This window comes from Microbacterium sp. KUDC0406 (genome assembly GCF_021582875.1).
Lineage (GTDB): Bacteria > Actinomycetota > Actinomycetes > Actinomycetales > Microbacteriaceae > Microbacterium.
The window spans coordinates 1,423,583-1,480,538 of the sequence record NZ_CP091138.1; the positions used below are offsets into that span (position 1 = coordinate 1,423,583).

Annotated in this window: 50 protein-coding genes and 5 pseudogenes (2 of these 55 cut by a window edge); 21 read left to right on the plus strand and 34 right to left on the minus strand. The window is 69.5% G+C overall.

Annotation, left to right across the window (positions count from 1 at the left end):
• Positions 1-431, minus strand: partial view of a hypothetical protein gene (locus tag L2X99_RS07215; RefSeq protein WP_236124408.1) — the 5' portion only. The gene continues 13 nt to the left of window position 1, outside the view; only the first 431 of its 444 coding nucleotides appear in the window; the start codon lies at positions 429-431; its stop codon lies off the left edge, out of view.
• A gap of 111 nt (positions 432-542) precedes the next feature.
• Here L2X99_RS07215 and L2X99_RS07220 point away from each other — a divergent pair.
• Together L2X99_RS07220 and L2X99_RS07225 are read left to right on the plus strand one after the other, a co-directional pair.
• Positions 543-1,552, plus strand: a pseudogene (locus tag L2X99_RS07220) (ATP-binding cassette domain-containing protein).
• Entirely contained in the window at positions 1,549-2,379 is an 831-nt protein-coding gene (locus tag L2X99_RS07225) for an ABC transporter permease (RefSeq protein ID WP_236124407.1), read from the plus strand. Before L2X99_RS07220 ends, L2X99_RS07225 begins: the two are co-directional and overlap by 4 nt.
• A 46-nt stretch (positions 2,380-2,425) precedes the next feature.
• Here the strand turns inward: L2X99_RS07225 and L2X99_RS07230 are convergent, their stop codons facing one another.
• Positions 2,426-5,599 (minus strand): ATP-binding protein, encoded by a 3,174-nt coding sequence (locus tag L2X99_RS07230; protein ID WP_236135800.1) that lies wholly within the window; start codon positions 5,597-5,599, stop codon positions 2,426-2,428.
• Positions 5,596-6,342, minus strand: coding sequence for a 4-hydroxy-tetrahydrodipicolinate reductase (gene dapB, locus L2X99_RS07235; RefSeq protein ID WP_236124403.1), 747 nt, complete (start codon positions 6,340-6,342; stop codon positions 5,596-5,598). The genes L2X99_RS07230 and dapB overlap by 4 nt, the downstream gene beginning before the upstream one ends.
• A gap of 69 nt (positions 6,343-6,411) precedes the next feature.
• Here dapB and L2X99_RS07240 point away from each other — a divergent pair, with 69 nt between their 5' ends.
• Positions 6,412-6,879, plus strand: coding sequence for a GNAT family N-acetyltransferase (locus L2X99_RS07240; RefSeq protein WP_236124402.1), 468 nt, complete (start codon positions 6,412-6,414; stop codon positions 6,877-6,879).
• Between the two features lie 32 nt (positions 6,880-6,911).
• Positions 6,912-7,385, plus strand: coding sequence for an NUDIX hydrolase (locus L2X99_RS07245; protein ID WP_236124401.1), 474 nt, complete (start codon positions 6,912-6,914; stop codon positions 7,383-7,385).
• Here L2X99_RS07245 and L2X99_RS07250 read toward each other — a convergent pair.
• From L2X99_RS07250 to L2X99_RS07260, 3 genes are all read right to left on the minus strand, one after another.
• On the minus strand, positions 7,382-7,984 hold the full coding sequence (locus L2X99_RS07250) for a histidine phosphatase family protein (protein WP_236124399.1): 603 nt from the start codon (positions 7,982-7,984) through the stop codon (positions 7,382-7,384). The two genes, L2X99_RS07245 and L2X99_RS07250, sit on opposite strands and share 4 nt — an antisense overlap.
• A 71-nt stretch (positions 7,985-8,055) precedes the next feature.
• Positions 8,056-9,081 (minus strand): aldo/keto reductase, encoded by a 1,026-nt coding sequence (locus L2X99_RS07255; protein WP_236124397.1) that lies wholly within the window; start codon positions 9,079-9,081, stop codon positions 8,056-8,058.
• Positions 9,082-9,282: 201 nt separating this feature from the next.
• A complete protein-coding gene (locus L2X99_RS07260) occupies positions 9,283-11,553 on the minus strand; it encodes a polyribonucleotide nucleotidyltransferase (protein ID WP_236124395.1) in 2,271 nt (756 codons plus the stop codon).
• A gap of 131 nt (positions 11,554-11,684) precedes the next feature.
• Between L2X99_RS07260 and L2X99_RS07265 the strand changes: the two genes are divergently transcribed.
• Together L2X99_RS07265 and L2X99_RS07270 are read left to right on the plus strand one after the other, a co-directional pair.
• Entirely contained in the window at positions 11,685-11,861 is a 177-nt protein-coding gene (locus L2X99_RS07265) for a DUF5302 domain-containing protein (protein WP_236124394.1), read from the plus strand.
• A gap of 27 nt (positions 11,862-11,888) precedes the next feature.
• Entirely contained in the window at positions 11,889-12,041 is a 153-nt protein-coding gene (locus L2X99_RS07270; RefSeq protein WP_236124392.1) for a hypothetical protein, read from the plus strand.
• Between the two features lie 3 nt (positions 12,042-12,044).
• On the opposite strand, the gene L2X99_RS07275 is transcribed toward L2X99_RS07270, so the two are convergent.
• Positions 12,045-12,689, minus strand: a complete 645-nt coding sequence (locus L2X99_RS07275) for an FMN reductase (RefSeq protein ID WP_236124390.1) — start codon at positions 12,687-12,689, stop codon at positions 12,045-12,047.
• Between the two features lies 1 nt (position 12,690).
• Positions 12,691-13,914: an LLM class flavin-dependent oxidoreductase gene (locus L2X99_RS07280; RefSeq protein ID WP_329608174.1), complete on the minus strand. Its 1,224-nt coding sequence runs from the start codon at positions 13,912-13,914 to the stop codon at positions 12,691-12,693.
• A 123-nt stretch (positions 13,915-14,037) separates the two neighbouring features.
• Between L2X99_RS07280 and L2X99_RS07285 the strand changes: the two genes are divergently transcribed.
• Positions 14,038-15,147: an acyltransferase family protein gene (locus L2X99_RS07285; RefSeq protein ID WP_236124389.1), complete on the plus strand. Its 1,110-nt coding sequence runs from the start codon at positions 14,038-14,040 to the stop codon at positions 15,145-15,147.
• 20 nt (positions 15,148-15,167) lie between these two features.
• Here L2X99_RS07285 and efeB read toward each other — a convergent pair whose 3' ends face one another.
• Genes efeB through efeU form a run of 3 tightly spaced genes read right to left on the minus strand, consistent with a single transcriptional unit; the run spans position 15,168 to position 18,761 of the window.
• On the minus strand, positions 15,168-16,451 hold the full coding sequence (gene efeB / locus L2X99_RS07290) for an iron uptake transporter deferrochelatase/peroxidase subunit (RefSeq protein ID WP_236135803.1): 1,284 nt from the start codon (positions 16,449-16,451) through the stop codon (positions 15,168-15,170).
• Between the two features lie 19 nt (positions 16,452-16,470).
• Positions 16,471-17,703, minus strand: coding sequence for an iron uptake system protein EfeO (gene efeO / locus L2X99_RS07295; protein ID WP_236124387.1), 1,233 nt, complete (start codon positions 17,701-17,703; stop codon positions 16,471-16,473).
• Positions 17,700-18,761, minus strand: a complete 1,062-nt coding sequence (efeU, locus tag L2X99_RS07300) for an iron uptake transporter permease EfeU (protein WP_236124385.1) — start codon at positions 18,759-18,761, stop codon at positions 17,700-17,702. The genes efeO and efeU overlap by 4 nt, the downstream gene beginning before the upstream one ends.
• 116 nt (positions 18,762-18,877) lie before the next feature.
• Between efeU and L2X99_RS07305 the strand changes: the two genes are divergently transcribed.
• Both L2X99_RS07305 and L2X99_RS07310 read left to right on the plus strand, forming a co-directional pair.
• Positions 18,878-19,876 (plus strand): isopenicillin N synthase family dioxygenase, encoded by a 999-nt coding sequence (locus L2X99_RS07305; RefSeq protein WP_236124384.1) that lies wholly within the window; start codon positions 18,878-18,880, stop codon positions 19,874-19,876.
• Between the two features lie 31 nt (positions 19,877-19,907).
• On the plus strand, positions 19,908-21,119 hold the full coding sequence (locus L2X99_RS07310; protein WP_236124382.1) for an amidohydrolase family protein: 1,212 nt from the start codon (positions 19,908-19,910) through the stop codon (positions 21,117-21,119).
• A 97-nt stretch (positions 21,120-21,216) separates the two neighbouring features.
• On the opposite strand, the gene rpsO is transcribed toward L2X99_RS07310, so the two are convergent.
• Positions 21,217-21,486, minus strand: a complete 270-nt coding sequence (gene rpsO / locus L2X99_RS07315) for a 30S ribosomal protein S15 (RefSeq protein WP_116241715.1) — start codon at positions 21,484-21,486, stop codon at positions 21,217-21,219.
• 173 nt (positions 21,487-21,659) lie between these two features.
• Here rpsO and L2X99_RS07320 point away from each other — a divergent pair, with 173 nt between their 5' ends.
• On the plus strand, positions 21,660-22,940 hold the full coding sequence (locus tag L2X99_RS07320) for an MFS transporter (protein WP_268928561.1): 1,281 nt from the start codon (positions 21,660-21,662) through the stop codon (positions 22,938-22,940).
• A 56-nt stretch (positions 22,941-22,996) separates the two neighbouring features.
• Here L2X99_RS07320 and L2X99_RS07325 read toward each other — a convergent pair whose 3' ends face one another.
• The 7 genes and pseudogenes from L2X99_RS07325 to L2X99_RS07355 form a co-directional block, all read right to left on the minus strand.
• Entirely contained in the window at positions 22,997-23,548 is a 552-nt protein-coding gene (locus L2X99_RS07325) for a YceI family protein (protein ID WP_236126883.1), read from the minus strand.
• A 146-nt stretch (positions 23,549-23,694) separates the two neighbouring features.
• Positions 23,695-24,063 (minus strand): FKBP-type peptidyl-prolyl cis-trans isomerase, encoded by a 369-nt coding sequence (locus L2X99_RS07330; RefSeq protein ID WP_236124379.1) that lies wholly within the window; start codon positions 24,061-24,063, stop codon positions 23,695-23,697.
• 259 nt (positions 24,064-24,322) lie between these two features.
• On the minus strand, positions 24,323-25,570 hold the full coding sequence (locus L2X99_RS07335) for a PrsW family intramembrane metalloprotease (protein ID WP_268928562.1): 1,248 nt from the start codon (positions 25,568-25,570) through the stop codon (positions 24,323-24,325).
• 46 nt (positions 25,571-25,616) lie between these two features.
• Complete coding sequence (locus L2X99_RS07340) at positions 25,617-27,068, minus strand: aspartate ammonia-lyase (protein ID WP_236124378.1); 1,452 nt, start codon at positions 27,066-27,068, stop codon at positions 25,617-25,619.
• A gap of 52 nt (positions 27,069-27,120) precedes the next feature.
• A pseudogene (locus L2X99_RS07345) lies at positions 27,121-28,028 on the minus strand (phosphodiesterase).
• 39 nt (positions 28,029-28,067) lie between these two features.
• The gene (locus tag L2X99_RS07350) at positions 28,068-28,403 is read right to left on the minus strand and encodes a peptidase (protein WP_236124376.1); all 336 of its coding nucleotides are present in this window, start codon (positions 28,401-28,403) and stop codon (positions 28,068-28,070) included.
• Complete coding sequence (locus L2X99_RS07355; RefSeq protein ID WP_329608142.1) at positions 28,400-29,866, minus strand: inorganic phosphate transporter; 1,467 nt, start codon at positions 29,864-29,866, stop codon at positions 28,400-28,402. The genes L2X99_RS07350 and L2X99_RS07355 overlap by 4 nt, the downstream gene beginning before the upstream one ends.
• 152 nt (positions 29,867-30,018) lie before the next feature.
• Here L2X99_RS07355 and L2X99_RS07360 point away from each other — a divergent pair.
• Positions 30,019-32,125, plus strand: a pseudogene (locus L2X99_RS07360) (S9 family peptidase).
• A 74-nt stretch (positions 32,126-32,199) separates the two neighbouring features.
• On the opposite strand, the gene L2X99_RS07365 reads toward L2X99_RS07360, so the two are convergent.
• From L2X99_RS07365 to L2X99_RS07395, 7 genes are all read right to left on the minus strand, one after another.
• Positions 32,200-33,228 (minus strand): ATP-dependent 6-phosphofructokinase, encoded by a 1,029-nt coding sequence (locus tag L2X99_RS07365; RefSeq protein ID WP_236124374.1) that lies wholly within the window; start codon positions 33,226-33,228, stop codon positions 32,200-32,202.
• 218 nt (positions 33,229-33,446) lie between these two features.
• Positions 33,447-35,594, minus strand: coding sequence for a DEAD/DEAH box helicase (locus tag L2X99_RS07370; protein ID WP_236135804.1), 2,148 nt, complete (start codon positions 35,592-35,594; stop codon positions 33,447-33,449).
• Between the two features lie 238 nt (positions 35,595-35,832).
• On the minus strand, positions 35,833-36,771 hold the full coding sequence (locus L2X99_RS07375; protein ID WP_236124372.1) for a bifunctional riboflavin kinase/FAD synthetase: 939 nt from the start codon (positions 36,769-36,771) through the stop codon (positions 35,833-35,835).
• Complete coding sequence (locus L2X99_RS07380) at positions 36,768-37,157, minus strand: hypothetical protein (protein WP_442923520.1); 390 nt, start codon at positions 37,155-37,157, stop codon at positions 36,768-36,770. The genes L2X99_RS07375 and L2X99_RS07380 overlap by 4 nt, the downstream gene beginning before the upstream one ends.
• A gap of 65 nt (positions 37,158-37,222) precedes the next feature.
• Positions 37,223-37,591, minus strand: coding sequence for a hypothetical protein (locus tag L2X99_RS07385; RefSeq protein ID WP_236124368.1), 369 nt, complete (start codon positions 37,589-37,591; stop codon positions 37,223-37,225).
• Positions 37,588-38,475, minus strand: coding sequence for a tRNA pseudouridine(55) synthase TruB (gene truB / locus L2X99_RS07390; RefSeq protein WP_236135805.1), 888 nt, complete (start codon positions 38,473-38,475; stop codon positions 37,588-37,590). The genes L2X99_RS07385 and truB overlap by 4 nt, the downstream gene beginning before the upstream one ends.
• Before the next feature lie 19 nt (positions 38,476-38,494).
• Entirely contained in the window at positions 38,495-39,145 is a 651-nt protein-coding gene (locus tag L2X99_RS07395; RefSeq protein ID WP_236124367.1) for a hypothetical protein, read from the minus strand.
• A 210-nt stretch (positions 39,146-39,355) separates the two neighbouring features.
• On the opposite strand from L2X99_RS07395, the gene L2X99_RS07400 reads away from it, so the two are divergent.
• The gene (locus tag L2X99_RS07400) at positions 39,356-40,114 is read left to right on the plus strand and encodes an A/G-specific adenine glycosylase (protein WP_329608143.1); all 759 of its coding nucleotides are present in this window, start codon (positions 39,356-39,358) and stop codon (positions 40,112-40,114) included.
• Between the two features lie 61 nt (positions 40,115-40,175).
• Here L2X99_RS07400 and L2X99_RS07405 read toward each other — a convergent pair whose 3' ends face one another.
• Positions 40,176-40,820, minus strand: a complete 645-nt coding sequence (locus tag L2X99_RS07405) for a TetR/AcrR family transcriptional regulator (RefSeq protein WP_236124365.1) — start codon at positions 40,818-40,820, stop codon at positions 40,176-40,178.
• Between the two features lie 18 nt (positions 40,821-40,838).
• Here L2X99_RS07405 and L2X99_RS07410 point away from each other — a divergent pair, with 18 nt between their 5' ends.
• A complete protein-coding gene (locus L2X99_RS07410; RefSeq protein ID WP_236135806.1) occupies positions 40,839-42,200 on the plus strand; it encodes a glycosyltransferase in 1,362 nt (453 codons plus the stop codon).
• A gap of 72 nt (positions 42,201-42,272) precedes the next feature.
• Here the strand turns inward: L2X99_RS07410 and rbfA are convergent, their stop codons facing one another.
• The 4 genes and pseudogenes from rbfA to nusA form a co-directional block, all read right to left on the minus strand.
• Entirely contained in the window at positions 42,273-42,707 is a 435-nt protein-coding gene (gene rbfA / locus L2X99_RS07415; protein WP_236124360.1) for a 30S ribosome-binding factor RbfA, read from the minus strand.
• Positions 42,708-42,771: 64 nt separating this feature from the next.
• Positions 42,772-45,542: pseudogene (gene infB / locus L2X99_RS07420) on the minus strand (translation initiation factor IF-2).
• A 94-nt stretch (positions 45,543-45,636) separates the two neighbouring features.
• Positions 45,637-45,906: a YlxR family protein gene (locus L2X99_RS07425; RefSeq protein ID WP_236124358.1), complete on the minus strand. Its 270-nt coding sequence runs from the start codon at positions 45,904-45,906 to the stop codon at positions 45,637-45,639.
• Between the two features lie 36 nt (positions 45,907-45,942).
• Complete coding sequence (gene nusA, locus L2X99_RS07430) at positions 45,943-46,929, minus strand: transcription termination factor NusA (RefSeq protein ID WP_236124356.1); 987 nt, start codon at positions 46,927-46,929, stop codon at positions 45,943-45,945.
• A 228-nt stretch (positions 46,930-47,157) separates the two neighbouring features.
• Here nusA and L2X99_RS07435 point away from each other — a divergent pair, with 228 nt between their 5' ends.
• Positions 47,158-48,258: a glycosyltransferase gene (locus L2X99_RS07435; protein WP_236124355.1), complete on the plus strand. Its 1,101-nt coding sequence runs from the start codon at positions 47,158-47,160 to the stop codon at positions 48,256-48,258.
• 18 nt (positions 48,259-48,276) lie between these two features.
• Here L2X99_RS07435 and L2X99_RS07440 read toward each other — a convergent pair.
• From L2X99_RS07440 to L2X99_RS07450, 3 genes and pseudogenes are all read right to left on the minus strand, one after another.
• Positions 48,277-49,310 (minus strand): annotated as a pseudogene (locus tag L2X99_RS07440) (TIGR00730 family Rossman fold protein).
• A gap of 51 nt (positions 49,311-49,361) precedes the next feature.
• Positions 49,362-51,113 carry a proline--tRNA ligase gene (locus L2X99_RS07445; protein WP_236124354.1) on the minus strand — a complete coding sequence of 584 codons (1,752 nt, stop codon included), beginning with the start codon at positions 51,111-51,113 and terminating at the stop codon, positions 49,362-49,364.
• A 42-nt stretch (positions 51,114-51,155) separates the two neighbouring features.
• Positions 51,156-51,929, minus strand: a complete 774-nt coding sequence (locus L2X99_RS07450; protein WP_236124352.1) for an isocitrate lyase/PEP mutase family protein — start codon at positions 51,927-51,929, stop codon at positions 51,156-51,158.
• 70 nt (positions 51,930-51,999) lie between these two features.
• On the opposite strand from L2X99_RS07450, the gene L2X99_RS07455 reads away from it, so the two are divergent.
• The 7 genes from L2X99_RS07455 to L2X99_RS07485 all read left to right on the plus strand — a co-directional run.
• A complete protein-coding gene (locus L2X99_RS07455; RefSeq protein WP_236124351.1) occupies positions 52,000-53,427 on the plus strand; it encodes an RNB domain-containing ribonuclease in 1,428 nt (475 codons plus the stop codon).
• Positions 53,424-54,263, plus strand: a complete 840-nt coding sequence (locus L2X99_RS07460; RefSeq protein WP_236124349.1) for a phosphotransferase family protein — start codon at positions 53,424-53,426, stop codon at positions 54,261-54,263. The genes L2X99_RS07455 and L2X99_RS07460 overlap by 4 nt, the downstream gene beginning before the upstream one ends.
• An 80-nt stretch (positions 54,264-54,343) precedes the next feature.
• A complete protein-coding gene (locus L2X99_RS07465; RefSeq protein WP_236135807.1) occupies positions 54,344-55,240 on the plus strand; it encodes a hypothetical protein in 897 nt (298 codons plus the stop codon).
• A complete protein-coding gene (locus L2X99_RS07470) occupies positions 55,237-55,584 on the plus strand; it encodes a GntR family transcriptional regulator (protein ID WP_236124345.1) in 348 nt (115 codons plus the stop codon). The genes L2X99_RS07465 and L2X99_RS07470 overlap by 4 nt, the downstream gene beginning before the upstream one ends.
• Before the next feature lie 28 nt (positions 55,585-55,612).
• Positions 55,613-56,425 (plus strand): ornithine carbamoyltransferase, encoded by an 813-nt coding sequence (locus L2X99_RS07475; RefSeq protein ID WP_236124343.1) that lies wholly within the window; start codon positions 55,613-55,615, stop codon positions 56,423-56,425.
• Positions 56,426-56,475: 50 nt separating this feature from the next.
• Positions 56,476-56,697, plus strand: coding sequence for an alpha/beta fold hydrolase (locus L2X99_RS07480; RefSeq protein WP_236135808.1), 222 nt, complete (start codon positions 56,476-56,478; stop codon positions 56,695-56,697).
• Positions 56,676-56,956 carry the start of an alpha/beta fold hydrolase gene (locus L2X99_RS07485; RefSeq protein WP_236135918.1) on the plus strand. 403 nt of this gene lie beyond the right edge of the window, so only the first 281 of its 684 coding nucleotides appear in the window; the start codon lies at positions 56,676-56,678; its stop codon lies off the right edge, out of view. Before L2X99_RS07480 ends, L2X99_RS07485 begins: the two co-directional genes overlap by 22 nt.

Sequence of the window (56,956 nt, forward strand, 5' to 3'; positions counted from 1 at the left end):
TTCGCGATCCGGATCGCCTCGCGGATGCTGGCACGGGCGTCCTTGCGGCGTCCTGCGGAATCCTGCACCACGCCGAGCCGATACCGGGCACGCCAGTCCTGTGGCGCGGCATCCGCAGCCTCGGTGTACTCGGCTACCAGGGGTTCGATGTCGTCTTTCATCAGCCGCCCGCTCGGCGTGAGCTGCTCCGGTGCCTCCGGCATCCCGCCCTCGCCGTCGAGCAGCCGGCCCAGCCGGTCCGCCGCGAGGCCGAAGGCCAGCTCTCGGTACATCGCCCAGGCGCCGATCGGCGCGATCACGATCAGCGCGACGCCCATGGCGATCCCCGCCCCGGTGCCGCTGCGCAGGAACAGCACGGCGAGCCAGATCACGACCACGATGTACAGCAGCAGAGCGGCGGACATGACGGCGACGCCGATGCGGGAGGTCATGCCTCAATCCTAGGAGTGGTATCGAGCCGGTTCGTCCGCGCCGACAACGGATGAAAGCAGCTGACAGCGCCGCGACAGTGCGCCGACAGCGGCGCGGTGGATGCTCGTCGCATGACGAATTCCACCTCAGACTGGGCCATCGCGGCCGACGGACTCGTGAAGGTGTTCGGGGACAACCGCGCGGTCGACGGCGTCGACCTGCGCGTGCCCGCCGGCACCGTCTACGGAGTCCTCGGCCCGAACGGTGCCGGCAAGACCACCACCATCAACATGCTCGCCACCCTGATGCGCCCCGACGGCGGCAGTGCACGCATCTTCGGCCATGACGTCGTCCGCGAGGCGCACGTCGTCCGCCAGCTCATCGGAGTCACTGGCCAGTTCGCGTCGGTCGACGAGACCCTGTCCGCCAACGAGAACCTCATGATCTTCTCCCGGCTGCTCGGACTCACACGCGCCGAGGCCCGCACCAAGTCCGCGGATCTGCTCGAGCGCTTCGGGCTCACCGAAGCCGCACGCCGCCCGCTCGCCCAGTTCTCCGGCGGCATGCGCCGCCGCCTCGACCTCGCGGCGTCCCTCATCGCCCAGCCGCCGCTGATCTTCCTCGACGAGCCGACCACCGGACTGGACCCGCGCACCCGCGGACAGATGTGGGACACCATCCGCGAACTGGTGCGCACCGGCTCCACCGTGATGCTCACCACCCAGTACCTCGACGAGGCCGACCAGCTGGCCGATCGCATCGCCGTGATCGACCGCGGGCGCGTGGTGGCCGAGGGATCCCCCGACGACCTGAAGGCATCCGTCGGAGCATCCTCGCTGCAGCTGCGTCTCGCGGAGCCGGCGGACGTCGAGGACGCGCTGCGCGCGATCGACCGGGTGCTCGGCGTGCAGGGCGTGCTCTCCCCGAGGCCACCCGCATCACCGCGCCGATGACCGACGCGGATCTGGTGGCCGACCTGCTCATCGTGCTGCGCGAGGCCGGCATCGGGCTCAGCGAGATGAGCGTGCAGAAGCCGACCCTCGACGAGGTGTTCCTCACGATCACCGGTCACTCGGCCGAGGACGACCCCGACGACACCGCGGCCACAGCCGCCTCAGAGAAGGAGGAGGTGCGCGCATGAGCACTCTCGCCCCCGCCACCACCCGCATCATCCCGGCATCGGAACGGAAGCTGAAGAACCGCGCGGGTCTCGGACTCGCGCTGCGCAACACCGTGACGATGGCCGGGCGCGGACTCATCAAGATCCGCCGCACGCCCGAGCAGCTGATGGATGTCACGCTGCAGCCGATCCTGTTCACCCTGATGTTCACCTACATCTTCGGCGGCGCGATCTCGGGCGACGTGCAGTCGTACCTGCCCGTGATCATCCCCGGCATCCTTGTGCAGACGGTGATCACCACCTCCGTCGTGACCGGCGTGCAGCTGCGCGAGGACATGGACAAAGGCGTGTTCGACCGGTTCCGCTCCCTGCCGATCGCGCGCATCGCACCGCTCTCGGGCGCGCTGCTGGCCGACACGGTCCGCTACGCCATCGCCACGGTGCTCACGTTCACCATGGGTGCTCTGATGGGCTTCCGCCCCGGCGGTGGCATCGCCGCCGTGATCGGCGCCGGCCTGCTGGTCGTCGTGTGCTCGTGGGCGGTGAGCTGGATCTTCGCGTTCTTCGGCGTCATCGCCCGCACCGCCTCGAGCGTGCAGGGCATCTCGATGATCATCCTGTTCCCGCTGACGTTCCTCTCGAACGCCTTCGTGCCGGTCGACACCATGCCCGACTGGATGCAGTGGTTCGTGAACATCAACCCGGTTTCGCACCTCGTGACGGCCGTCCGCGATCTCACCTCGACCGGTGCGTTCGGAGCGGATGCCTGGATCTCGCTGCTCGGCGCCGCGGTGATCGTCGCGGTCTTCGCGCCCCTCACGGTGCGGGCCTACATGCGCAAGGCCTGATCGTTCGCGCAACCGGGCGTCCGCCGACGGCGGGCGCCCTTCCGCGTCACCGATCTCGATGGCCGGAGAGCACGGTCAGACCTCGTTCGACCCGCACCTCCGGGGCCAGCGCGGCGACATCGGCACGCACCAGGGCCACCGCGTCCGCGCCGACGATCCGTTCGGCGTCGGCGAGATGCGCCGCGAGATCCAGCGTCGGCATGTTCTGCCGTCCGCCCAGCACCTCCGCCAGTGCGAACGCCTCGACTCCGCGCTCGGCCAGACCGGGGCGGCGCAGAGCCCACGCCGACCAGCCCATCAGCGCCGTGCCCAGCACGGGGCGATCCACGGCCTCCCGCCGATGCCGGCAGGCGGCGATCGTCCTGGTGCGGAGTCTGCGCTCCCAGATCGCCACCTCATCGGAAGTCGACCCCAGCGAGCGGACCGCTGCGGAGAGATAACCCGACATCGCCATGAGGTACCACGGCGACCGCCGCGTCGCCGGCTCGGCGAACGACCGCATCGCCGCGGTGAACGAGTCCGATGCGGACTGCAGATCGCCCTCGAGCAGATCGGCTTCCGCCAGTCCGTAGAGCCCGATCGAGGTGAGCTCCAGACCGTCCTGGCTCAGCCCTCCCTCATCGACCAGACGCTGGAACAAGGGCCTCGCCTCCGCGGTCCGCCCGAGGCACAGCAGCGCACCGCCCCGCACCCAGGCCTGCTGGCTGAGCTGGTCCTGGGCGTCGTACTCGCGGAACACCTCGGCGGCACGATCCAGCCAGACCAGCGCATCCTCCGCCTGTCCGGTCTGTGCGGCGAGCTGGGCGGCGAGGTCGGCAGCCATCCCCTCAGCCCAGCGTTCTCCGAGCCTCCTGGCCCGCTCCCAAGCGCTGCGTGCGGCATGCATCGCGGCCTCGGCCTCACCGTCGTTCTCCTCGGACTGGGACAGGAGCAGGTCGGCCACCAGCCGTGCGCGGGGGTCGGGCTCGTCGCGCACGAAGTCCGCAGCGCTCGCGGTGTCGCCTCGGGCGGCCGCGTCCAGAGCTTCGGTGATCAGCCGCCACGCGGGGGCCAGTCCCTCGCCGGCCGACGCTCGGTGCAGACGCAGCAGCGCCAAGCCCCGCGCGGCTCGCGGGTCGCCGCTGATCATGCATCCGAGCACGCCCATCGCCAGCGTGATGACGACGAGATCGGCGTCGATCCGGTCGCGTTCGACCGCGGCGGCGGCCTCGATCATCCGCGGCGCGTAGCCGATGAACTCCGTGAACGAGCCTCGGATGAACCACGACTGCCCGAGAGTCGTGAACAGTGCGATGGCGTCGGCGTCGCGGGCCCCTGAGAGCAGATGACGCAGGACGTGGACGAGGTTGTCGTGCTCACGGGTGACGGCGAGGTGCTCCTCCGGCGTGAGCCCCGCGGGGAACAGGCGTGCCCTCTCGCCCTGCTGAACGGCGAATGCCACCGCCCAGGCGATCACGGCCTCCCACGCCGCGGTCTCGCTCCCGGTGTCCTCGAGCCGCCGATGGCCGAACTCGCGCACCGTCTCGAGCATCCGGAACCGCACCTCCGCGTCTGCGGGGTTCTCGATCACGCCCAGAAGCGAGTGCGAGACCAGGCGATCGAGCACGTCGTCGGCCTCTCCGGCGCCCAGCAACGCCTCGGCGATCGACGCGGAGAAGCCGCCCGGCAGCACCGACAGCAGGGTCAGGGCGTGCTGAGCGTCGAGCGCCAGCAGATCCCAGCTCCATTCGATGACCGCTTGGAGCGTGCGATGCCGCTCCGGCGCCGATCGGTCGCCGCTGGTGAGCAGCGCGAACCGGTTCCCGAGACGCTGCTCGATCTGCTCTGGCGTCATCGTGCGCACGCGCGCGGCGGCGAGTTCGATCGCCAGCGGGAGCCCGTCGAGGTGGCGGCACAGACGGGCGACCACCTCGAGGTCGAGCATCGCCCCGGGGCGGGCGGCGTGCGCCCTCTCGACGAAGAGCCGCACGGCGGGGGCAGAGCCATCGGCTTCGATCGTCAACGGCTCGAGCGGCAGCACCTGCTCGGCGGCGATCGCCAGCGGGGTTCTGCTCGTCGTGACGATGCGGAGCGTCGGCACCGCGGCGAGCAGTTCCGCGGCGCACTGCGCGGCGCCGTCGATCACCTGCTCGCAGTTGTCCAGGATGAGGAGCGTGCGCCGCTCCGCCAGCGTCGCGATCACGCGAGCCATCAGGTCGGGGCGCGGAACCCCGTCGTTCAGGCGCCGGCCGGGCGTGATCTCGCTGATGCCCAGCGCGGCGGCGACGACGATCGGGACACCCGCATCCTCCCGCACGCCCGCGAGCGGGACCACGACGACGGCCGGAGCATCTGCGTCGAGGGCGATGGCCTGGGCCAGACGGGTCTTCCCGAGCCCACCGGCGCCGAGGATCGTCAGCAGACGGGACCGGACCAGTACGGCCTTCGCCTGGCGCAAGGCCTCATCACGGCCGATCAGTTCGTTCGGCGCCGCCTGAACGCCGATGCGCACGCGCGGTCCGGCGGAGTCGGCGGTCTGCAGCAATCGCGCATTGAGCTCCACCGCCGCAGGGGACGGCGAGCTGCCGAGTTCGTCGCGCAGCCGGGCACGCAGGTCGGCGAAGAGCGCGAGAGCCTCCGGTGTGCGGCCGGCGCCCGCCAGGGATTCCATCAGGGCGACGTGAACTCCGTCATCCAGCGGGCGCTCCTCGGCCAGTGCGGTCAGCAGTGCGATGGCGTCCGCATCGCGCCCGGCCGCGGTGTACGCCACGGCGAGACCGGAGCGGATCGTGTCGCGCAGAGTGCCCGCGGTGCGACCGAGCTCGGCGGCGACGGGCGCATCTCCGAGGTCGACGCCCGGCTCCCCATGCCACAGGGCCGCGGCGGACTCGAGCATGTCGATCCGCTGCGGATCCGTCTCCGCGCGATTGGCCGCGTCCAGGGCGAGAGTCCTGGCCCGGTGCAGATCGGTCTCGTCGGTGCCGAGGGCGTAGCCGCCCGGAGCGCTGCGCACCAGATCCGTGCCACCCGCGGCGCGCGCCCGGGAGATCAGCGTCTGCAGGGCCGCCTTCGGATTCTGCGGCTGGTCCTCGCCCCAGATGTCATCGGCGAGAGCAGGGATCGAGCGCACCGCTCCGCTGCCGGTCAGGGCGAGCGCCGCGAGCAGCGCTCGCATGGCGGTGCCGCCCGCGTCGCGACCGGCCACCTGCACGGGGCCGAGCACGCCGACCCGGAAGGTCATGCGCTCGGGCGCAGGCCGAGGTCGATGATGTTCTCCAGTCCGACCACGACGCCCCGCGCATCGCGCGCGTACGGCAGCGCGAGGCGGATGCCAGGAGCATAGGCATCGGCGGAGTCCACGGTGTCGTGGATGATGCTCAGCGACTCCCCCGCACCCGACAGGATGACCTCCTGCTTGGCGATCACGCCTGGCCGGCGCAGGGAGTGGATCGGCACCCCGGCGACCCGTTGGCCGCGAGCTCGCTGGTCGGCATGCGGAGCGGAGACGGGGCCCTGCCCCTCCCGCGCATCGGCCATCAGCTCGGCGGTCCGCACCGCCGTGCCGCTGGGAGAGTCGATCTTCGTGTCGCGGTGCGCCTCGATGATCTCGGCGGAGGCGAAGAACGGCGCGGCGGCCGCGGCCAGAGCCGAGCCGAGCGCCGAGCCCAGCGAGAAGTTCGGGATGAAGACGACGCCGGTGCCTGCGGCATCCGCGAGGGGACGCACCAGAGCGATCCGCTCCTGCGACCAGCCGGAGGTTCCGACGAGCACGTTGATGCCGCGCTCGATCGCAGCGCGGACCACCTCGACGCTGACCGAGGGCGTCGACGCATCCACGACGAGGTCGGCGCCGTCGAGCTCGGACAGATCGCTGGACGAGGTGAGCACGCGGACCACCTCGAAGCCGTCGAGCTCGACGATCACCGTGCGGATGATGCCGCCGAGCTTGCCGGTCCCGCCGACGAGAGCAACCTTCGTGGTCATGATTCCAGTTTAGGTATATGACAGTCAGGACGGCTCTGGACCTGCCGTGGCGCGCGATACCGTTGCTCCATGGTGACATTCCGTGCCGTGCCGGCCACAGATCCATCGGCAGTCGCCGTCCTCACCGATTACTTCGCGATGAGGGCGGCCGCATTCCCTGGCGAGTACCGCCCGGCGTTCCCCGGACCTGACGCGTTCCGCGAGCCCGACGGCGTGTTCCTGCTCGCGCTGGACGACGACGGCGAAGTGCTCGGATGCGGCGCCGTGCGACGCCTGGCCGACGGCGACTCCGGTCCCCGCTTCGAGATCAAGCACCTGTTCGTGCAGCCCGCGGGTCGCGGCGCGGGCACCGGACGCGCGATCCTCGAGGAGCTCGAGCGCCGCGCCACGGGCTGGGGTGCGACCGAGCTGGTCCTCGACACGCACCACACGCTCGAGGCCGCAGGCGGCCTGTACGCCCGCAGCGGATATGAGCAGATCGAGCCCTACAACGAGAACCCGAATGCGACGAGGTGGTACGGCAAGGCGATCTCCTGACCCTGCCGAGCTCCAACGGCTAGCATCGTCCGGTGAGCAGATTCTCGGTCATCCCGGCGTCCTACGTCTTCCTGCGCAGCGACGAGGGCGTGCTGCTGCAGTTGCGGCAGAACACCGGCTACATGGACGGGATGTGGAGCGCCGGCGCCGCCGGGCACGTAGAGCCCGGCGAGACCGCGACTCGCGCCGCGGTGCGCGAGGTGTCCGAAGAGCTCGGTGTCGACGTCGGCGAGCACGCCTTCGCCACGATCTGCGTGCTGCAGCGCACCGACGGCACGGACGATCCGATCGAACAGCGCGTGGAGTGGTTCTTCGCCTGCGACGCCTGGACGGGGGAACCCGCGATCCAGGAGCCCGAGAAGTGCGCGGAGCTGCGCTGGTTCCCCCTCGACGCGCTGCCGTCGAACATGCCGCCGCACGAGCGGCACGTGCTCGACTGGCTGCGGGAGCACGCCGAGATCGGCATCCTCTCGCTCGGCTTCGCGAACGAGGTCGTGGGAGCCTAGACCGCGGCGTAGTCCGGTAGACCGGTGCGCAGCTCCATCGGCAGGTGACCGAGGTCGTTGTGCGTGAGCAGCGACCACGGCCGCCCCTGCTTCTGCGCGATGACCGTCAGCCCGCAGTGCGCCTGATTCAGCGTCATCCAGCGCCATTCGGGAGCGCCCAGCACCTCGCGCACGAACCACGAGATCACGAAGTTGTGCGTGATCAGCACCTCGTGCACCTCGCCGTTCTTGCGCATGAGGAACTCGTTCACGGCATCCGACATCTGCGCCGTGCCCGCATCGATCTCGGCATCGGTCACCGAGCCGAAGAAAGGCTCGAACACCGCCGGCGTCTCGTCCGTCATCCCTGTGGGGATGCAGTCGAAGAGCAGCGCGGACGGCTCGGGGTCGACCGATGGCAGGCGGGCCGCGACGGCCCGCGCAGTCTCGGCGGCGCGCAGCAGCGGCGAGTGCCAGACGGCATCAAGCGGCAGTCCGGAAAGACGATCCGCGATCAGCTCGGCCTGCCGCTGACCTCGTGGAGAAAGGGGTCCGTCGTCGACGCCGTGCTCGGCATCCTGATGTTCACCGTGTCTGACCAGATAGATGTAATGCGTCACAACTCGCTCACTTCATGCCCCCTCATCGGGGCACCACCAGCCTATGCCACCCCGCCGACGCCGGTCGTCGTTCAGCTCGCAGCGCGGGTGAGATCGCCAACCTGCGTGCGCGACAGCGTCACGCCGGCGCCCTGCATCAGTTCGTCGACCTGATCTGCGGCGAAGGCGTTCACGATCGGCGCGGCGATCGTGCGCTGCGCGAGCAGCCACGAGATCGAGACCGCCGCGACCGGCACGGCGAGCTCCTGCGCGACGAGGTCGAGCGCGCGCAGGATCTTGATGCCGCGCCGGTTCAGGTGCGAGCGCAGCTGCTCGCCGCGCACGCCGGTGACGGCCTGCTTGGTGCGGTGACGTCCGGAGAGGAAGCCGTGCTCGAGCGCGTGCGACGGGGTGACGGCCAGGCTCTGCGCGCCGGCCACCAGCCGCAGATCGCCCTCGAAGGGCTCGCGTCGCACGAGGTTGTACGGCTCGTCGATCACATCGATGCGCGGATACCCGGCGGATGCGAGGATGCGGGCCTCCACCAGGCGCTCCGCGGCGAAGCGGAACGCACCGACCGAACCGATCTTGCCGGTCTCGCGCAGCCATTCGACGGTGGCGAGCGTGTCTTCGAGGTTCGTGCTCGGATCCAGCGTGGCATCCAGGTAGAGCACGTCGATGTGCTCGGTGCCGAGGCGGGTCAGCGAGCCCTCCACGGCGCGCACCAGATTGATCGAGCCGAGACCGGGGTTGTCCGGATGGGCGCCCACGCGCGCGCCGATCACGACGCGATCGCGCGCACCTCGCGACCCCAGCCATTGGCCGACGATGTGCTCGCTGCGCCCACCCGAGTAGCCGTCCGCGGTGTGCACGGCATTGCCGCCGAACTCGAGGTAGCGGTCCAGGATGGCATGACTGCTGTCACGGTCGATGTTCCAGCCGAACTCCGCTGCGCCGAGCATGAGCGGGAAGGTGCGCAGGCCGGTCTCGCCGAGGTCGGCACGGATGCTCTCGCCGACGCCGGGACCCACCACGGGGATCGGTGCTGAGGGATGCCCATCGCCCTGCAGCGAGGCGCGCTCCGCTTCGGCTGATGTGCCGACGCTGAAGAGACGCAGACGTTAAACCCCCGCGGATCTTCCGATCCGTTCGACTTTCAGCACCCCCCGGTGCGTACTTCGAGGGTAAGGGACGTTTTCTCCGGCTCCTGCCGATTCCCTGGGAACGGCGGAAACTCACCGTAACGGTTTGGTCACATCGGATACGACCGAGGTCCGGCCCCGCAGACGGGACCGGACCTCGTGATCGGATGCCGGGGCTCAGCCCTCGACGACCTCTTCGACCTTCTCGTCCGCAGCGGCCTCCTCGAGCACGGGCTCGAGGGACAGCTTGCCGCGGTCGTCGATCTTGGTGATGCGCACCAGCAGCTTCTGGCCGACCGAGAGCACGTCGTCGACGTTCTCGACGCGCTTGCCACCGGCGAGCTTGCGCACCTCGGTGACGTGCAGCAGGCCGTCCTTGCCGGGCAGCAGCGAGATGAAGGCGCCGAAGGTGGCGATCTTCACGACGGTGCCGAGGAACTGCTCGCCGACCTCCGGGTTGGTGGGGTTGGCGATCGCGTTCACCTGGGCGCGTGCGGCCTCGGCCGACGGACCGTCGGTCGCGCCGATGTAGACGGTGCCGTCCTCCTCGATGGAGATCTGCGCGCCGGTCTCGTCCTGGATCGCGTTGATCGTCTTGCCCTTGGGGCCGATCAGCTCGCCGATCTTGTCGACCGGGATCTGCACGCTGATCACGCGCGGTGCGGTCGGAGCCATCTCGTCGGGCGCATCGATCGCGGCGTTCAGCACGCCCAGGATCGTGAGGCGCGCCTCCTTGGCCTGGGTCAGCGCGCCGGCGAGGACCTCGGAAGGAATGCCGTCGAGCTTGGTGTCCAGCTGGATCGCGGTCACGAACTCGCTGGTTCCGGCGACCTTGAAGTCCATGTCGCCCAGTGCGTCCTCGGCGCCGAGGATGTCGGTCAGCGCCGCGTAGCGCGTCTGACCGTCGACCTCGTCGGACACCAGGCCCATGGCGATGCCGGCGACGGGTGCGCGCAGCGGCACACCGGCGTTCAGCAGCGACAGGGTCGAGGCGCAGACGGAGCCCATCGAGGTCGAGCCGTTCGATCCGAGGGCCTCGGAGACCTGACGGATCGCGTAGGGGAACTCCTCGCGGGTGGGCAGCACCGGCACGAGCGCGCGCTCGGCCAGGAAGCCGTGCCCGATCTCGCGACGCTTCGGCGACCCGACGCGACCGGTCTCACCGGTCGAGTAGGGCGGGAAGTTGTAGTGGTGCATGTAGCGCTTGCTCGTCGTCGGCGACAGCGAGTCGATCTGCTGCTCCATCTTGAGCATGTTCAGCGTGGTGACACCCATGATCTGGGTCTCGCCGCGCTGGAAGATCGCCGAGCCGTGCACGCGCGGGATGACCTGCACCTCGGCGTCCAGCGGACGGATGTCCGCCAGGCCACGACCGTCGATGCGGATGTTCTCACTGAGGATGCGTCCGCGGACGATCTTCTTGGTGACCGCCTTGTAGGCGGCCGAGAACTCGAGGGTCGCGACGGCCTGCAGCTCGCCCGCCTCGACGGCGGCGACGAGCTCGGCGTGGACGCGCTCCTTGATGGCGTCGTCGGCGGTCTGGCGCTCGATCTTGTCGGCGATCTGGTAGACGCCGACCAGGTCGTCGTAGGCGCGCTGCGCCACGAAGTCGTAGGTCTCCTGGGAGTACGGCAGGAACACCGGGTAGACACCCGGCTCCTTCGACGAGTGCGCGGCCAGCTCGGCCTGCGCCTTCACGAGCTGCGCGATGAACGGCTTCGAGGCCTCGAGCCCCTGGGCCACGATCTCCTCGTTCGGCTTGGTGGCGCCGGCCTTGATCAGGTTCCAGCTGCCCTCGGTCGCCTCGGCCTCGACCATCATGATCGCGACGTCCTCGGTGCCGTCGGCCTTGGTCACGACGCGACCGGCGACGATCAGGTCGAACACGGCCTCGCTGACCTGCTCGGCCGTCGGGAACGCGACCCACTGGTCGGCGTGCTCGCCGTGACCGGGAATGAACGCGAGGCGGACGCCCGCGACCGGACCGGAGAACGGCAGGCCCGAGATCTGGGTCGATGCGGATGCCGCGTTGATCGCCAGCGCGTCGTAGAACTCGCCCGGCGCGATCGACAGCACGGTGATGACGATCTGGACCTCGTTGCGCAGGCCGTCGACGAACGACGGACGCAGCGGACGGTCGATCAGACGGCAGACCAGGATCGCCTCGGTCGAGGGACGGCCCTCACGACGGAAGAACGATCCGGGGATCTTGCCTGCGGCGTAGGAGCGCTCCTCGACGTCGACCGTCAGCGGGAAGAAGTCGAACCCCTCGCGCGGGTGCTTGCCCGCGCTGGTGGCCGAGAGGAGCATGGTCTCGCCGTCGAGATAGGCGGCTACTGCGCCCTGAGCCTGCTGCGCGAGGCGGCCGGTCTCGAAGCGGATGGTGCGGGTGCCGAAGCGACCGTTGTCGAGAACGGCCTCGGTGGCGGTGATTTCAGGACCTTCCAAGAGGTCTCTCCTTCTTCGTTTAGGCTCGCGCATCCGTATGATGAGCGAGCATGCAGACCTGTATGCAGATGCATAAATGGCACAGGCGGCCGCATCAAGACTATCAGTGGCGGCTGCACTAGGCTGGCGACATGAGTACCGAAGGCAAAGACGCCGCTTCCGACGAGATGAAGCGCAAGTTCAGAGAGGCGCTCGAGAAGAAGAACGCGCATCACCGCACGGGTCAGGCGCACCTCGACGGCGACTCCGCAGTGCACGCCACGAACGCCCCGCAGATGAAGCGCGAGTTCCGCCGCAAGAGCGGCTGAGCAGGGCATCGACACAGGAGCACGGTGATGACAGACAGGAAGCCCGAGGCGCGCGACGACGAGGTCGACGCACTCCGCGAGGACGAGGCCTTAGAAGCGGCCCAGAGCGAGGCCGAGGCCCGCCTCGAGGTCGAGAAGGGCCTCGGCACCGAGGCGTTCGAAGGCGGTATCGAGGGCTGAGCCTCACTCCCCTGCGAGTCCGCCGAGCAGGTGCCCGAACGAGCGACCCTTTCCGAGGTAGGTCTCGGGGTCGAACGGGTCGGCGTCGGACACCGGCTCGCGCCGGGCGATCGCCTCGGCGAGTTCCCGCGCTCCGCGCTCCACGCGAGCGCTCAGCGGAGCCACGTCGTCGGCGTTCGCACCCCAGTCGCTGGATGCCGCGAAGACACCGGTCGAGACCGGTTCGGCATGCAGATAGGTGAAGAGCGGACGGATCGCGTAGTCGACCGCGAGCGAGTGCCGCGCTGTGCCGGCGTTCGCCCCGATCAGCACGGGCTTGCCGGAGAGCGCGTCCGGGTCGAGTACGTCGATGAACGATTTGAACAGCCCGGAATAGCTCGTCGAGAAGATCGGCGTCACCGCGATCAGCGCGTCCGCCGAGACGACGGTGTTGATCGCCGTCTCGAGCGCCGGCGGCGCGAAGCCGGTCAGCAGGTTGTTCGTGATGTCGTGCGCGAGGTCGCGCAGCTCGATCACATCGACGGTCACGGGGATGTCCTGCCCGCGCAGGACCTTCACCGTCTCAGCGGCCAGCCGATCGGACAGCATCCGCGTCGAGGACGGGTTCGACAGGCCGGCCGAGATCACGGCGATACGACGCGCGGTCATCTCAGGCTCCCTTCTTCGCTGCGGCGCCGAACGCCGAGCCCTTCGACGAGCTCAGGGACCCAGCTTCCGGTCCGCCGTCCTGGTAGGGCGATCCTGCGGTGAGATTGTCGCCGCGGTTCGCGCCGGGGCGCGCCTCGCGCGCCGGACCCTCACCGTAGACCGCCTTGACGCGGGCGGCATGGGTCGGAGCATCCGGCACGTCCGCAGGGCGATCCTTCGCCAGCTCCTTGCGGAGGATCGGGACGACCTCGCCGGCGAGCAGGTCGATCTGCTCGAGCACGGTCTTCAGCGGCAGGCCGGCGTGGTCCATCAGGAACAGCTGGCGCTGGTAGTCGCCGTAGTGGTCGCGCATCGCCGCGTAGCGGTCGATGACCTGCTGCGGAGAGCCGACCGTCAGCGGGGTCATCTCGGTGAAGTCCTCCATCGACGGGCCGTGTCCGTAGACCGGGGCGCTGTCGAAGTACGGACGGAAGCTGTTCACGGCGTCCTGCGAGTTCTTCGCGATGAAGGCCTGGCCGCCGAGGCCGACGATCGCGGTCTCGGGAGCGCCGTGGCCGTAGTGCGCCCAGCGCTGGCGGTACAGCTCGATCAGCCGCTGGTAGTGCTCCTTGGGCCAGAAGATGTTGTTCGCGAAGAAGCCGTCGCCGTAGTAGGCGGCCTGCTCCGCGATCTCGGGCGTGCGGATGGAGCCGTGCCAGACGAACGGCTTGATGCCGTCGAGCGGGCGCGGGGTCGCGGTGAAGCCCTGCAGGGGGGTGCGGAACCTGCCCTCCCAGTCCACGACGTCCTTTGTCCACAGTTCGTGCAGCAGCGCGTAGTTCTCGATCGCGAGCGGCAGGCCCTGGCGGATGTCCTGACCGAACCACGGGTACACGGGTCCGGTGTTGCCGCGCCCCATCATCAGGTCCATGCGTCCGCCGGAGAGGTGCTGCAGCATCGCGTACTCCTCGGCGATGCGCACCGGGTCGTTCGTGGTGATCAGCGTCGTCGAGGTCGAGACGATCAGGCGCTCGGTCTGCGCGGCGATGTACGCCAGCAGCGTGGTGGGGCTCGACGAGAAGAACGGCGGGTTGTGGTGTTCGCCGATGGCGAAGACGTCCAGCCCCGCCTCCTCGGCGTGCGTGGCGATGGTGACCGCGGCCTGGATGCGCTCCGCCTCACTGGGAGTGATTCCCGTGGTCGGGTCCTGCGTGATGTCGCTCACCGACATCAGGCCGAACTGCATGCCGTTCTGTTCGTTCACGATTCTCTCCAGATCAGGATGCCGCCGGCATCCGAGTTTATTCAAGTGAATGTATCTGGTACAACGCGTGCCTCGCAAACCTATTCCCACGGGTAGCCTCGACGGATGAGCAGTGCCGCAGTGCCCCAGGATCGTCCGCGAAGAAGAGTGCCGTTCTGGGACAACGCCCGGTTCGCCTGCATCGTCCTGGTGGTGCTGGGTCACGGCATCCAGCGACTCATCTACGACTCCGACATCTCCTACGCGTTCTATCTTCTGATCTACGCCTTCCACATGCCGGCGTTCGCGATCATCTCCGGCTACTTCTCCAAGGCATCCAGCCCGACCCGCCGACAGATGGCGCGGGTGATCACCGACATCCTGGTGCCGTACGTGATCTTCGAGGGCCTGTGGGCACTCACCAAGTGGCTCGTCGAGGGGCAGGCCGACCCGAACCTCACCAAGCCGTCCTGGACGCTGTGGTTCCTGCTCGCACTCGGAATCTTCCGGCTCGTGCTCCCCTACCTCGCCCTGCTGCGCTGGCCGCTGCTGTGGGCGTTCATCATCTCGATCGGCGTCGGCTACATGCAGAACGTCGACAGCACCTTCTCGCTGTCCCGCACCCTCGGCCTGCTCTTCTTCTTCACCCTCGGCTGGTGGCTGCGCGAGCACGACATCGTGCGGCGGTTCCGGCTGATCGAGTTCCGACCGTGGTGGCTGCGGGTCTGCGCGATCGCCGCGCTCGGCGCCTGGGCCTTCGTCTGCTGGCTCTGGCTGCCTCTCTGGGACGAGATCGACCTGCGGTTCTGGTTCTTCTACGACGACTCCTACGCCGGGCTCGCCGCCGATCAGTGGTGGGCCGGCGCCATCCGCGTCGTGCTGATGGCCCTCGCCGTCGTCCTGAGCGCGGCATTCTTCGCCCTCGTCCCGCGCCGCGCCACCTGGTGGACCCACTTCGGGCAGTACACGATGTACGTCTATCTGCTGCACTCCTTCGTGCTGTACCCGTTCCGCGAGTCCGGGATCCTGCGCGGGCTCGATCCCACCTGGATCTGGCTGCCGCTGATCACCGTCGTCGCCGTGCTGATCGCCTTCGGCCTGTCCACGAGGCCGGTTCGGCGTCTGTTCCGGCCGCTCATCGAGCCGCGCCCGCGCCGGCTGTTCGCCGATCCGTCACTCGTCTCCGCGCAGGATCACCGCAGCGACCCCACCGGCTCCAGGCGCCGCCCCGAATAGCGCGCCGTGCCGCGTCGGCACTAGGCGAAGAGCGGCGCGCCCACGTACGATCCGGCCGCCGCACCCGGCGGAATCGCCCACAGCCCCGAACCCACGTGTCGCACGTACTCGTTCATCAGATCGGTGGAGAGCTTGCGCTGCAGGGCGATGAACTGTGAAGGATCGCGCTGGTAGGCGAGGAAGAACAGCCCGGCGTCGAGCCGTCCGAGGGCGTTGTTGCCGCCGACGTAGTTGAATCCGCGCCGCAGGATGCGAGTGCCGCCGTTCGAATCCGGATGCGCGAGCCGAACATGACTGTGCGCGTCGAGGCCGCTCAGCCTCGGCTCGGTGAACTCGGTGCCGCCGGAGAGCGGCGCTCCTTCGCCTTTGTCACGGCCGAAGATGTTCTGCTGCTCGGAGAGCCGCACGCGGTCCCAGGTCTCGATGAGCATCGCGATCTTCCGGGCGACCAGGTACGATCCTCCGGCGAGCCAGGCCGGCCGATCGGATGCCGCGACCCACACGCTCTCGTCGAGCGCTGTGGCGTCGTCGGCGAGGATGTTGGCCGTGCCGTCCTTGAAGCCGAACAGGTTCCGAGGGGTCTGCTGGTCGGCCGTGGTGCGCGAGGTCTTGCCGTAGCCGAGCTGCGACCAGCGCAGCCGCGCCCGGCCGAACGCTATCCTGCTGAGGTTGCGCACCGCGTGCACCGCGACCTGCGGGTCGTCCGCGCACACCTGGATGCACAGATCCCCGTCGGAGGACTCGGGCACGAGATCGTCGCCGAGGAAGGCCGGCAGCCGCTCGAGAGCCGGCGGCCGACGGTCACGGATGCCGTAGCGGTCCTCGCCGTCCTTGTCGAACAGCGTCGGGCCGAACCCGATCGTGACCGTCAGTCCGTTCGCGGGCAGCCCCTGTGCCTCGCCGGTGTCATCCGGCGGGGACTCGGGCGGCCCGCCCACCGCGCCGGTGGCCGAGACATCGAGGCCCTGCGTGATCCGCGATGCGGCGTACGACCAGTCCTGCAGCAGCTCGACGAGGTCGGCCCGGTCGGTGCGCGGCATCATGTCGAAGGAGGCGAAGTGCAGGTGCTCCTGGACCGGAGTCACGATGCCGGCCTGATGCGCGCCGAAGAAGGCGTAGGGCTGCGCCTCGTCCGGTCCCGGCCGGGACGCGGCGACCGCGTAACCCGCGCCCGCCCCGACCGCGAGCGCGGCGGCGCCGCCGCCCACCGCGAGGCCGAGCAGGCCGCGCCTGCTCAGGCCTCGTCGAGCGCCGTCGTTCGGAGCATCCTCCGCAGCCTGTTCCGCACTCCGCCTCTCGGTCATCCCGCCACAGCTCCGCGGTTCAGGACAGCGTGGTGCCGGTGAGCTGCGAGAGCGGCTCGGCGAGGGCGTTGATGAGGTCGACGAGTTCGCGCTTCTGCGCGTCGGTCAGATCCTCGAAGCTGACGAATCCGTCCTTCAGCGAGCCGTGCGCGGCGAGGGCGCCCTCGAGATCGGCGTATCCCGTGCCGATCTCCTTCATGAGAGAGGCGCCGTCGTCGCCCTGAGCCGCGGCGAAGTCGCTGACCAGCGAGAACGCCATCTTCGACCCCTCCACGTTGGCCGCGAAGTCGTAGAGGTCGGTGTGCGACCACCAGTCCTCCTCGCCGGTGATCTTTCCGGTCGCGACCTCGTCCAGCAGCGCGATCGCGCCGTTGGAGACGCCGGCGATGCCCTGGTCCTCGAGGCTGCTCACGAAGTCGTCGGAGTGCACGTAGTCGTACAGCTCCTGCACGTCGGCGATCAGGAGGTCTCCGAAGTCCGCGCGCTGCTGCGACGTGGACGGCGTCCAGTCCTGCCAGGCGGGGGTCTCATCGTCGGCGTTCAGTGCGTCCTTCGCGGGCACCCAGAGATCCTTCTCGATGCGGTGGAATCCGGTCCAGTCCAGGCCCTCGGCGACGGCGTCGACCTCGCGATAGTCGATCCGGGGGTCGAGGTCGCCGAGCGCCTCGGCCACAGGTTCGATGCGCTCGTAGTACGCACGTGCGACCGGGAACAGCGATCGTGCCTTGTCATCGTCACCGGCCTGATATGCGGAGACGAGCTCGTCGACGGCCGGCACCAGCTGCCCGACCTGGTCCTTGACGAAGGCCGCGTACAGGTCGACGGCCTTCTTCTTCTGCTCGGCGTCCGGGCCCTCGACGGCCACGCGGTCGCCGGTGACCCTGAACGCCGCCCTGCCGACGCCGTCGCCGAGCATGCCCGGCTTGCAGACCGTGAAGTACTTCCCGGGCTGTGCGGTGACGGTGAGGGTGCGCGAGGCCGACGGCGCGATGTTCTCGACCTCGCCGACGATCCGCAGGCCGTCCTCGGCGAGCAGGTAGAACTCGGTCACCTTGTCGCCGGCGTTGCTCACGTCGAAGGTGAGGGTGCCGCTCTTCGCGGTACCCGTCGAGACGGCGCAGTCGGATGCGGTCGAGGAGACCGTGAGTGCGGATGCGGGATCGGCGTCGGACTTGGCGACGCAGCCACTGAGCAGGAGCACGGCCGTGCCGGTGGCGGCGAGGGCTCCGAGAACGCGGGAGGACGGGGTCATGCTGTTCCTTCGTGTGTGGTGACGGGAGGTGCGGATGCCGGCGCCGGTGCGACGTCGGCACGGCTCTGCACCGCGCCGGAGATATGCGCGGCGCCGGAGATCTGCGCGCTGCCGGAGCTCTGCTCCGTGGCGGCGGCGGGCGCCGCGGGAGGTGCGGATGACGCGGCAGCCGCCGTCCTCGTGCCGCGACGGCGCGGCAGGCCGCGCAGGAAGAACGCGCCGACGACGAGGATGTAGAGCAGCCAGGCGATGACCTGCAGCCAGCTCATGCGCGGCATGAAGCCGAGAGTCGCCTGCAGGAGCACTGCCCAGACGCCGGTCGGATCGATGACGCCGCTCACGTCGAACGCCCAGCCGAACGGGAACCCGGCCCAGCCGACCAGCACCGCGCCGGTGGCGGGATCGACCGGAGCAGCGGCGCCGAACGGGCCGGGGAGGACGCCGGCCTCCTGCAGGTCCATCATCGCGTACGCGAGGACACCGGCGGCGACGATCACGAGGAAGCCGCCGGTCCACGCGAAGAATCGCCGCAGGTCGAGCCTCACCGCTCCGCGTGCGAGCAGCGAGCCGATGATCACCGCGATGACGAGTCCGAGCGCGGCGCCGATCAGCACCGAAGGATCACGGCCGAAGGTCTGGGACATCGACCACAGCAGCAGGGTCGTCTCGATCCCCTCGCGTGCCACCGACACGAATCCGACCGCGACCAGTGCCCACATCGTCCCGGCTTCCAGCGCACGGTCCACACCGCCCTGCAGCGAGGCCTTCATGGTGCGGCCGGCCTTCTGCATCCAGAAGATCATCCAGGTGACCATGGCGACGGCGACCAGCGACATGAGCCCGCCGATGGTCTCCTGCGCCTGCGTGGTCAGCGCGTAGGCCCCGAAGGTGAGGATCGCGCCGATGCCCAGCGCGAGAGCGACGGCCAGGCCGATGCCTGCCCACATCCTGGGCAGGACGTCGGCACGACCGATCCGCCTGAGGTACGCGATGAGGATGCCGACGACCAGTGCGGCTTCCAGGCCTTCGCGCAGGCCGATGAGGAGTGAAGCGATCACGCGGTGTTACTCCGGAGAAGGTGAGGTAAGGGATGCCTTACCTATCAAACGGTAGCACCCGGGTAACCCTTCGCAACATACGTGACGGCGCAGGTCAGCGCGTCTACCGTCGAGCCATGGCCGAATTCACGCTCCCCGTCCTCGATCTCTCCCGCCTCGACGCGGGCCCGGAGGCAGCCGCCCGATTCCGCGATGAGCTGCGCGCAGCGACCCACGACGTGGGTTTCTTCTACCTCACGGGCACGGGCGTCTCCGCAGAGCTCGAGGCACGGCTGCACCGCGCCGCCCGGGACTTCTTCGCCCTCCCCGAGGCGGAGAAGCTGTCGATCGAGAATGTGAACAGTCCGCACTTCCGCGGGTACACCCGCATCGGCGGCGAGCGCACGCAGGGCGAGGTCGACTGGCGCGAGCAGATCGACATCGGCCCGGAACGCCGGCCGATCGAGGGCGGCCCCGCCTTCAACCGCCTGGTCGGGCCGAACCTCTGGCCGGCCGCACAGCCCGAGCTGCGAGAGGTCGTCGCCCAGTGGCACGAGACGCTGTCCGGGGTGTCCCGCCGGCTGCTGCGCGCCTGGGCGGAGGCGCTCGGCGCGGAGCCGTCCTACTTCGATGAGCACTTCGGCGAGCCGCAGACGCTGATCAAGATCGTGCGCTACCCGGGCAAGGCCGATCCCGAGCCGCAGCAGGGTGTCGGAGCGCACAAGGATTCCGGGGTGCTCACCCTGCTCTGGGTCGAGCCGGGCAAGGGCGGCCTGCAGGTGCGCCGCGACGGGGCATGGGTGGATGCGCCGCCGGTGCCCGGCGCGTTCGTCGTGAACATCGGCGAGATGCTCGAGTACGCCACCGGCGGCTATCTGAAGGCCACCGATCACCGCGTGATCTCACCGAAGGCTCCGGACGAGCGGATCTCGATCCCGTTCTTCTTCAACCCCGCACTGGATTCGCGGTTGCCTCTGATCGAGCTTCCCGCGGAGCTCGCCGCCGAGGCGCGCGGTGTCACCGACGACCCGTCGAATCCCATCCACGCGCTGTACGGGGAGAACGCACTGAAGTCACGACTGCGCGCGCACCCGGATGTCGCGGCGATCCACCACGCCGACCTCGTCGGAGCCTGAGGAGGCAGCACGATTCTGGTATACCAGAATCGTGCTGATCAGAAACGTCCGCCCCTGGGGCGAAGCCGCGTCCGACATCGTCCTCGACGGCGATCGCATCACGGAGGTGCGCCCCCACGACTCCTCGATGCCCGTCGCCGACGGCGATGTCGACGGCCGCGGACGGCTGCTGCTCCCCTCCTTCAGCGACGTGCACGTGCACCTGGACTCCTCCCGCATCGGCCTGCCGTTCCGCGAGCACACCGGCGCCCCCGGCGTCTGGGGCATGATGATGAACGACCGGAGGAACTGGCGCAACACCGACGTCCCGCACGCCGAGATCGTCGCCGGCACGCTCGAGGCCATGATCGCCCGCGGCACGACCCGGGTGCGCTCCTACGCGCAGGTCGACGTGGACTGCAAGCTCGAGAAGTTCGAGTCGGTGATGGCCGCGAAGGAGAGGTTCGCCGGTCACGCCGACGTGCAGGTGATGACGTTCCCGCAGGCCGGCATCCTCCGCGAGGAGGGCACCCTCGCGTACCTGGAGGAGTCCCTGAAGCAGGGCGCCGACGTGATGGGCGGCATCGACCCGTGCCAGCTCGACCGCAACCCGGCGAAGCACCTGGACATCGTGTTCGGCCTGGCGGAGAAGTACCAGGTCGAGGTGGACATCCATCTGCACGAGCCGGGCGCGCTCGGCGTGTTCAGCACCGACCTCGTCATCGAGCGCGTGCGCGCCCTCGGGATGCAGGGCAAGGTGACGATGTCGCATGCCTACGACCTCGGCGCGGTGAACGAGGCCACGACCCAGCGACTGATCGACACCTTCGCCGAGTTGGACATCTCGATGGCGTCCGTCGCCCCCGCGGCTCCGCATCAGCTGCCGCTGGTCAGGCTGGTCGAGGCCGGCGTTCGCTTCGGCCTCGGCGAGGACGGACAGCGCGACTACTGGAGCCCCTACGGCAACTGCGACATGCTCGACCGCACCTGGCAGCTGGCCTTCACGAACGGCTACCGCCGCGACGACCTCATCGAGCTCGCGCTCGCGGTCGCCACGACGGGCGGCGCCAGCATCATGTCGCACGACGTGACGCGGCCCACGGGCGTCGGCGATCGCCCCGGCGTCGCCGTCGGCGACCGTGCGGATCTGCTCCTCGTCGACGGAGAGACACCGTCCAGCGCCGTCATGGACCGAGGCACCGACCGCACGGTGCTGCACGACGGACGGATCGTCGCCGACGGCCTGAATGTCATCGGACTCTGAACCGTCGAGGCCACCGACGACGAAGGCCTCCCACACCGTGGGAGGCCTTCTCAAGAATGTTCTGCGCGATTGAACGCTCGGAACGCGGTGCCCTTGCTTATCGGCGAAGTCCGAGGCGCTCGATCAGCGAGCGGTAGCGCTCGATGTCGACGTCCTGGAGGTAGCCGAGCAGACGACGGCGCTGACCGACGAGCAGGAACAGGCCACGACGCGAGTGGTGGTCGTGCTTGTGCTCCTTGAGGTGCTCGGTGAGGTCCTTGATGCGCTGCGTCAGCATCGCGACCTGCACCTCGGGGGATCCGGTGTCACCGGGGTGCGTCGCGTACTCTTCGATGATCGCCTTCTTGACGTCTGCTTCCAGTGCCATAGATTCGATCCCCTCTCACTCATTGCGCGGTGCCCGGCGCCTGATGCGCGAGCTCTCTTTATCCGCGGCCGATCTAACGGCAACCTGAAGAGTCTACCAGTGTTCGGAGCCCCGGACGACCGGGCCAGCAGCACCCTCGGATACGCTCGGAGCATGCAGTACGGAACGCACGCGTGAGCCACTTCATCGACCTCTCCCCGCTCAGGGCGAGCCCGGCGTTCGCACGGATGTGGATCGGCTCGACGCTGGCCGGCATCGGCGGGCAGCTCACGATCGTCACCGTCATGCTGCACGTGTTCGCGCTCACGCAGAGCACCTTCGCGGTGTCGATGATCGCCGTCGCCGGGCTGGTGCCGATGATCCTGGCCGGGCTCTACGGCGGCATGCTCGCCGATGCCTTCGACCGCCGCCTCGTGGCGCTGATCGCCGCGACCGTCACCTTCGCGTCGACGACGCTGCTCGCCGTCCTGACCTGGACGCACACCGAGACGATCTGGTGGCTGTACGCCCTGAGCATGATCATCGCGGCCGCGAACTCGGTCGGCATGGCCACCCGCACGGCGATCGTCCCCCGGCTGATCTCCCGCGAGAAGCTCGCCGCGGCATCCGCTCTGAACGGCGTCGCCTTCGGCCTCACCGTGATGGCGGGCCCGGCGCTGGCCGGCCTGCTCGTCGCACTCACCGGCTACGGATGGACGTACACGATCGACGTCGTGCTGATGCTGGCCATGTTCCTCGGCCTGTGGACGCTGCCGGCACTGGTGCCGGAGGGAGAGATCGTGCGTCCGGGGCTCGCGTCGCTGGCCGACGGATGGCGATTCCTGCGTCGCGCGGGGAACATCCGGATGCAGTTCCTCTGCGACATCCTCGCGATGACCTTCGGCCAGCCACTGGTGCTGTTCCCGGCTCTGGGAACGGTCATCCTCGGCGGCGGCGCCTTCACCACCGGCATCCTCACCGCGGCGGTCGCCGTCGGCACGTTCGCGTCGAGCCTGCTCTCCGGTCGCGTGGTGCAGTACCGCTGGCACGGCCGCGGCATCGAGCGCGCGGTGCAGGCCTATGGCGCGTCGATCCTGCTCTTCGGCGTGGTTCTGCTGGTCGGATCGTTCCTCTCCCCCGCGACGGAGAAGACGCCGAACGTCGGTCTCATCATCGCCGCCTGCCTGACGCTGGCGCTGTCCGGCGCCTGCGACAACGTGAGCTCGATCTACCGCAACACCATGATGCAGGCCGCGGTGCCCGACACCATGCGCGGACGGCTTCAGGGCGTCTTCATCATCGTCGTCGCCGGAGGGCCGCGCGTGGGCGCGCTCTACGCCGGCACCCTGGCCACGCTCACGGCGCTGTGGTTCCCGCCGCTGCTCGGCGGCTTCCTGGTGATCGGCCTGGTGGCGCTGCTGGCCAGGCGCAACCCGCGGTTCGCCACCTACGATGCCGCGGACCCGGTTCCCTGAGATGCGCGAAGGGTGCGGATGCCGCAGCATCCGCACCCTTCGCGATCGTGGGGCGATCAGGCCTGCAGAGCGCCCTGCAGGTCGAGGTTGATCGTGACGTCCTTGCCGACCAGGACGCCACCGGTCTCGAGCGCGGCGTTCCAGGTGAGGCCGAAGTCCTCACGGTTGATGGTCGTGGTCGCCGACGCACCGGCCTTGTAGTTGCCGTAGGGGTCGGTGCCGAAGCCGCCGAAGTCCAGAGCGAAGCTGACGGGCTTGGTGATGCCGCGGATGGTGAGGTCGCCGTCGACGAAGAGGTCGCCGTCCTCGACGCGTGCGCCGGTCGAGGTGAACTCCATCGTGGGGTGGTTCTCGGTGTCGAAGAAGTCGGCGGAGCGCAGGTGCGCGTCGCGGCCCTCGTCGTTGGTGTCGATCGAGGTGACGTCCACGCTGGCCTCGACCTTGGCCTCGAGCGGGTTCTCCGGGGCGACCAGCGTCGCGCTCTTGACGCCGAAGCTGCCGCGCACCTTCGAGATCATCATGTGGCGAACGCTGAAGGTGACCTCGCTGTGCTGCGGGTCGAGGCTCCAGGTGCCTGCGCGGTAACCGGGGACGTCGATGGTGCTCATGCTGCTCCTTGGGGAAGTCATTGCCGCCGATCGGCGACACCGGGTACAACTTACATGCGTTTGGATGTATTCCCGTGAATCGAGAATTCCTTGCGGACAGAGCAGGGCCCTCGTCCGCACAGCGGACGAGGGCCCTGGGAAGATCGTCAGCCGACGGCGACCAGATCGATGATGAAGATCAGCGTCTTACCCGACAGGAAGTGGCCGGCACCGGCCGGTCCGTAGGCCAGGCGCGGCGGAATCACCAGCTCGCGGCGGCCGCCGACCTTCATGCCGGGGATGCCCTCCTGCCAGCCCTGGATCAGGCCGCGCAGCGGGAACTGGATGGTCTCGCCTCGCCCCCAGGACGAGTCGAACTCCTCGCCGGTGTCGAACTCGACGCCGGCGTAGTGCACGGTGACGGTGTCGCCGGACTTCGCCTCGACGCCGTCTCCGTCGATGATGTCGCGGATGACGAGCTCCGCGGGAGCCGGGCCGGTGGGGGCGTCGAACTCGGGCTTTGTGCGATCAGTCATGCCTCCATGTAACCGGACGCTCCGCACACGGTCAACGCGACGATGCGCGCCGAGAGCGAACAGGACATGCAGAGGTTTCGACTCGCTGCGCTCGCTCAACCTTGCTGTGACGCGCGTCAACGCGTGCTTCGCTCGCATTGATCCGCATCACGGCAAGACTCAGCGCCCGGTGCTGCGGCGATGCCTGCAAGCGAATCCGGGCGCTGAGTTGATCTGTACCCAGGGTGCCTCACCGCTCACCGGCTGTCAAGGGTTCCGGTCAGTACGCCAGCAATGCCGCCCTGGTCGCCCGCGCACGCCTGAGCAGCGCATGCTCATCGGCAGCCGCGTACCGGTCGTGACCGTGGATCGCCCGTTGCCGCACCGCCGCGAGCGCTGTGGCGTCGCGGATGAACGACCTCATCAGCGGCCTGCGATCTCCCCGCAGCGTGGACGCCCATCGCATCGCGGTCCTGCGACCGGCGGGCGTCGCCAGCATCGTGACCTCCTCAGGGGTGAACCAGCCGGCCTTCGCGTAGTCGCCGAGACGCTCTCTCGTCAGCCGCGCCTCCTCGCGCCGCAGCGCGATGATGCCCAGGATGAAGCCCACGAACAGCGGCACCTGCATCGTGAGATAGAGCGGCAGGAAGTCGCCGAAGAGCGACGAGCCGTTCCACAGGGCGTGCAGCGCGATCGCGCCGAGAACGCCGAGGCAGCCCGCGCTGAACGCGCCCGCGGCACCCGCCCCGCGCCGCGCCGCGAGCCCGATGGCGAAGCCCGTGAGCGAGGTGAACATCGCGTGCGCGAACGGCGACATCAGGCCGCGCACCACGAATGTCGCCGTCAACTCCTGCCCGCCGCCCTCGAGCAGACTGATCGCGAAGTACTGGATGTTCTCGGTGAACGCGAATCCTGCGCCCACGAGTGCGCCGTACACGACGCCGTCGACCGGCCCGTCGAAGGCTCGGCGGGCGAGCACGTAGATGGCGAAGACCCCCAGCCCCTTCCCGATCTCCTCCACCAGCGGAGCCTGGACCAGCGCGGTGATGGCGTCGGGTCGCGCGCCGAAGACCAGGCCGAGGCCGCGATCGATCAGCAGGGCGATGCCGACCGCGACGATCGCACCCCAGGCGAGGGCGAAGACGACCAGGCTCTTCGGCTCCGGCTCCCATCGGTCGATGAGGCGCACCCCGAGCAGCACGATGGACAGCGGGATGAGTGCGAGGATCAGACCGACGATGGATGCCCCGGCGCCGAGCGCATTCACGAAGTATCCGATCAGCAGCAGCAGGAGGAACGCGAGCACGCCGAAGGCCCAGACCGACATCGTGCGTCCCTTGCGCACCGGCATCGGCAGAGCCGGCAGCGCGGGCGCCGGCGAGGGGGCGACAGGGGCGGCGGGCGGTGCGTAGGCCTGCTGCTTCGCCAGCGGGGACGCGTACACCGGCCGTGGTGGCCGGTACTGCTGCGGTCCGCCGCCCGACGGGGGCGGCGGACCGTAGGCGGGGGGCTGTCCTCCGGAGCTCATGGAGGACAGCCTATTCGCGACGCGGGTCAGTCTCGGCGACGCGGGGTCAGTCGTCCTCTGCGGCGATCACCGGGATCGCGGCCGTGATGGCCTCCAGACCCGACAGGCGTGCCGGCGAGAGCTGCTTGGTGACCTCCTCGCGAGACATCAGGCCGGCCTCGACCACGAGATCGGCGACGTTGCGGTTGGTCAGCAGCGCCGTCTTCGCCAGTGCGGCGGATGCCGCGTAGCCGATGAACGGCGTGAGTGCGGTGACCACTCCCACCGACGCGCCGACCATCGCGCCGAGGCGGTCGGTGTTCGCGGTGATGCCGTCGACGCAGTTCACGCGCAGGGTCCACATCGCCTGACGCATCCAGGTGATGGACTGGAAGATCGAGTGCGCGATGACCGGCTCGAACGCGTTCAGCTGCAGCTGGCCGCCCTCGGCGGCCATCGTGACGGTCATGTCCGCGCCGGCGACGGCGAACGCCACCTGGTTGACCACCTCGGGGATCACCGGGTTCACCTTGCCCGGCATGATGCTGGATCCGGCCTGCATCGCGGGCAGGTTGATCTCGCCGAGTCCGGCCTGAGGACCGGAGGAGAGCAGACGCAGGTCGTTGCAGATCTTGGAGAGCTTCATCGCATTGCGCTTGAGCGACGACGAGAACGACATGAACGATCCGGTGTCGCTGGTCGCCTCGACGAGGTCGGTGGCGGTCTGCAGGTCGAGCGCGGTGATCCCGCGGAGGTGCTTCAGGACGGCCGTCGCGTAGGCGGGGTGCGTGGTGATGCCCGTTCCGATCGCGGTGGCGCCCATGTTGATCTCGAACATCAGCGACGCGTTCTCGGTGAGCCGGCTGTGGTCCTCGCCGAGCGTCGAGGCGAAACCGTGGAACTCCTGGCCGAGGGTCATCGGCACGGCGTCCTGCAGCTGGGTGCGCCCCACCTTGAGGATGTCGTGGAACTCGCGCGACTTCTTCAGGAACGAGCCGCGCAGCAGGTCGAGCTCCTCGAGCAGGGAGCGCAGGGTGAGCGAGAGCCCGATCTTGACCGAGGTCGGGTAGACGTCGTTGGTGGACTGGCTGCGGTTGGTGTGGTCGATCGGCGAGAGGAAGGCGTAATCGCCCTTCTCCCGCCCTGCCATCTCGAGCGCGATGTTGGTGATGACCTCGTTCGCGTTCATGTTCGTCGAGGTTCCGGCACCGCCCTGGATGACGCCGACGACGAACTGGTCGTGGAACTCGCCGTCGATCACCCGCTGTGCGGCGCGGTCGATGAGATCGGCCCGCTCGGCGTCGAGCACACCGATCTCCTTGTTCGCCCTCGCACTGGCCTGCTTGACCATGGCGAGAGCCTTGACCAGATCGGGATAGACCGAGATGGGGCGTTTGGTGATCGGGAAGTTCTCCTCGGCACGGAGCGTGTGCACGCCGTAATAGGCGTCAGCGGGGATCTCCATGCTTCCGATCGAGTCGGTCTCGGTACGAGTGCGGGCAGGCGCGTCAGCGGCCATGTCACATCCTTGTGGGTGTTTCGGCGAGTGGGAAGCGGGGGATGCTCCCAGTCTATGCCGAGGGCTTGCGCGAGAACGCCTCCAGCCGCTGCTCCGGAGTGAGCTCCGCCATCTCGCGCACCCACTCCTCCGAGAAGAAGTCGGCGGTGGGCGCATCGACCACCGGGACGACCGTGTGCGTGATCGTGTCGGGGTGCACGTGCACCAGGTGGAACGACTGCGCGGCGTCCATCCCGTTGACCTCGGCCGCCGGCAGCGCGACGTTCATCGTGTAGCAGGTCGACGAGGCCACGCTCACCGGCACGCCCGCGAACATGCCGGACGACGAGTAGTGCAGGTGGCCGGCGAGGATGCCGCGAACGTCGGTGTCGCGGATCACTTCGGCGAACTCGTCCTGGTGGCGCAGCTCGAGGATGTCGAACAGCGGCAGGTGCGAGGGCAGCGGCGGGTGGTGCAGCGCAAGCAGCGTGCCGTGCGGGGCCGGCGTGCGAAGCTGCTCGGCGAGCCAGTCCAGCTGGCCCTCATCGAGGTCGCCGTGGTGCCAGCCGGGCACGCTGGAGTCCAGGGTGATCAGCCTGAGCTCGTCCAGATCCCACACGCCGGTGACGGGCTCCTCAGTGGCTGCGCCGTCGAGCAGCGCGGCACGCAGCGCCGGGCGCTCGTCATGATTGCCCGCCACCCAGACGATCGGGCAGTCGAGCTCGGCGGCGACCGGTTCGAGCGCTGCGCGCAGCCGCCGATAGGCGTCTGCCTCGCCGAAGTCGGTGAGATCGCCGGTGACGACGATGGCCGCCGGTGCCGGATGCACCTGCCGCACCGCCTGCAGCGTGCGGGCCAGGTTCGCGTCGGAGTCGGCGCCGCCGGCGTGCCGTGCTCCCCCGCGAGGAGGTGCGGATCGCTGAGGTGGATGATCGTGTGCGACGCCGCCTCATGACGGCCGAAGGCGGGAAGGGCGGTCATGCCCTCAGCATAGGACCGCCGCCGACACCGGCGGCGGAGTCAGTGGCCGATGACGATCAGGAGGATGCCGCCGAGAACGGCCGCCCCGCAGAGCACGAAGCAGCAGATCGCGGCGATGAACGCCATCGACTTCTGGGCCTCGGTGAGCGGGCTCTTCTTCGCCGCCTTGGCCGCCTGCTTCTCGGCGCGGCGGATCTCCTTCTCGGTGAGCACGGTTATCGCGTCGGTGAACTCCACCGGCGAGACCACGGGGATGCGGCCGGCGCGCACCAGCATCCGCAGACCCAGCGAGTAGAACACCACGATGGCGACCGCGCCGATCAGCGCGGCGATGAAGACGTTGACGAACGCGATCCAGTCGATCTCGATGCTCATCGTGCGTCCTCCTGCTCATCGACGTCGAGGTCCCACTCCGCCAGCTCGGCACGCGCACGGCGACTGCTGCTGAGCGACTCCCACTCCTTGGCCGCCTGGTCCGCCTCGGCGTACTTCTGGGCAGCGCGCTCGGCCGCCTTGCGTGCGGCCTTGACCTCACTCGGCGTGCCGCCCGACTTCTTCAACTTCTTGGCCTTGCGCGCCGCGCGCTCGGCCTCGTCGGCCTTGCGCTCGGCGCGCTCCAGCGCGCGCATCAGTTCGATGCGGCTGGTGCGGCGGGTGGGGCCGGGCACTTCGGGCAGTTCCACGGCGTGGCCGGACTCGGCGACATCGCTCATCGCGTTCGACGCCGTGACCGCGTTCCTGCGGGAGCGCAGGAACATGCCCACGATGATGATGACGGCGGCGATCGCGTCGATGACGACGCCCCAGCCGCCGAGCCACACCACCAGCACGGCGGCCACGGCGCCGACGGCACCGGCCGCCGGAAGCGTCAGCAGCCAGCCCAGCGCGATGCGTCCCGCCGTCCGCCAGCGCACCGTGGAGCCGCGACGGCCCAGGCCCGAGCCGATCACCGAACCGGAGGCGACCTGAGTGGTCGACAGCGCGAACCCGAAGGCGCTGGAGGCGAGGATGGTGGCGGCCGTGGAGCTCTCGGCAGAGAAGCCCTGCGCGGGCTTGACCTCGGTGAGGCCCTTGCCGAGCGTGCGGATGATGCGCCAGCCGCCGAGGTAGGTGCCCAGCGCGATGGTGAAGGCACAGGCGACGATCACCCAGAACTCCGGGTTGTGGTAGTTCTCGCTGCCCGGATCGCCGGTCTGCCAGCCGACGGTGATCAGGGCCAGGGTGATCACGCCCATGGTCTTCTGCGCGTCGTTCGTGCCGTGCGCGAGCGCCACCATCGACGAGGTGAAGATCTGGCCCCAGCGGAAGCCGGAGCGGCCATCCGGCTTGCCGTCGTAGCGCCGCGTGATGCCGTAGGCGGCCTTGGTGGCGGCGAAGGCGATCAGCCCGGCCGTGACCGGAGCGATGAGCGCCGGCAGCACGACCTTGGACAGCACCACGCCGAAGTTGATGCCGGCGACGCCGACGCCGACCAGGGTCGCGCCGATCAGCCCGCCGAAAAGTGCGTGCGACGAGCTGGAGGGCAGCCCGAGCAGCCAGGTGAGCATGTTCCACGTGATCGCGCCGATGAGGCCTGCGAAGATCAGCGCGGGCAGCAGATCGTGCGAGATGTCCGCCTCGTTGACGATGCCGCCGGAGACGGTCTTCGCCACCTCCGTGGAGAGGAACGCACCGACCAGGTTCAGGCAGGCGGCGAGCAGCACCGCGGTCTTGGGCTTCAGGGCACCGGTGGCGATCGGCGTCGCCATCGCGTTGGCGGTGTCGTGGAAGCCGTTCGTGAAGTCGAAGAACAGTGCCAGCGCGATGACCAGCACGACGATGAGGGCTGCGGTTTCCACCGGTCGCTTTCGTTGAAGATGCAGAGACAGTGCCGACGCTGCCGGCGTGACGAACGAAGAGTTCACCGTGGGTATCAGATCCGTTAATCGGCCCTTCAGAATCCTCCCACCCTGCTCCGCCTCGGTCAACTCGCGCCGGGTAGCGTGGAGGGGTGACCGAGCAGACCACCAGCGCACCCGCGGCGGCGCGCCGCCCCGCGCCCCGCATCCACCACGGCGACACCTTCGACGACCCCTACGAGTGGCTCCGCGCCAAGGACGATCCCGAGGTGATCGCGCATCTCGAGGCGGAGAACGCGCACACCGAGGAGCGCACATCGCACCTCGAGGACCTGCGAGAGCGGCTGTTCCAGGAGGTCAAGGGCCGGGTGCAGGAGACCGATCTCTCGGTGCCGACGCGGCAGGGCGACTGGTGGTACTACGGTCGCACCGAGGAGGGCGCGCAGTACGGCATCCAGTGCCGCACCGTCGGCATCCGGCGACGACTGGACGCCCCCGCAGCTGGTTCCGGGCGAACCGGTGCCCGGCGAGCAGGTGCTGCTGGACGGCAACGTCGAGGCCGAGGGACACGAGTTCTTCTCGCTCGGCGCCTTCGACGTCTCGGATGACGGCACGCGGATGCTCTGGTCGGTGGATGTCGCCGGAGACGAGCTGTACACCGTGCACGCTCGTGACCTGGTGTCCGGCGCAGGCTTCGACGACGTCATCGAGAACACCGGTCAGGCATTCTTCACGCCGGACGGCACCGCGATCCTCTACACGACGCGGGACGAGGCCTGGCGCCCGGACACCCTCTGGATGCACAGTCTCGGGACCCCCGCCTCGGAGGACGTGAAGCTGTTCCACGAGCCCGACGAGCGGTTCTGGCTGGGCGCCGGCATCACGCGCAGCAAGAAGTACCTGGTCGTCGAGATGGGCTCGAAGATCACCAGCGAGGCGCACCTGTTCGACTTCGCCGATCTCGCAGCAGGCGGACATGTGGTCTGGCCGCGCCGCGACGGCGTGGAGTACGAGATCGACCACGCGGTGATCGACGGCGAGGACGTGCTGTACGTGCTGCACAACGACGGCGCCCTCGACTTCGAGCTCGTCGCGGTGCCGGCATCCGACCCGCAGGGCGAGCGTCGCGTGGTGCTGCCGCACACGCCGGGGCGGCGCATCCTCGAGGTGGACTGCTTCCGCGACTTCGCGACGGTCGAGTATCGCCGCGAGGGCCTCGGCCGCATCGGCCTGCTGTCCTACGCCGACGACGCCGTCTCGGAGCTCGACTTCGACGAGCCGCTGTACAGCGCGTGGTTCTCCGGCAACCCGGAATGGCACGTCCCGCTGCTGCGGATGGGCTACGTCTCGTTCATCACGCCGTCGACCGTGCTCGATCTGGATGTCGCCACGGGCGAGCGACTGGTGCGCAAGCAGCAGCCCGTGCTCGGCGGCTACGATCCAGCGGACTACGACCAGCGCAGGCTGTGGGCCACCGCGGACGACGGCGCCCAGGTGCCGATCTCGCTCGTGTGGCGGAGATCGTTCGGCGAGCCGGGCGCCGCGCCGCGCCCGGTGCACCTCTACGGCTACGGCTCCTACGAGTCGTCGATGGATCCCGGCTTCTCCCCGATGCGGCTGTCCATGCTCGACCGCGGCGTGGTGTTCGCGATCGCGCACGTGCGCGGCGGCGGCGAGATGGGCCGGCACTGGTACGACGACGGCAAGATGCTGCGCAAGCGCAACACGTTCACCGACTTCGTCGCCTGCGCGCGGCACCTCGTCGACACCGGTGTGACGACTCCCGAGCGGATGATCGCCGAGGGCGGCAGCGCCGGCGGCCTGCTGATGGGCGCCGTCGCGAATCTCGCGCCCGAGCTGTTCACCGGCATCCTCGCCGAGGTGCCGTTCGTCGACGCGCTCACGTCGATCCTCGACCCCTCCCTGCCGCTGACGGTGGTCGAGTGGGACGAGTGGGGCGACCCGCTGCACGATCCGGAGGTGTACGCCTACATGAAGTCGTACACGCCGTACGAGAACCTCCGGACGGATGCCGCCTACCCGCCGATCCTCGCCATCACCTCGATCAACGACACCAGGGTGCTGTACGTCGAACCGGCCAAGTGGGTCGCCGCGCTGCGCTTCGCCGGCGCGGAGGACGTGCTGCTCAAGTGCGAGATGGCGGCCGGGCACGGCGGCGTGAGCGGACGCTACAACGCCTGGCGCGAGCGCGCGTTCGCCCTCGCCTGGGCGCTGGACCGGCTCGGTCTCGCGGACTGACGCTCTTCGACAGCACCTGGGTCGCTGAGCCTGTCGAAGGGTCCTTCGATCCCCACGCCCCGCTCAGGAACCCGTCAGCCGAACAGCGCCGCGGCCTCGTCGTAACGGCTGCGCGGCACGGTGTTCAGCTCACCGAGGGCGTCCTCGAACGGGACACGCACGATCTCAGTGCCCTGCATGGCCACCATCTGCCCCCAGGCGCCGTCGACGACCGCGTCGGCGGCGTGCAGGCCGAGCCGGGTCGCGAGCACCCGGTCGAACCCGGAGGGCGAGCCGCCGCGCTGGATGTGGCCGAGGATCGTCGCGCGGGTCTCGATGCCGGTGATCCGCTCGATCTCGGGTGCGAGCCGGTCGCCGATGCCGCCGAGGCGTGGGCGGTTGAACGCGTCGAGCCCCTTGTCGCTGTAGGCCTCGTCCATGCCCTCCAGCTTGAAGCCCTCCGAGACCACGACGAGCGGTGCGCGACCCCGGTCGTGCGCGCTCGTGACCAGAGCCGTGATCTCCTCGAGGGTCTGCGGCACCTCGGGGATGAGGATGGCGTGCGCCCCGGCGGCCATGCCCGCGTGCAGGGCGATCCAGCCGACGTGCCGGCCCATGACCTCGGCGACCATGCAGCGCTGATGCGAGTCACCGGTGGTGCGCAGCCGGTCCATGGCCTCGGTGGCGATGTTGACGGCGGTGTCGAAGCCGAAGGAGTAGTCGGTGGCGCGCAGGTCGTTGTCGATCGTCTTCGGCACGCCGATGACGTTGATGCCGTCCTTGGCGAGGCGGTCGGCCGCGGCGAGGGTGCCCTCGCCGCCGATCGCGATGATGCCGTCGATACGGTGCCCGTACAGGGTCTTCGCGATGTTCTCCGCGCCCCCGCGCTCCCCCTCGTACGGGTTCGTGCGGCTGGTGCCGAGGATGGTGCCGCCCACCTTGGACAGACCCTTGACCTCATGGCGGGTGAGCGGGAAGAAGTCGCCGTCGACCACGCCGCGCCAGCCGTCCCGGATGCCGACGAACTCGAGGTCGTACGCGGTGGTGCCCTTGAGCACGATGCCGCGGATGACTGCGTTCAGTCCGGGGCAGTCGCCACCGCTGGTCAGAATGCCGATCTTCATGCTGCTGCCTTCGTGCTTCGGGGAAAGGGTAAAGGCGACGCTGCCTGCTTCCGACCCTAGTGGGCGACGGCATCCGATGCCATTCCACCCGAGCGAAAACCGAGGATCTTGCGGACCTGATCGAGTCGAAACGATGATCTTGCGGTGTTCCGACCACCTCGCACGCAAGAGGGCGTCAAGAACGGATGTTCTTAACGCCCTCTGCGCGGCTGATGACCTCAGGCCGTCAGCAGAGACTCCCGCAGCAGGTGCATGAGCGCACCGAGCTGCACCGACTCCACGCTTCCCGGCTCGATGTTCTCGCCGTCCAGCGCACGACCGGCCAGTCCCTGCTTCTGATCGATGAGCTCGGCGATCTTGGTGTCGATCGTGTGCGCGGCGATGATGCGCCATGCGGTGACCGGCTCGTCCTGGCCGATGCGGTGCACGCGGTCGATCGCCTGCGTCTGCTCGGCAGCGGTCCAGCTGAGCTCGGCGAGCACGACGTTCGACGCGGCCTGCAGGTTCACACCGACGCCGGCCGCAGTGAGCGAGCACACCGCGATCCCGACCTCGGGGTCGGCGTTGAACGCGTCGATCGCCGCCTGACGCGCCGGGGTGGTCTGGTCGCCGCGGATGGACACCGCTCTGATGCCGGATGCGGCGAAGTGCGCCTCGGCCTGGTCCATGACATCGATGTGCTTCGCGAAGAACACGACCTTCTCGACCGAGCGCTGCAGCTGCGCGGCGTAGTCGGCGGCGAGCTGGGCCTTGGCCTGGCCGATGCGGCGCACCATCGTGAAGACGTTGTCTCCCCCGGTGCCGGCGGCCTTGGACTCCTCGAGCTCGTTGTGCGCGACCAGGCGCACGATGTCCTCGTCGATCTCGCCGGCCTCGGACGGGCCGTGTGCTGCCGCGCGGGCCTCGACGATGCGACGGTACTTCGCCGCCATGCGCTCGCCCAGCTCGCGCTCCGCCTCGCGGATTCCCCGGCCGAACTCGTCATCCAGCTGCACGGGCAGATCCGCGATGAGCTTGTCGGGCAGGTCGGCTGCGACGTCCTTCTTCTTGCGTCGCACGATGCCCATCGAGATGACGGCCTCGCGCGCCTCGGCATAGAACGACTTGTCTGCGGGGGTCAGGCCGGTGGCGTCCAGCTTGTCCATCAGCGCCGGCTCCGGCTTCTCGCCGTTGGTCCAGCCCAGGAAGCGCCAGATCGCGTCGAAGTCCTCGACGTCGTTGATCAGCGGTGTTCCGGTGAGGGCGAGCATGAGCGGGTTGGCCTCGCGCTCGCGGATGCGGCTCGCCAGCGCCAGCACGTTCTGCGAGCGCTGCGAGGAGAGGTTCTTGATGAAGTGCGCCTCGTCGACGACCATGCCCTTCAGCCCGATCGAGCTCAGCCACGACAGGTGCCGGTCGAGGATCTCGTAGTTCACGATGAACACGTCGGCGAACGCGTCGATGTCGGCGCCGTCGCCCTGGATCACCGTGGCTCGGCGCTGCGGGGTCCACAGCTCCACCTCGCGCGCCCAGTTCATCTTCACGACGTTGGGCACGACGACCAGCAGCGGGTAGGACTCGGCGACGGATGCCGCCAGCACCGACTGCGCGGTCTTGCCGAGCCCGGGCTCGTCGGCCAGCAGGAAGCTGCGGTGCCCGGCGCGCACCGACTCGATGAAGCGCGACTGGTGCACCATGACCTCGCGGCCCTTGGGCGAGATGTGGTCGTACTCGGGCACCGGAGGCAGCTCCATCGTGGCCGTTCCCCCGCCTGCGCCGGACTCGAACGCCTTGTACAGCGGGCCCATCAGCTCCCAGCCGTCCAGCCGACGGCGGGGCGTCGAGGCCGGACGCGGCGTGAGATCGGGGGCGAGGAAGGGGTTCGCGAGCTGGCGCGACTCCACCGACGGCGGGGTCACCTGCTTCTCGGCGAGAGCGGCGGGCACGACCACCGTGCTCTTCACCGGCGCGATGTCGGTGATGACGAGCTCCTCCGGGGCGAGCTCTGCGCCGGACTCGAGCAGCCAGTCGCGCCGCATGCGCTTGGCCACGGGGCTGGTGGCCTGGTCGGCCTCGAGCAGCTGGATCAGCGACGTGTCGCGCGCAGCGGTCTTGGCGAGGATCGTCGCCACGCCGTCGAGACGCTTGAGCAGTTCAGCACGCGCCGAGTCGGACAGCTCGCCGTCGGCCTTCACCCTGGCGCGCTCCTCGCGCACCAGGAAGGCGATGACCTGGAACTTCACACGATTGGTGGGCCCGAGCTTTCCGCGCTGGGCCTTCGCCTCGATCTCGCGCACCTTGCGGGCGAGGATCGGGATCAGAGGCGCCTCGTCATCGCGACGGGACGTCTTCTTTCGCCGCGGGGCGGCGGTCGCCGTGGTCGGCATGCTCCTCCTGAGCTGAGATATCCGTGCCGAGGATGCTCGGCCGTACCTGTCGTCCGCGGGTGGCGTGCTGCCGGAACGGACTTCCTCCGGATGCGTACTCGCATGGCGACTGCGCACTCGGGCCGATGCCCCGCGACCTCCGGATCGCCGGCGCCGATGCGCAGCAGATGCGCTCGGGCGGGGATCCGCGCAACAGTCTACGCCATTGTGCAGTTCGGACGCGGCGAGCAGCGGCGTGTCAGACGCCGAGAACGCTCTTCGCGGCGGTGACATCGGCGTCGATCTGCGCGATCAGCGCCTCGACGCCCTGGAACGCGACCATGCCGCGCAGCCTGTCGGCGAACTCCACGGTCACGTGATGCCCGTACAGGTCGAGCCCCGTCTGCCCGAGCACGTGCGCCTCGACCTGACGCCGCGGCACGTCGTCGAAGGTCGGGTTGGTGCCGACCGAGATCGCGGCGGGATGCCGGTCGTCGCCGTCGACCAGCCAGCCGGCGTAGACGCCGTCGGCCGGCACCAACGCGTCGACGGTCTCGGAGAGGTTCGCGGTCGGGAACCCGAGCTCGCGTCCGCGCTTGAGACCGTGCACGACCTCGCCGGACACCGACACGGGTCGTCCGAGAACCTGCGCCGCAGCGGCGACCTCACCGGCGTCGAGCAGTTCACGCACCCAGGTCGACGACACCCGTCGGTCCGAGCCCGGCAGGAACACATCCTCGACCACGTCGACGGTGAAGCCGTGCTGCACACCGAGCTCGCGGAGCAGTTCGGGTGTGCCCGCGCCTCCGCGCCCGAAGCGGAAGTCCGCCCCGACCAGGACGGTGCGCACGCGCAGGGCGTCGACCAGGATGCCGGTGACGAAGTCCTCCGGAGTGCGCGAGGACAGCTCGCGATCGAAGGTGAGCACGAGGGTCGCATCGATGCCGGTTCCGTCGAGCAGTTCGAGCTTGCGGTCCAGATCGACCACGCTGTCCGGGCAGATCTCCGGACGCAGCAGCGCGAGCGGATTGCGGTCGAAGGTCACCGCGACCGCGCGGGCGTCGATGGCGGCGGCGTCCTCGCGCATCCGGCGGATCACGGCCTGATGGCCGATGTGCACGCCGTCGAACTTGCCGATCGCGACGACGGTGGGGCCGAAGTCGGCCGGCACGTCCTCGGCCGCGCGGAAGACGATCATGCGGATGCTCCGGGACGGTGCGTGCGCAGCCACCACAGGCCGCATACCGGCAGCACGAGCGGGATGAAGAGGTATCCCATTCCGAAGTACGACCACACCGAGTCATGCCCGAACAGTGCGGGGGCCGTGAGGCTGAGCGTGCCGACGACGAGCACGCCCACCATCTCGAACGCGATCGCCACCCAGGCGACGGTGTACCAGCCGGGCCTGCCCGCCTTGATCAGGGCGAGCGTCGCGAGGATGTACACCACGGCGGCGAGCGCCGACAGCGTGTACGCCAGAGGCGCCTCATCGAAGCGGCGGATGATCTGCACGAGGCTGCGCCCCGTCGCGGCCAGCGCCATCACGGCGTAGACGATGACGAGGACGCGGCCGATGCCGGTCATCCGGGCGCGCGAAACGGTGTTGGTCATGACGGGTTCCAGTTTCGAGGGGGCCGGCGGGAAGAGCGTCAGGCGACCTGGATCGTCCAGATCGTCTGCATCCGCCACAGCATGATCGCCAGCGACAGGCCGACGACGCCGAGGACGACGGTGCTCCACCGGCTGCGCTCCAGCAGCGCCCAGGCCACGCCGCCCAGCGGCAGCAGCACGGCGGCGATCAGGTAGACCCAGAACTCGAGCAGATCACCGGTGGGCGGGTTCCCGGCGAACGGCGCGATGATCGCGATCACCACCTGCACGACGAGCAGCAGCTCGACGAGGGCGAGGCTGCCGACCGTCCAATCGCTGGGCCGGCGGCCGGCGAAACCGGCGATCAGGCAGAACACGCCCGACGCGCAGGCGACGACGATCTGCACGATCGTGAACCACAGGATCATCGGGCTGCCTCCTCAGGCATGTTCATGGCGCTCTTCAGATCCCCGCCTCGAGCCTCGACGATGCCGACGAGCACCTGCTCGGGATCGACGGCGGCCGCCAGAGGCGCCGGCAGACGCACGGCCTGCCCCGCCAGGCGCTTGCCGTGCCAGAGGTCGCGGGCCTCGTCGGCGCTGACGTCGATCACGGGCAGGACCCGCCCCGCCGCGTCGGCCGGGGTCATCGGGACGGCTCCGGCCAGCTCATCGATCGTGACGGCGCCGGAGACGTCGATTCCGCCGACCCTGGTGCGGCGCAGCGCGGTCAGGTGCCCGCCTACACCGAGACCGGTGCCGAGGTCACGGGCGAGTGCGCGGATATAGGTTCCGGAAGAGCAGTCCACGATCACGTCGAGGTCGATGACGCCGTCCCCCCGGCGCTCCGCCAGCACGTCGAAGCGCGACACGGTCACATCGCGAGCCGCGAGCTCGACCTGCTCCCCCGCGCGCACGCGGTCGTAGGCACGCCGCCCGTCCACCTTGATGGCCGAGACGGCGCTGGGAACCTGGGAGATCTCGCCCCTCAGCGCGGCGATGCCCCCTTCGATCGCGGATGCCGGCACTTCGGCGGCATCCGTCCGCGAGACGAGCTCGCCCTCGGCGTCATCGGTGCTGGTCGCCTGCCCGAGGCGGATCGTCGCCCGGTAGGTCTTGTCGGCGCCCACGATGTAGGTGAGCAGGCGCGTGGCGCCCTCGATCCCGATCACCAGAAGCCCGGTGGCCATCGGATCGAGCGTGCCGGCGTGCCCCACCTTGCGGGTGCCGAACGCGCGTCGCACGCGGGCGACGACATCATGACTGGTGAGTCCGCCTGGCTTGTCGACGAGGAGGATTCCGGGCGAGACCATCCCTCAAGCCTACGGCGTGTCAGCCGCAGACCTCGTACGGCGGCTCGTCCCTGGAGGTCACCGTGACCGCGCTCACGGCGTCCTCATCGGCGCGGAACGAGAAGAAGATCGAGCCGATGCCGTCCGGGCCGACCCGCAGCATCGAGCCGTCCCCGATGGTCGGCTTCTGCTCCACCGCGTCAGGATGTGCGACGAGCACCTCCTCGCGGCTGGAGCCGAGGCCGAGGCCGTCCGCGGTGCGCGGGCCGTCCCCGGGCTGCGCCGTCTCGGACGTCGAGACGTCGATCGTGGTCACCGCCCCGTCGGTCAGATCGCTCTCGCGCGAGAAGTAGGCGGACACGCTCTTCTCCGGGTCGTTCCAGAACGCCGTCCACGAGCAGTTCTCGTCGACCGTCCAGGTCGGCACGCCTGCCACCGCATCGGCGAAGAGCTCGTCGAGCTGCACCGGCCCCATCCCCTGCTCGGTGATCGTCCAGGTGCGCGGGTCGTCCGGGTCGGCGTCCGGGTTCGTCGTGCGGGTCTCATGCGGCGTCGGCGCGTCCGACTGGATCGACGTCGGCGATGATGTGCTCGTCGGCGGGGACGCAGGCGTCCCGCAGCCAGCCAGCGCGACCGCCAGCACCGTCACGCCGAGCACCGCTGCGGCGCGCTTCCCTGTCCTCCTGATCATGGCTCACCCTCCGAAGCAGCCGTCCGTCCGAGCGCCGCGATCTCGCACGACCGCTCGATAAGCTGGCTGGATGGTCACGCCCGCGACTCCCCCGCCGCGTGGCGCCCAGCTCTGCTGGCATGGTACCGACGCGAAGCCCGCGATCTCCCGTGGCGCCGGCCGGAGTTCTCGGATCGTTATGGCGCCTGGGGCACGCTGGTCAGCGAGTTCATGCTGCAGCAGACTCCGGTCGCACGGGTGATCCCGCACCTGGAGGCCTGGCTGGAGCGCTGGCCGACGCCGGCCGCGCAGGCCGCGGCGACGCCGGCCCAGGTGGTGCATCAGTGGGCGAATCTCGGCTACCCGCGGCGCGCGCTCTGGCTGCACCGCGCCGCCATCGAGGTGGTCGAGCGGCACGGTGGTGTCGTGCCCCGCGATGTCGACGCGCTGCTGGCGCTGTCCGGCATCGGCGACTACACCGCGCGAGCCGTCGCCGTGTTCAGCTACGGCGACCGGCACCCGGTCGTCGACACCAACACCCGCAGGGTGATCGCACGGGCGGTGGACGGCCGGTCGCAGCCCGCCCCGCCGTCCCGGCGGGATCTGATGCGCATGTCGGCGCTTCTCCCCGAGGACGACGACGATGCCGCGGTCTTCAACGCCGCCGCGATGGAGCTCGGCGCGGTGGTCTGCACCGCACGCTCGCCGCGATGCGGGATCTGCCCGCTCGCGCCCTCCTGCGCCTGGCTTGCCGCCGGCCGCCCCGACACCGGCGACGAGCGTCGCCGCCAGGCGCGCTACGAGGGATCGGACCGGCAGACCCGCGGCGGCATCCTGCGCGCGCTGCGGCACGCGACGGATCATCGGATGCCGGCGGATGCCGTGCTCGCGGACTGGCCGGATCGGGCGCAGCGCGACCGGGCGATCGACTCCCTGATCGCCGACGGCCTCGTCGAGGCATCCGACGACCACCTGCTGCTCCCCCGCTGACCACGCGCCGGCCGCAGCAAGTGCATCCTCGAAGACCGCCCGCAGAGCATCGTCGCTCGACTCAGTCCTTCACCATCAGTTCGCGCATCAGGCGCGCGATGAGGTTCCGGTACGCCTCCAGGCCCGCCCCTTCGATCCGAACAACCCTGTCGTAGACCTCGACCGATCCGATCACTGCGCCCCACCGTGCGAGTTCGACGTCCGGCACGTCCTCACGCAACCAGCCGTGCGAGCGCCAGAGGCCCGTCACCCGGAGATTCTCCTCCCGGATGCTCTCAGTGAGCCTCCGAAGGGACGCCGCAAGCTCAGGGTCGGAGCGCGCTGCTTCCGAGAAGGCCAGCCACAGCCCGTGACTGCGGCTGTTGACCTCGGCGAGGATCACGGCGCTGATGCGCGCGGCATCCGCTGCGGATCCGGCCGTCCGGAACCGTGACCCCAGGTCCGTGTCGAGCACCTCGCCCTCATCGCCCGTACCGAAGGACAGCAGGTCGATCGCGGCGTGCAGAAGGCGGATCTTCGGTCCGTGGCTCTGCACGGTCTCGGTGGAGACATCCGCGGCGCGCGCGATCTGCGGCAACGAAGTCCCCGCGTAACCGCCCGACGCGAAGAGTTCCGCGGCGGCGCGGATGATGCGCTCCCGCGTCTCGGAGGCCTGCTGTTCACGAAGGCGCGACGTGTAACGGCGCCGCGGTTGCTCTCTCGACATATTGACTCCTGTATCACCATGGTGAATACTGCACTCCTATATTCAACCACATCCGCCGAAGATCGGAGAGAGATCATGGCTTCCCTGTTGTTCGCGAGCGTCCCGGTGCATGGGCACCTCACCCCTCTGCTCCCCCTCGCCCGGGCGCTCGTCGAGAGAGGCGATCACGTGCGGTTCCTCACGGGGGCCCGTTTCCGCGACGTCGTCGCCGCTGCCGGGGCCGAGCACGTTCCGCTGCCCGCCGACGCCGACTTCGACGACCGCCGGATAGGCGACCGCTTCCCCGGGCGAGAGGGACTGTCGCCGGTGAAGGCGATCGCGCACGACATCGAGCACGTCTTCGTCCGACCCGGCGCGAGCCAGTTCGCGGCCATCCAGCACTTGCTCGAGGACGAGCCCGCAGACGCGATCGTCGTGGATCCGACCTTCGCTGCGGGCGCCCTGCTGGTCGAACTGCCGCCGGCAGAACGTCCGCCCGTCATCGTCGGCGGGGCATTGCCCCTGAACCTTCCCGAGCCCGGTCTGGCTCCGTTCGGGTTGGGGCTGCCGCCGAGGCACGGTGTGTCCGGCGCCATCCGCAACCATGCACTGCATGCCCTCACAGATCGTCTCTTCGCGCCGGTGAACGCGGCCGGTCGCGAGATCGGGCGCCGTGCACTCGGCGCAGAGCCGCGCTTCCCCGTGATGGACTGGATGCGGCATGCCGATGCGATCGCACAGCTCGCCGTCGAGTCGTTCGAGTATCCGCGGCCGGCGACCGATGCCAGGGTCGTCTTCATCGGTCCGGCATCGGTCTCGGACGCGCGCGTCCACTCACGACCGGAATGGTGGCCCGACCTCGATGGCGCCCGGCCTGTGATCCACGTGACCCAGGGGACGCTCGCGAACGATGACCTGGGCGATCTCGTTCTGCCGACGATCGAAGCCTTCGCCGACTCGGACGCCCTGGTCGTGGTCGCCACCGGCGGTGTACCGGTCTCTTCACTCGGCGCGCTGCCGGAGAACGTACGCGTCGCGGAGTTCCTGCCGTACGACGAACTGCTGCCGCTGACGACGGTGATGATCAGCAATGGCGGCTACGGTGGTGCACAGTTCGCGCTGCGACATGGCGTTCCGCTGGTGGTCGCCCCGGGACAGGAGGACAAGATCGAGGTGGCCGCAAGAGTCGCCTGGTCGGGTGCGGGCGTGAATCTGCGCCGGCAGCGCCCCGCACCCGCGCAGTTGCGGCGCGCGGTCGACCGTGTTCTGCAGGACCCGTCTTATCGGCGTGCGGCGGAGCGGATCGGTGCCGACATCGCGGCTGCCCCCGGCGCATCGGGGTTCGCCGCGCTGGTCGACATCCTCATCGCCGAGCGCACCCTGGCTGGTGCGACCGGCTGAGCCCGCTTCCTCGTGCCCCCTCGTCGAAGCACCGCGTCTCGCAATCCGGCACAGAGCCTCCCGCGATTCGTGCTACCGCTCGTCGCCCTCTTCGTCCGCCTCGCGGTACGGGTCGGCGTCGCCGGCGTGCGTGGCGGTCGAAGCGAGTCTGGCCACCTCGGCGTCGCGCTCCTGCGCCTCGCGCAGCAGAGCGCCGATGTGATCAGCGGTCTCCGGCAAGGCGTCCGGGATGAACTCCAGCGTCGGCACCAGACGGGTGCTCAGCTGACGGCCCACCTCGCTGCGCAGCATCCCGGTCGCCGAGGTCAGCGCAGCGCCGCTGGCCACGCGCTCCTCCTCGGTGCCGAGCACCGTGTAGAACACAGAGGCGTGCTGGAGGTCGCCCGAGACGCGCACGTCCGTGATCGTGACGAAGCCGAGGCGCGGGTCGCGCAGCCCCTTCTCCAGCCGCTCGGCGAGGATGACGCGGATGCGGTCCGCGAGCCGTGCCTGTCGTTCGCCAGCCATGTTCCCTACTCCCTGTGTGACGAATGAGGGGCGCCCGGAGGCGCCCCTCATTCTTCAGATCGGATCAGCCGCGCGGCTTCTCCACCATCTCGGTCGTCTCGATCTCGTCGCCGACCTGGATGTCGTTGTACTTGCCCAGGCCGATGCCGGCCTCGAAGTCGGTGCGCACCTCGGTGACGTCGTCCTTGAAGCGACGCAGCGACTCGATGGCCAGGCCATCGGCGAGCACGACGCCGTCGCGGATGACGCGCGCCTTGGCGTTGCGCGTGATCGTTCCGGAGCGGACGATGACACCGGCGATGTTGCCGAACTTCGAGGAGCGGAACACCTCGCGGATCTCGGCGACACCCGACTGGACCTCTTCGAACTCCGGCTTGAGCATGCCCTTGAGAGAGCTCTCGATCTCGTCGATCGCGTTGTAGATCACCGAGTAGAACCGGATGTCCACGCCCTCGCGGGACGCCGCCTCGCGGGCCTTCGCATCGGGGCGGACGTTGAAGCCGATGACGATCGCGTTGTCGATCGTCGCCAGGTTCACATCCGACTCCGTGACAGCGCCGACACCGCGGTGGATGATCCGCAGCTGCACCGAGTCGTCGACCTCGATCTTGAGGAGCGACTCCTCCAGCGCCTCGACGGCACCGGACACGTCACCCTTGATGATGAGGTTGAGCGTCTCGACCTTGCCCTCTTCGAGAGCACGGGTGAAGTCCTCGAGCGAGATGCGCTTGCGAGCCTTGGCCAGCTGGGCGTTGCGCTCGACGGCCTCGCGCTTCTCGGCGATCTGGCGAGCCATGCGGTCCTCGTCCGTGACGATGAACACGTCACCGGCGCGGGGCACCGAGTTCAGACCCTGCACCTGCACCGGACGCGAGGGCGCTGCGAACTCGACCGCTTCGCCGTTCTCGTCGAGCATGGCGCGGACGCGGCCGTACGCCGTTCCGGCGACGATCGCGTCGCCGACGTGCAGCGTTCCGGACTGGATCAGCACCGTGGCGATGGAGCCGCGGCCCTTGTCGAGCTTCGCCTCGATCGCGACACCGCGGGCGGACTTGTTCGGGTTCGCCGTGAGGTCGAGACCCGCGTCAGCGGTCAGCAGCACGGCGTCGAGCAGCTCCTGGATGCCGGTGCCGGCACGCGCCGACACGTCCACGAACATGACGTCGCCGCCGTACTCCTCGGCCACCAGACCGTACTCGGTCAGCTGCTGGCGCACCTTGGCCGGGTTGGCCTCGGGCTTGTCGACCTTGTTCACCGCGACCACGATCGGCACCTCGGCCGCCTGGGCGTGGTTCAGCGCCTCCACCGTCTGCGGCATGATGCCGTCGTCGGCGGCGACCACGAGGATGGCGAGATCGGTGACCTGGGCACCACGGGCACGCATGGCGGTGAACGCCTCGTGACCCGGGGTGTCGATGAAGGTGATCGCGCGCTCGATGCCCTCGTGCTCGGTCCAGACCTGGTACGCACCGATGTGCTGCGTGATGCCGCCGGCCTCGCCCTCGATCACGTTGGTCTGACGGATCGCGTCGAGCAGACGCGTCTTACCGTGGTCGACGTGGCCCATGACGGTGACCACCGGAGGACGGATCTCGAGATCCTCGTCGCTCTCGGCCTCCAGCTCGGCCTCGAGGTCGAGACCGAAGCCCTCCAGGAGCTCCTTGTCCTCGTCCTCGGGCGAGACGATCTGCACCTTGTAGCCGAGCTCTTCGCCGAGGACCTCGAAGGTGGCCTCGTCGAGCGACTCGGTCGCGGTCGCCATCTCACCCAGGTTGAACAGGATGGTGACGAGCGTGCCCGGCTGGACGGTGTAACCCCTCAGGGCCTCGAGCTTGTCCGCGAAGTCGGCGATCGACGCGCCGCGGCGCAGACGGATGATCTCGCCGTTGCCCTTCTGGACGTTGACGCCGCCGACGACCGGCGCCGACCGCATCTCGAATTCCTGCCGCTTCGCCCGCCGCGACTTGCGCTGCTTGCTCTTGCCGCCGCCCTTGCCGAACGCGCCCGCAGTGCCGCCGCCGGGTCCACGACCGCGACCGCCGCCACCGGGACGACCGGCGAAGCCGCCGCCCGGACGCTGGAAGCCACCACCGGCACCGGCGCCCCCACCGGGACCGCCGGGACGGCCAGGACCGCCGGAGCGCTGCTGGAACGGAGCGCCGCCGGGACGACCGCCCTGACCGCCACGTGCGCCACCCGGACGACCGGCGCCCGCCGGACGGGGTCCGCCGACGCGCGGCGAACCGGGACGGGGAGCCTGCGGCCGCCGGATGTTGCCCGGAGTCGGACGCTGACCCATGCCCTGCGCCGAGGCGAACGGGTTGTTTCCCGGACGCGGGCCCGCGGGCCGCTGACCCATGCCCTGCGAGGACGAGAAGGGGTTGTTCCCGGGTCGCGGTGCGCCCGGCTTCGGGCGCCACCGCTCTTCGGGGCGGCACCGGGCTTCGGAGCGTCACCCGGCTTGGGTGCGCTGCCGCCCGGCTTGGGCGCGTCGGATGCCGGAGCCTGAGTCTCGGCAGCGGGAGCCGGTGCCTCTTCAGCGGGCGCCGCAGGCGCCGCGGGCTTGGCGGGACCGGGCTTCGGGCCCGGCTTGGGTGCGCTCTTCGCACCCGAAGCAGCGGGCTTCGGGGCGGACTTCGCCTCGGGCCCTGCCTCGACGGGCTTCGCGCTCGGGTCGGCCTCGATCGCCGCGCGCAGCTTGCGCGCCACCGGCGGTTCGATGGTCGAGGACGGGCTCTTCACGAACTCGCCGAGCTCCTTGAGCTTCGCGAGAGCGAACTTGCTGTCGACGCCGAGTTCAGCGGCGATCTCGTGCACACGTGGTTTGGCAGCCACAATTCTCCTGTCTGGGTCGATCCGCCCAGGCAGGGCGGACCATCAGTCGCGGACGGGTCTCATTTCGAGCCGTTCACTTTGTTTCCATAGCCGTTCAGCCTTTGTTTCTCTGGCGATACTGTTCGATGATCCGCACGTCGGCCTCGGAGAACTCCAGGGGTCCGGACGCACGCAGTGCACGAGCGAAGGCACGGCGCCGCAGCGCGGCATCCATGCATTCACGAGCCGGATGCAGCCACGCCCCTCTCCCGCTCATCACGGCGCGCTCGTCGAGGACGAGTTCACCATTCCGGGCAACCACCCTGATCAGAGCGGATCGAGAGGCACGTTCGCGGCAACCGACACACGTTCGTACAGGTTCCATCTTACACCTCGGCCCTGAGCGTCGGATGCGCCGCGCTCAGTCCATGACGCTGTCGGGCTGAATGTCGATCTTCGCGCCCGTGAGCTTCGCGGCGAGGCGGGCGTTCTGGCCCTCCTTGCCGATCGCGAGCGACAGCTGATAGTCGGGCACCAGGGCGCGGACGGCCTTGGTGCCGGCGTCCAGCACGAACGCGCTGGTGACCTTGGCGGGCGAGAGCGCGTTCGCGACGAAGGTGGCGAGATCGGGATTGTGGTCGACGATGTCGATCTTCTCGCCGGACAGTTCCTCGGTGACGGCGCGCACGCGGCGGCCGAGCTCCCCGATGCAGGCACCCTTCGCGTTGATGGACGGGTCGTTCGCCGTGACCGCGATCTTGGTGCGATGGCCGGCCTCACGGGCGAGCGAGACAATCTCGACCAGGCCCGCGGCGATCTCCGGCACCTCGAGAGCGAACAGCTTGCGCACCAGACCGGGGTGGGTCCGCGACACGGTGATCTGAGGCCCCTTCGTGCCCTTGGACACGCTCGTCACGTACACGCGCAGACGCGAGCCGTGCGTGTACTCCTCGCCGGGGACCTGCTCCTCGGGCGGGAGGATCGCCTCGACCGATCCGAGATCCACGTGGATCATGCGCGGGTTCGGGCCCTGCTGGACGACACCGGCGACGATGTCGCCCTCCTTGCCGCGGAACTCACCGAGCACCGCGTCGTCGGCGATGTCGCGGAGGCGCTGGCTGATGACCTGCTTGGCCGCGAAGGCGGCGATGCGACCGAAGTCCTCGGGCGTCGTCTCCTCCTCGCCGACGACCGCGCCCTCGTCATCGAGCACCGGCTGCAGCACGGCGACGTGACCGGTCTTGCGGTCGAGGTGGACGCGCACGCCCTCGGTGGTCTCGTCGCCCTCGGAGGAGGCGTTCTTGAGGTAGGCCGTCAGGATCGCCTGCTCGATGATCTCGACGAGCTCATCGAAGGGGATCGCCTTCTCCTTCTCGATGCCGCGCAGCAGTCCGAGTTCGATGTCCATGACGGCCTCCCTATTAAGCTCTCACCGCGGTCAGGTTCGCCGCGGGCATCCGACCAGAATACCGGACGCGCGCCCGCGCGACGCCGCACAGCGGGGTCGGGCGAGAGGACGCACTCCTCACCGGCATGTTTCCGTGCTTGTCGGCCGCGCGCCGCGGGTCTACCCTGATCGCATCGGATTTCGCAGGATGCCTTCGCATTCGCCTTGGGGAACGAGATCGGAACACCCGTGACACCGCTGAACGTCCTCGTCATCGGGGCTGATGCCGGCGGCAACGTGCCGCCGGTGGCCGCCGTGTGCCGCGAGCTCGTCGAGCGCGGGCACCGCGTCGCCTTCGCAGGCATGCTCCTGCGCCACGTGGGAGTGGAACCCGTCCCCCTGCCCGCGCTGATGGGGCACCAGCCCGGGCTCGCCGCGAACGGCGTCGCGCAGATGACGGACATGGCGCGGATGGGCATGGGCCCGGCGCTCGCGAAGCAGGTGCGTCAGGAGATCGGCCGGCGGCATCCCGATGTCGTCGCGATCGACGGCATCATGGTCTCGTCCATCCGCGAGGCCACTCGCATCGGACCGCCCACGGCCGTGCTGTTCCACTCGTTCGGAGCGCTCTGGGGCGGCAGGATGTCGCGGGGACCGGCCAGTGCGGTGCTCGGTCCGTTCGGGCTGAGCCCGACGGCGGTGTGGGGTGCGGCGGATGCCCGCCTGCTCCTGACCGACCGCGATCTCGACCCGCTCACCGATGAGGAGAACACCCTCGGCTTCGAGTGGACCGGGACGACCGAGCAGGCTGTTCCGCCGGCGCCTCGAAGCCACGACGAACCGCCGCTGGTGCTGGTCAGCCTCAGCAGCGTCTGGCAGCGCAAGCAGGACGACGTCTACCGTCGGGTGATCACCGCACTCGGCCGGCTGCCGGTCCGGGCGGTGGTCACCCGGTCGATGCCGCAGACCCCGCTGCGGGGCGAGTTCCCGCCGAACGTCGAGGTGCGCGGCAGGTCGGCGCACACCGAGATCCTGCCGCACGCGGCGCTCGTGATCGGACACGGCGGCCATTCCACGACGCTCGCCGCCCTCGCGCACGGCGTGCCGCTGCTCGTGCTCCCGATGAACAGGACCTCCGATCAGCCGCTGATCGGACGGGTCGTCGAGTCCCAGGGCGCCGGACGGGTGCTGTCGCGGTCCGTGCCGGCGCCGGAGCTGCAGTCGTCCATCGCCGACCTCCTCGCGGACGCGCGCATCGCCACGGCCGCGGCGCGCGTCGGAGAACGCCTGCGCGCAGAACGCGGCGCCGCCGTCGCCGCCGACCGGATAGAGCAGCTCGCCGGTCGGTGAGGTCGGCCGCGCGCGAGATCAGCCGGCCGACGGCAGCCTGTTGATCGCGCGGATCAGTCGGTGCAGCGCGCCGACCCGGAACTGGTCGAGCACCAGCACCAGCCGCGGCATCTCAACGACATCACGGTCGGCGCGCTCCGGAGCCAGGGGCTCGGTGCGCTCGATGCGGCCGCGCAGCAGCAGGTCGCCGAAGCGATCGTTGAGCTCCGCGATCTCCGCGTCCGTCGGCGCGGTGCGCAGCCGCAGCACCAGCTGATCGCCGACCCAGCGCAGCGAGTCGTAGTTGTGCCAGAACCCCAGGATCTCCTGTGCGGCCGCGTCGACCGAGTCGGTGATCAGCACCCGATCCAGGTCACCGGGCGAGATGTATCCCCCGCGGCGAGGTTTCCGTCGACGAAGGTCTTCAGGCCGTGCCAGAACGTGCCGCCCGGCTCGTCGAGCAGCACGATCGGCACGGGTTCGGCCTTACCGGTCTGCTGAAGAGTGAGCAACTCGAACATCTCGTCCATGGTGCCGAAGCCGCCCGGCAGGCAGACGAAGCCGCGGGACTCCTTGACGAGCATGAGCTTGCGCGTGAAGAAGTACTTCATCGACACGAGGTTGGTGTCCTCGGCGACGACGGCGTTCGCCTTCTCCTCGAAGGGCAGCCGGATCGAGACGCCGATCGACATCTCCCGTCCCGCGCCCTCCGCTGCCGCCTGCATGATGCCCGGCCCGGCTCCGGTGACCACCATCCAGCCGGCTTTCGACAGCAGTGCGGCGACGTCGTGAGCCTGACCGTAGAGCGGATCGGCCCCCGTCGTGCGCGCCGATCCGAAGATCGTGGCCTTGGACGCCCCGGTGAGCGGGGCGAACAGCCGGAACGCGTCGCGCATCTCGCTGAGCGCGGCCGACGCGATCTTCAGGTCGAGGCGGTCGGTGCTGTCCTGCCCCAGCAGGATCGCCGACTGCAGGATGCGGGTGACGAGGCTCCTGTTCGCGGTGATACCCGCCTGGTCGAGCAGCGTCGCCAGTCGCACGCGGAGATCGTCAGGAGGGGTCGGGTCGGTCATGTCTCCAGCCTGTCACGCGGGAGTGCGGGCGGCGCGAACGACGCGGCCGGCTCACCCCAGGCGCGCGACCAGCTCGGATGCCGCGACGGTCTCGCGCTCGCCGGACCGGCGGTCCCACAGCTCGACCTGGCCGTCGGCCGCACCGCGACCCACGATGACGATGGTCGGCACTCCGAGCAGTTCGGCGTCACCGAACTTCACGCCGGGTGAGACCTTCGGACGGTCGTCGAAGAGCACGTCGCGCCGGGTCGCCTCGATGTCGGCGGACAGCTGCTCCGCCAGGTCGAAGGCGACCTGATCCTTTCCTGTGGCGATCACGTGCACGTCGAACGGCGCAATGGTCTCGGGCCAGATCAGGCCCTTGTCGTCGCTGTTCAGCTCGGCGATCGCCGCGAGGATGCGGGTGACGCCGATGCCGTATGAGCCCATCGTGACCGTGGTGAGCTTGCCGTTCTCGTCGAGCACCTTGAGTCCGAGCGCCTCGGCGTACTTGCGGCCCAGCTGGAAGACGTGGCCGATCTCCATGCCACGGGCGATCGTGACAGGACCGGAACCGTCGGGGGCCTCATCACCGTCGCGCACGCTGGCGACCTCGACGAAGCCGTCCGCGCTGAAGTCGCGCCCGGACACCACGCTGTGCGCGTGCTTCTGGTCGGTGTTCGCACCGGTGATCCAGCTCGTGCCCTCGGCGACGCGGGGGTCGACCAGGTAGCGGATGCCGGTGGCGGACTCCTCGCCGAGCACGGCGCCGGTCTCGCTCCACGGGCCGATGTAGCCGCGCACGAGCAGCGGGTGCTTCTCGAAGTCGGCGTCGGTCGCCGGTTCGACGTCGGCGGGCGCGAAGGCCACCTCGGCGCGCTTCTCGTCGACGTCGCGATCGCCGGGCACGCCGACGACGACGAGCTCACGGCTGCCGTCGAGGTGGGTCAGCGCGAGCACCACGTTCTTCAGAGTGTGAGCCGCGGTGTACTCGCCGTCCAGCACGGCGTTGCTGTGCGTCACGAGCGTGTCGATGGTCGGTGTGTTCGGCGAGTCGAAGATCACCGGGGAGCCGTCGGGGTCGAACGCGACCGGAGCGATCTCGGGCGTCGTGTACGCCTCGACGTTGGCGGCGTAGCCGCCGGCCGAGCGCACGAACGTGTCCTCGCCGATCGGAGTCGGGTGCAGGAACTCCTCGCTGCGCGAGCCGCCCATCGCACCGGCATCCGCCTGCACGATCACGTACTCCATGCCCAGGCGCTGGAAGATGCGCTCGTAGGCGTCGCGCTGCGCCTGGTAGCTGATGTCGAGTCCGGCGTCCGTGTAGTCGAACGAGTAGGCGTCCTTCATCGTGAACTCGCGGCCGCGCAGCAGGCCGGCACGGGGACGCGCCTCGTCGCGGTACTTGTCCTGAATCTGGTAGATCGACAGCGGCAGGTCCTTGTACGACGAGTACAGATCCTTGACGAGCAGCGTGAAAGCCTCTTCGTGCGTCGGGGCGAGCAGGTAGTCGCCGCCCTTGCGATCCTGCAGACGGAAGAGCAGATCGCCGTACTCCTCCCAGCGGCCGGTGGCCTCGTACGCCTCGCGCGGCATCAGGGCGGGGAAGTGCACCTCCTGGGCGCCGGCGGCCGCCATCTCCTCACGCACGATCCTCTCGATCTTCGCCTTCACGCGCAGCCCCAGCGGGAGCCAGGCGAAGATGCCGGCGGCCTGCGGCCGGATGTAGCCGGCGCGGATCAGCAGCCTGTGGCTCGTGACCTCGGCACCGGCCGGGTCTTCACGGAGCGTGCGGACGAAGAGATGAGAGAGACGGGTGACCACGATCCGATTCTACGGGTGGCCACCCGTCCCCTTTCACCCGCGTCAGTTCAGCGCTCTGGTGCCCTCCGGGATCACGCCGTCCGCGTACAGGCTGGTGGCGACGTCCTGCAGGGCGGTCAGGGCGACGCGCTGGGTGGTGGGCCCGTAGGAGATGCGTGCGACGCCCAGCGCCTCGTACTCCGCCGCGGTGAGCGCACCGGGCAGCCCGATCACGCTGACCTTCCCGGCGCCGATCCCGTCGACGAGCGTGCGGGTCGCCTCTGCGTCGAGGATTCCCGGCACGAAGACGGCCTTCGCCCCGGCGTCGAGGTAGGCCCGGCCGCGCTCCACGGCGTCCGCGAGCTTGTCGGCCAGTGGCTTGTCGCCGCCGCGCACGATCGCGTCGGTGCGGGCGTTCAGCACGAACGGCACGCCCTCGGCCTCCCCTGCCTTCACGATCGCCTCGACCTGCGCGACCGAATCGGCCAGCGGCTTCAGACGGTCCTCGATGTTCGCACCGACCACGCCGACGCCGATCGCAAGCCGTGTGGTCTCGCCGGCGTCTCCGTACCCGTCATCCAGGTCGGCGCTCACCGGCAGCTCGACGGCCGCGGCGATGCGGCCGACGAAGTCGATCATGAGATCGCGCGGGATCTGCCCGTCGGCGTAGCCGAAGGTCGCGGCGATGGAGTGGCCGGCTGTCGCGAGGGCGCGGGTCTCGGGCAGTGCGGCGATCGCCTGCGCCGAGACGACGTCCCAGATGTTGACGACGCGAAGGATCTCCGGTGCGTCGTAGAGGGCGGCGAGCGTCTGTGCCTTGTCAGCGGTGGTGGTCATGACCCCACGCTAACCGTCGTCGGCGGCACCGGCGCGGATGTGTCCGAAGAAGGCGGCATAGGCTGGCGCCATGCCCCAGCGCCGACCGCACATCGCAGACTCCGCCGCGCAGAGCGCGCTGGCCGAGGCTCTCGCCGAACTGAGGGACTCCTTCGACACGCCGTTCCCGCCGGAGGCTCTCGCCGAGGCCGAGAAGGCCACCGCGGTCGCGCCGGATCTGGACCTGCGCGACATCCCGTTCGCGACGCTCGATCCGGCAGGGTCCAGGGACCTGGATCAGGCGTTCCAGCTCGAGCGGAGGGGCACGGGCTTCACCGTGCGCTACGCGATCGCCGACGTGCCCGGTTTCGTCGTGCCCGGCGGGGCCCTGGATGCAACGGCGCGCGAGCGCGGGCAGACGCTGTACGCCGCCGACGGTTCGATTCCGCTGCATCCTGCGGTGCTCAGCGAGGGCAGCGCGTCGCTGCTGCCGGGGCAGGATCGGCCGGCGCTGGTGTGGACGTTCGCCCTGGATGCCGAGGGCTCCGTCGCCCGCACGACGCTGCAGCGCGCGCTGATCCGCTCCCGCGTGCAGCTCGACTACGTCACCACCCAGCGGGGCCTGGATGCCGGTGAGGACTCCCCCGCATCGCTGCTGCCCGAGATCGGGAGGCTGCGGCTCGAGCAGGAGGCGGCGCGCGGCGGCGCGAGCCTGAACCTGCCGGATGCCGAGGTCGTGCGCACCGGCCCTGGACAGTACGGCATCGAGCGCCGGCAGCCGCTGCCCGTCGAGGACTGGAACGCCCAGCTGTCGCTGATGACGGGTATGGCGGCCGCGGACATCATGCTCGACGGCGGCGTCGGCGTGCTGCGCACCATGCCGCAGCCCGATGAGGAGACGTTCGAGGAGTTCCGCACACAGACGCGGGCGCTCGGTCGCCCCTGGACCACGGGTCGGTACGGCGAGTACCTGCGCAGTCTGGACCGGGCGGATCCGCTGACCCTTCCCGTGCTCGAGGCGGCGAGCGCCCTGTTCTGCGGCGCCGGCTATGTCGTCTTCGACGGCACAGCGCCCGAGGAGACGCTGCAGGCAGCGATCGGCGCGCCGTACGCGCACGCGACGGCCCCGCTGCGCCGGCTCGTCGACCGTTGGTCCCTCGCGATCTGCCTGGCGCTCTCACGGGGCGACGAGGTTCCGGCGTGGGCGCGCGAAGGTCTGGCCGAGCTGCCGAGACTCATGCAGGAGTCGTCGTCGCGGGCATCGCAGCTGAACGCGCAGACCGTCGAGCGGGTCGAGGCCGCCCTGCTCGCACCGCGCGTCGGCGAGGTCTTCGAAGCGACCGTCATCCGGCCTGCGAACGGCGAGGGCGAGGCGACCGTGCAGATCGCCGAGCCCGCCGTGACCGCCCGCGCACCGGTCCCTGCAGGGGCCAGGCCGGGCGGCGTCGTGCGCGTGCGGCTCGACGCCGCCGACATCCGCACCGGCGCTGTCGCCTTCTCGGCCGCGGGGTCGAGGTGAGCGTCCGACTGGATGCCGCACAGCGGACCTGGGTCGACGAGCGGCTGCCGGGCGCCGAGGTCGTCGCGGACATGTCGTGGAACCTCGTGGACACCACCGTCCTGCACGTGCGATCCGCCGGGCAGGACTTCGTCATCAAAGCCGCAGGTCCCGACGACACGCACCTGCCGCGCGAGATGTCCGCGCACCCCGGCTACGTCGCACCGCTCGCGGCCACGGGGCAGGCCGCGAGCGTGCTCGACGCGGATGCCGCGGCCCGCATCATGCTGCTCGAGTATCTGCCCGGCACGCTCGTGCTCGGCACGGAGACCGAGCGGCAGTCGGACACCTACCGGCAGGCCGGCGAGCTGCTGAGCAGGCTGCACCGGCTGGAGTCCAGGAAGGATGCCGAATACGAGGCGCGCGCGACGGCCCGCGCGCTGCACTGGCTCGACCAGCCGCACCGGGTGGACACCGCGACGGCAGAGCACGCCCGCCGGATCCTGTCCTCGGCTCCGGCATCCGCGGTGTCGATGGTGCCGACGCACGGCGACTGGCATCCGCGCAACTGGCTCTTCGACCAGGGCGTCGTGCGTGCGATCGACTTCGGACGCTTCGCGTTCCGACCGGCATCAACGGATCTCGTGCGCCTGGCGGCGCAGCAGTGGCGCGGGCACCCCGAGTTCGAGGCCGCCTTCTTCGAGGGATACGGCCCCGACCCCCGCGACCCCGAGCTGTGGCGTCTCGACGCCTTGCGCGAAGCGGTCGGAACCGCGGCCTGGGCGTACAAGGTCGGCGACGAGCCCTTCGAGCGTCAGGGACACCGGATGCTGGCCGAGGCGCTCGCCGCGTTCTGAGTTCCGCCCACTGCAGCCCTTGATCTTGTATCAGTCGATCGCTACATTATGTGTCAATCGACTGAAACAAGGAGGGCGCCGTGTACGCATATCTCTTGCTCGCCTGTGCACCGTTGCTCGTCGCCCTCGTCGTCGCCGTACTGTGGCGGTTCACCGCGATGCGCTCGATCCGCAGGTTCGACCGCAGGACCATCGTCACGACGGTGTTGGCGGGTGCGATCCCGGTGGCCGTCATGACCCTCACGCGACTCTCGTTCTGGTTGCCGTCCTTCCTCCCGCCCTTCGACCGGCACTGGAGCGCATGGCTGCCGCTGGTCCTCGGGATGCTCGCGGTGGCGCTGCTGTCGATTCCGCCCCGGGCAGCGCGCACGCCCGCCACGGCAGATCTGTCGCGGCGGACAGTACTGTCCGTCGTCCCGGTGACGTGGGTGATCACGCTGCTGGTGCTGGCGGTCGTCATCGTCGCGATCACACTCGCCGCCGGCGCGGCATCGGAGCCGGACGAGTTCGGCCACCACACGCGGTACACGATCCGCATCGGATCGGCCGCGGAGATGAGCTCCGAGATCTACGGCTGGTACTACTCCGTACCCGCCCTGCTCGCGCTCGGCGCACTCCTCCTGCTGACGGCGATTGTCTGGATGCTGATCCCGCGCCGCCCCTGGGACGATGACAGGGCAGCGGATGCGGCTGTGCGCCGTCTCCGGGCGGCGAACATCGGGCGCACCACTGCCGGCGCGATGCTCGTGCATCTGTCGTTCGTGCTGCAGTCACTGTACGGGACGTCGCAGATGTCGGGCATGGCGGCATCGGGCGACCTCGGACAGGTCACCGTCGGCACCTCCTTCGCCGCGCTCGGCCCCGCGCTGTTATGGGCCTCGGAGATCGCCCTCGCAGCCGGTCTGTCGCTGTGGATGATCGTCGCGCTGACCGCCGTGCCTGCGGGGGTGCGGCGTCCGGCGCCGGCATTCGCATGATCATCTCACTCTCCGCGTCCGGCGGCACACCTGCAGAACAGGTCTACGACCAGCTCCGCGGTCTCATCACGACCGGTCGGCTCGCCGCCGACGAACGGCTGCCTCCGGTGCGCCGCCTCGCGTCCGATCTCGGTATCGCCGCCGGCACTGTCGCGAAGGCGTACAAGCAGCTCGAGAACGATGGACTGGTCGTATCGCGCACCGGTGCCGGCACACGAGTGAGCCGCTCGGCGAACACGGTCTCGCAGGCCGTCGCCGACGCTGTGCGCGCCCTGGCCGAGGTATCCCGACGTGAAGGCCTGAGCCGCGAGGACGCCGAACGCGCGCTTCGCGCCATGTGGTGAGCGTCGATCCGCCGGATACGCTGGCCGGATGCGCCATCTGATCCGCCTGTCCGACTGGGATCGCGCCGATGTCGAGCGGGTGTTCGCCCTCGCGGACGAGCACGACCGAGGCGCGGGCCCCCGTCGCGAGGGATGTGCGGTGATGTTCTTCCCGCCGAGCAGCCTGCGCACGCGTGTCTCCCTCGAACGCGGTGCGCAGCTGATGGGGCTGCAGCCGATCGTGTTCCCGCCCGAGTCGCTCGAGAAGCCCGAGGCCCTCGCCGACGTCGCCGGGTATCTGGCCTCCTGGGCGGATGTCCTGATCGTGCGGCAGCGCATGCAGATCATCGAGGAGCTCGCCGCGTCCAGCCCGATCCCCGTCATCAACGCGATGACCGAGCTGAACCATCCGTGCGAGGTCCTCGGCGATGTGTACGCGCTCGGCCGCACCCGTGACCCGCAGTCCCTGCGATTCCTGTTCGTCGGCGCCGACGGCAACATCGCCCGCGCCTGGCAGGAGATCGCCGTGGTGCTCGGCCTCGATCTCGTCCAGTGCTGCCCCGGCCCGATCGCGACGCCGGGCGCCGAGCACACCGACGACCTCGCCCGCGCGATCACCACGGCGGATGTCATCATCACCGACGGTCCGGGGCAGCACGCCGAAGCTCTCGCGCCGTTCCGGATCACTGCCGCTCTGCTTGACACCGCGCCCGCCGGCGCGCAGTTCATCCCCTGTCCGCCGCACCTCGCCGGCCGGGAGGCCGCCGCAGACGCGTTCCGGCATCCTGCCCTCGCCGGTCACGGCTTCAAGAGTTCGCTCCTGCCGGTGCAGCAGGCGGTCATGTCCGTATGCCTCGACTGATGTACAAGCCCGCCTGACGTACCGCGTGTGCACTGCTAGCATCCGGGATCATGGCACAGACCCTGAGCATCAACGGAACCGGGATCTTCGTGGATGAACGCGGCCCGGCCGACGGGCCAGCGGTGCTGTTCATCCACGGCGGACCAGGCAACCCGTCCTGGGACTTCATGGAGTCCGTCGGCGACCTGTTCGCCGCCCAGGGGTACGCATCATCGGAGTCGACCAGCGCGGCATCCTGCGCTCCGACACTCTGCCCGAGGTACCCGCGCTGAGCGTGCCGGTGCTGATCGAGGACTTCGAGCAGCTGCGGGAATCCCTCGGGATCGAATCCTGGACGATCATCGGCCATTCCTCCGGCGGCGCCTACGCACTGGACTACGCCCTGGCGCATCCCCGGGTGATCGACAGACTCATCCTGGACTGCCCCGCGCTCGACACGGACGCCACCGACCGACACCGCCTCCCCCGCGCCGCAGCGCTGCTCGACGCGGCGGGCATGCCGGAGGAGGCGGAGCGCTGCCGTGAGCTCGC

Excerpts from the sequence above, each read along its gene's own strand:
- L2X99_RS07225 (WP_236124407.1), top strand. The coding sequence starts at position 1,549 with ATGAGCACTCTCGCCCCCGCCACCACCCGCATCATCCCGGCATCGGAA.
- L2X99_RS07230 (WP_236135800.1), bottom strand. The coding sequence starts at position 5,599 with ATGACCTTCCGGGTCGGCGTGCTCGGCCCCGTGCAGGTGGCCGGTCGC.
- dapB (WP_236124403.1), bottom strand. The coding sequence starts at position 6,342 with ATGACCACGAAGGTTGCTCTCGTCGGCGGGACCGGCAAGCTCGGCGGC.
- L2X99_RS07240 (WP_236124402.1), top strand. The coding sequence starts at position 6,412 with ATGGTGACATTCCGTGCCGTGCCGGCCACAGATCCATCGGCAGTCGCC.
- L2X99_RS07265 (WP_236124394.1), top strand. The coding sequence starts at position 11,685 with ATGAGTACCGAAGGCAAAGACGCCGCTTCCGACGAGATGAAGCGCAAG.
- L2X99_RS07270 (WP_236124392.1), top strand. The coding sequence starts at position 11,889 with ATGACAGACAGGAAGCCCGAGGCGCGCGACGACGAGGTCGACGCACTC.
- L2X99_RS07275 (WP_236124390.1), bottom strand. The coding sequence starts at position 12,689 with ATGACCGCGCGTCGTATCGCCGTGATCTCGGCCGGCCTGTCGAACCCG.
- L2X99_RS07280 (WP_329608174.1), bottom strand. The coding sequence starts at position 13,914 with ATGCAGTTCGGCCTGATGTCGGTGAGCGACATCACGCAGGACCCGACC.
- L2X99_RS07285 (WP_236124389.1), top strand. The coding sequence starts at position 14,038 with ATGAGCAGTGCCGCAGTGCCCCAGGATCGTCCGCGAAGAAGAGTGCCG.
- efeB (WP_236135803.1), bottom strand. The coding sequence starts at position 16,451 with ATGACCGAGAGGCGGAGTGCGGAACAGGCTGCGGAGGATGCTCCGAAC.
- efeO (WP_236124387.1), bottom strand. The coding sequence starts at position 17,703 with ATGACCCCGTCCTCCCGCGTTCTCGGAGCCCTCGCCGCCACCGGCACG.
- L2X99_RS07305 (WP_236124384.1), top strand. The coding sequence starts at position 18,878 with ATGGCCGAATTCACGCTCCCCGTCCTCGATCTCTCCCGCCTCGACGCG.
- rpsO (WP_116241715.1), bottom strand. The coding sequence starts at position 21,486 with ATGGCACTGGAAGCAGACGTCAAGAAGGCGATCATCGAAGAGTACGCG.
- L2X99_RS07325 (WP_236126883.1), bottom strand. The coding sequence starts at position 23,548 with ATGAGCACCATCGACGTCCCCGGTTACCGCGCAGGCACCTGGAGCCTC.
- L2X99_RS07330 (WP_236124379.1), bottom strand. The coding sequence starts at position 24,063 with ATGACTGATCGCACAAAGCCCGAGTTCGACGCCCCCACCGGCCCGGCT.
- L2X99_RS07335 (WP_268928562.1), bottom strand. The coding sequence starts at position 25,570 with ATGAGCTCCGGAGGACAGCCCCCCGCCTACGGTCCGCCGCCCCCGTCG.
- L2X99_RS07340 (WP_236124378.1), bottom strand. The coding sequence starts at position 27,068 with ATGGCCGCTGACGCGCCTGCCCGCACTCGTACCGAGACCGACTCGATC.
- L2X99_RS07350 (WP_236124376.1), bottom strand. The coding sequence starts at position 28,403 with ATGAGCATCGAGATCGACTGGATCGCGTTCGTCAACGTCTTCATCGCC.
- L2X99_RS07365 (WP_236124374.1), bottom strand. The coding sequence starts at position 33,228 with ATGAAGATCGGCATTCTGACCAGCGGTGGCGACTGCCCCGGACTGAAC.
- L2X99_RS07370 (WP_236135804.1), bottom strand. The coding sequence starts at position 35,594 with ATGCCGACCACGGCGACCGCCGCCCCGCGGCGAAAGAAGACGTCCCGT.
- L2X99_RS07375 (WP_236124372.1), bottom strand. The coding sequence starts at position 36,771 with ATGATCGTCTTCCGCGCGGCCGAGGACGTGCCGGCCGACTTCGGCCCC.
- L2X99_RS07380 (WP_442923520.1), bottom strand. The coding sequence starts at position 37,157 with ATGACCGGCATCGGCCGCGTCCTCGTCATCGTCTACGCCGTGATGGCG.
- L2X99_RS07385 (WP_236124368.1), bottom strand. The coding sequence starts at position 37,591 with ATGATCCTGTGGTTCACGATCGTGCAGATCGTCGTCGCCTGCGCGTCG.
- truB (WP_236135805.1), bottom strand. The coding sequence starts at position 38,475 with ATGGTCTCGCCCGGAATCCTCCTCGTCGACAAGCCAGGCGGACTCACC.
- L2X99_RS07395 (WP_236124367.1), bottom strand. The coding sequence starts at position 39,145 with ATGATCAGGAGGACAGGGAAGCGCGCCGCAGCGGTGCTCGGCGTGACG.
- L2X99_RS07400 (WP_329608143.1), top strand. The coding sequence starts at position 39,356 with ATGCTGCAGCAGACTCCGGTCGCACGGGTGATCCCGCACCTGGAGGCC.
- L2X99_RS07405 (WP_236124365.1), bottom strand. The coding sequence starts at position 40,820 with ATGTCGAGAGAGCAACCGCGGCGCCGTTACACGTCGCGCCTTCGTGAA.
- L2X99_RS07410 (WP_236135806.1), top strand. The coding sequence starts at position 40,839 with ATGGTGAATACTGCACTCCTATATTCAACCACATCCGCCGAAGATCGG.
- rbfA (WP_236124360.1), bottom strand. The coding sequence starts at position 42,707 with ATGGCTGGCGAACGACAGGCACGGCTCGCGGACCGCATCCGCGTCATC.
- L2X99_RS07425 (WP_236124358.1), bottom strand. The coding sequence starts at position 45,906 with ATGGAACCTGTACGAACGTGTGTCGGTTGCCGCGAACGTGCCTCTCGA.
- nusA (WP_236124356.1), bottom strand. The coding sequence starts at position 46,929 with ATGGACATCGAACTCGGACTGCTGCGCGGCATCGAGAAGGAGAAGGCG.
- L2X99_RS07450 (WP_236124352.1), bottom strand. The coding sequence starts at position 51,929 with ATGACCACCACCGCTGACAAGGCACAGACGCTCGCCGCCCTCTACGAC.
- L2X99_RS07455 (WP_236124351.1), top strand. The coding sequence starts at position 52,000 with ATGCCCCAGCGCCGACCGCACATCGCAGACTCCGCCGCGCAGAGCGCG.
- L2X99_RS07470 (WP_236124345.1), top strand. The coding sequence starts at position 55,237 with ATGATCATCTCACTCTCCGCGTCCGGCGGCACACCTGCAGAACAGGTC.
- L2X99_RS07475 (WP_236124343.1), top strand. The coding sequence starts at position 55,613 with ATGCGCCATCTGATCCGCCTGTCCGACTGGGATCGCGCCGATGTCGAG.
- L2X99_RS07480 (WP_236135808.1), top strand. The coding sequence starts at position 56,476 with ATGGCACAGACCCTGAGCATCAACGGAACCGGGATCTTCGTGGATGAA.